The 57,671-nt window shown below is 43.4% G+C and carries 55 protein-coding genes, 2 tRNA genes and 2 pseudogenes (2 of these 59 cut by a window edge); 23 read left to right on the top strand and 36 right to left on the bottom strand.

Translation table 11 applies throughout. The annotated features are described in order from the left end of the window. The 4 genes and pseudogenes from BDE27_RS13720 to BDE27_RS13705 all read left to right on the top strand — a co-directional run. Window positions 1-138: pseudogene (locus BDE27_RS13720) on the top strand (IS1 family transposase); it begins 557 nt to the left of the window's first position. A 240-nt stretch (window positions 139-378) separates the two neighbouring features. Next, window positions 379-1,533, top strand: coding sequence for a trans-sulfuration enzyme family protein (locus tag BDE27_RS13715; RefSeq protein ID WP_370588244.1), 1,155 nt, complete (start codon window positions 379-381; stop codon window positions 1,531-1,533). 45 nt (window positions 1,534-1,578) lie between these two features. Further along, entirely contained in the window at window positions 1,579-3,003 is a 1,425-nt protein-coding gene (locus BDE27_RS13710; protein WP_099132600.1) for a Na+/H+ antiporter NhaC family protein, read from the top strand. Between the two features lie 22 nt (window positions 3,004-3,025). Beyond that, window positions 3,026-4,021, top strand: a complete 996-nt coding sequence (locus BDE27_RS13705; RefSeq protein WP_099132601.1) for a D-cysteine desulfhydrase — start codon at window positions 3,026-3,028, stop codon at window positions 4,019-4,021. Between the two features lie 204 nt (window positions 4,022-4,225). Here BDE27_RS13705 and BDE27_RS13700 read toward each other — a convergent pair whose 3' ends face one another. Continuing rightward, window positions 4,226-4,849: a LysE family translocator gene (locus BDE27_RS13700; protein ID WP_099132602.1), complete on the bottom strand. Its 624-nt coding sequence runs from the start codon at window positions 4,847-4,849 to the stop codon at window positions 4,226-4,228. 217 nt (window positions 4,850-5,066) lie between these two features. Here BDE27_RS13700 and BDE27_RS13695 point away from each other — a divergent pair, with 217 nt between their 5' ends. The 5 genes from BDE27_RS13695 to pyrB all read left to right on the top strand — a co-directional run bounded on the left by BDE27_RS13695 (window position 5,067) and on the right by pyrB (window position 8,306). Next, a complete protein-coding gene (locus BDE27_RS13695) occupies window positions 5,067-5,330 on the top strand; it encodes an antitoxin (RefSeq protein WP_099132603.1) in 264 nt (87 codons plus the stop codon). A gap of 5 nt (window positions 5,331-5,335) precedes the next feature. Continuing rightward, a complete protein-coding gene (locus BDE27_RS20300) occupies window positions 5,336-5,518 on the top strand; it encodes a PIN domain-containing protein (protein WP_338066699.1) in 183 nt (60 codons plus the stop codon). Window positions 5,519-5,614: 96 nt separating this feature from the next. Continuing rightward, window positions 5,615-6,532, top strand: coding sequence for a ribonuclease Z (gene rnz, locus BDE27_RS13685; protein WP_099132604.1), 918 nt, complete (start codon window positions 5,615-5,617; stop codon window positions 6,530-6,532). Between the two features lie 101 nt (window positions 6,533-6,633). Next, complete coding sequence (locus tag BDE27_RS13680; RefSeq protein WP_099132605.1) at window positions 6,634-7,062, top strand: carboxymuconolactone decarboxylase family protein; 429 nt, start codon at window positions 6,634-6,636, stop codon at window positions 7,060-7,062. Window positions 7,063-7,361: 299 nt separating this feature from the next. Next, complete coding sequence (gene pyrB / locus BDE27_RS13675) at window positions 7,362-8,306, top strand: aspartate carbamoyltransferase (RefSeq protein ID WP_099132606.1); 945 nt, start codon at window positions 7,362-7,364, stop codon at window positions 8,304-8,306. 173 nt (window positions 8,307-8,479) lie between these two features. Here pyrB and BDE27_RS13670 read toward each other — a convergent pair whose 3' ends face one another. The 3 genes from BDE27_RS13670 to BDE27_RS13660 form a co-directional block, all read right to left on the bottom strand. After that, on the bottom strand, window positions 8,480-10,798 hold the full coding sequence (locus tag BDE27_RS13670; protein ID WP_099132607.1) for an FdhF/YdeP family oxidoreductase: 2,319 nt from the start codon (window positions 10,796-10,798) through the stop codon (window positions 8,480-8,482). A gap of 235 nt (window positions 10,799-11,033) precedes the next feature. Further along, a complete protein-coding gene (locus tag BDE27_RS13665; RefSeq protein WP_099132608.1) occupies window positions 11,034-12,251 on the bottom strand; it encodes a DUF819 family protein in 1,218 nt (405 codons plus the stop codon). A 63-nt stretch (window positions 12,252-12,314) separates the two neighbouring features. Then, window positions 12,315-13,037, bottom strand: coding sequence for a M15 family metallopeptidase (locus tag BDE27_RS13660; protein WP_167450608.1), 723 nt, complete (start codon window positions 13,035-13,037; stop codon window positions 12,315-12,317). Window positions 13,038-13,297: 260 nt separating this feature from the next. On the opposite strand from BDE27_RS13660, the gene pyrI reads away from it, so the two are divergent. The 4 genes from pyrI to nrdG all read left to right on the top strand — a co-directional run bounded on the left by pyrI (window position 13,298) and on the right by nrdG (window position 16,941). Continuing rightward, on the top strand, window positions 13,298-13,762 hold the full coding sequence (gene pyrI, locus BDE27_RS13655) for an aspartate carbamoyltransferase regulatory subunit (RefSeq protein ID WP_099132610.1): 465 nt from the start codon (window positions 13,298-13,300) through the stop codon (window positions 13,760-13,762). A gap of 138 nt (window positions 13,763-13,900) precedes the next feature. Further along, window positions 13,901-14,287 carry a 2-iminobutanoate/2-iminopropanoate deaminase gene (ridA, locus tag BDE27_RS13650; protein WP_074022651.1) on the top strand — a complete coding sequence of 129 codons (387 nt, stop codon included), beginning with the start codon at window positions 13,901-13,903 and terminating at the stop codon, window positions 14,285-14,287. Between the two features lie 265 nt (window positions 14,288-14,552). Then, window positions 14,553-16,475, top strand: a complete 1,923-nt coding sequence (gene nrdD / locus BDE27_RS13645) for an anaerobic ribonucleoside-triphosphate reductase (RefSeq protein WP_099132676.1) — start codon at window positions 14,553-14,555, stop codon at window positions 16,473-16,475. A 4-nt stretch (window positions 16,476-16,479) separates the two neighbouring features. After that, complete coding sequence (gene nrdG, locus BDE27_RS13640) at window positions 16,480-16,941, top strand: anaerobic ribonucleoside-triphosphate reductase-activating protein (protein ID WP_099132611.1); 462 nt, start codon at window positions 16,480-16,482, stop codon at window positions 16,939-16,941. Here nrdG and BDE27_RS13635 read toward each other — a convergent pair. Next, the gene (locus tag BDE27_RS13635; protein WP_099132612.1) at window positions 16,938-17,369 is read right to left on the bottom strand and encodes a YhbP family protein; all 432 of its coding nucleotides are present in this window, start codon (window positions 17,367-17,369) and stop codon (window positions 16,938-16,940) included. The two genes, nrdG and BDE27_RS13635, sit on opposite strands and share 4 nt — an antisense overlap. A gap of 117 nt (window positions 17,370-17,486) precedes the next feature. After that, complete coding sequence (bhsA, locus tag BDE27_RS13630) at window positions 17,487-17,738, bottom strand: multiple stress resistance protein BhsA (protein ID WP_099132613.1); 252 nt, start codon at window positions 17,736-17,738, stop codon at window positions 17,487-17,489. A 282-nt stretch (window positions 17,739-18,020) separates the two neighbouring features. On the opposite strand from bhsA, the gene BDE27_RS13625 reads away from it, so the two are divergent. Beyond that, on the top strand, window positions 18,021-18,377 hold the full coding sequence (locus tag BDE27_RS13625) for a GIY-YIG nuclease family protein (RefSeq protein ID WP_099132614.1): 357 nt from the start codon (window positions 18,021-18,023) through the stop codon (window positions 18,375-18,377). Here BDE27_RS13625 and BDE27_RS13620 read toward each other — a convergent pair. From BDE27_RS13620 to BDE27_RS13600, 5 genes are all read right to left on the bottom strand, one after another. After that, window positions 18,340-18,849: a GNAT family N-acetyltransferase gene (locus BDE27_RS13620; RefSeq protein WP_099132615.1), complete on the bottom strand. Its 510-nt coding sequence runs from the start codon at window positions 18,847-18,849 to the stop codon at window positions 18,340-18,342. The genes BDE27_RS13625 and BDE27_RS13620 overlap by 38 nt on opposite strands. Continuing rightward, entirely contained in the window at window positions 18,843-18,983 is a 141-nt protein-coding gene (locus tag BDE27_RS13615; RefSeq protein WP_370588216.1) for a hypothetical protein, read from the bottom strand. The genes BDE27_RS13620 and BDE27_RS13615 overlap by 7 nt, the downstream gene beginning before the upstream one ends. Before the next feature lie 237 nt (window positions 18,984-19,220). After that, the gene (locus BDE27_RS13610) at window positions 19,221-20,393 is read right to left on the bottom strand and encodes an ABC transporter permease (protein ID WP_099132616.1); all 1,173 of its coding nucleotides are present in this window, start codon (window positions 20,391-20,393) and stop codon (window positions 19,221-19,223) included. After that, window positions 20,393-21,538 carry an ABC transporter permease gene (locus BDE27_RS13605; protein WP_099132617.1) on the bottom strand — a complete coding sequence of 382 codons (1,146 nt, stop codon included), beginning with the start codon at window positions 21,536-21,538 and terminating at the stop codon, window positions 20,393-20,395. Before BDE27_RS13605 ends, BDE27_RS13610 begins: the two co-directional genes overlap by 1 nt. A 21-nt stretch (window positions 21,539-21,559) precedes the next feature. Further along, complete coding sequence (locus tag BDE27_RS13600) at window positions 21,560-22,531, bottom strand: HlyD family secretion protein (protein ID WP_099132618.1); 972 nt, start codon at window positions 22,529-22,531, stop codon at window positions 21,560-21,562. Window positions 22,532-23,437: 906 nt separating this feature from the next. On the opposite strand from BDE27_RS13600, the gene BDE27_RS13595 reads away from it, so the two are divergent. From BDE27_RS13595 to BDE27_RS13580, 4 genes are all read left to right on the top strand, one after another. Then, window positions 23,438-26,509 carry an inverse autotransporter beta domain-containing protein gene (locus BDE27_RS13595; RefSeq protein WP_099132619.1) on the top strand — a complete coding sequence of 1,024 codons (3,072 nt, stop codon included), beginning with the start codon at window positions 23,438-23,440 and terminating at the stop codon, window positions 26,507-26,509. A gap of 192 nt (window positions 26,510-26,701) precedes the next feature. Continuing rightward, on the top strand, window positions 26,702-28,393 hold the full coding sequence (locus tag BDE27_RS13590) for a sensor histidine kinase (protein WP_099132620.1): 1,692 nt from the start codon (window positions 26,702-26,704) through the stop codon (window positions 28,391-28,393). A 15-nt stretch (window positions 28,394-28,408) separates the two neighbouring features. After that, window positions 28,409-29,128, top strand: a complete 720-nt coding sequence (gene btsR / locus BDE27_RS13585) for a two-component system response regulator BtsR (protein ID WP_099132621.1) — start codon at window positions 28,409-28,411, stop codon at window positions 29,126-29,128. 57 nt (window positions 29,129-29,185) lie between these two features. After that, the gene (locus tag BDE27_RS13580; RefSeq protein ID WP_143707528.1) at window positions 29,186-29,584 is read left to right on the top strand and encodes a hypothetical protein; all 399 of its coding nucleotides are present in this window, start codon (window positions 29,186-29,188) and stop codon (window positions 29,582-29,584) included. Window positions 29,585-29,706: 122 nt separating this feature from the next. Here BDE27_RS13580 and BDE27_RS13575 read toward each other — a convergent pair whose 3' ends face one another. The 17 genes and pseudogenes from BDE27_RS13575 to rlmE form a co-directional block, all read right to left on the bottom strand. Then, the gene (locus BDE27_RS13575) at window positions 29,707-31,620 is read right to left on the bottom strand and encodes a DEAD/DEAH family ATP-dependent RNA helicase (RefSeq protein WP_099132623.1); all 1,914 of its coding nucleotides are present in this window, start codon (window positions 31,618-31,620) and stop codon (window positions 29,707-29,709) included. After that, a complete protein-coding gene (locus BDE27_RS20500; protein ID WP_223281609.1) occupies window positions 31,610-31,684 on the bottom strand; it encodes a hypothetical protein in 75 nt (24 codons plus the stop codon). Before BDE27_RS20500 ends, BDE27_RS13575 begins: the two co-directional genes overlap by 11 nt. Before the next feature lie 106 nt (window positions 31,685-31,790). Then, on the bottom strand, window positions 31,791-32,675 hold the full coding sequence (gene nlpI, locus BDE27_RS13565) for a lipoprotein NlpI (protein WP_099132624.1): 885 nt from the start codon (window positions 32,673-32,675) through the stop codon (window positions 31,791-31,793). Between the two features lie 183 nt (window positions 32,676-32,858). Beyond that, a complete protein-coding gene (gene pnp / locus BDE27_RS13560) occupies window positions 32,859-34,997 on the bottom strand; it encodes a polyribonucleotide nucleotidyltransferase (protein WP_099132625.1) in 2,139 nt (712 codons plus the stop codon). Window positions 34,998-35,261: 264 nt separating this feature from the next. Continuing rightward, window positions 35,262-35,531 carry a 30S ribosomal protein S15 gene (rpsO, locus tag BDE27_RS13555; protein WP_099132626.1) on the bottom strand — a complete coding sequence of 90 codons (270 nt, stop codon included), beginning with the start codon at window positions 35,529-35,531 and terminating at the stop codon, window positions 35,262-35,264. A 175-nt stretch (window positions 35,532-35,706) separates the two neighbouring features. Continuing rightward, complete coding sequence (gene truB / locus BDE27_RS13550; protein ID WP_099132627.1) at window positions 35,707-36,648, bottom strand: tRNA pseudouridine(55) synthase TruB; 942 nt, start codon at window positions 36,646-36,648, stop codon at window positions 35,707-35,709. Continuing rightward, the gene (gene rbfA / locus BDE27_RS13545; RefSeq protein WP_099132628.1) at window positions 36,648-37,058 is read right to left on the bottom strand and encodes a 30S ribosome-binding factor RbfA; all 411 of its coding nucleotides are present in this window, start codon (window positions 37,056-37,058) and stop codon (window positions 36,648-36,650) included. Before rbfA ends, truB begins: the two co-directional genes overlap by 1 nt. A 74-nt stretch (window positions 37,059-37,132) precedes the next feature. Next, a pseudogene (gene infB, locus BDE27_RS13540) lies at window positions 37,133-39,902 on the bottom strand (translation initiation factor IF-2). Between the two features lie 25 nt (window positions 39,903-39,927). After that, on the bottom strand, window positions 39,928-41,436 hold the full coding sequence (nusA, locus tag BDE27_RS13535; protein WP_099132630.1) for a transcription termination factor NusA: 1,509 nt from the start codon (window positions 41,434-41,436) through the stop codon (window positions 39,928-39,930). 21 nt (window positions 41,437-41,457) lie between these two features. Further along, window positions 41,458-41,910, bottom strand: coding sequence for a ribosome maturation factor RimP (gene rimP / locus BDE27_RS13530; RefSeq protein ID WP_139292463.1), 453 nt, complete (start codon window positions 41,908-41,910; stop codon window positions 41,458-41,460). Window positions 41,911-42,134: 224 nt separating this feature from the next. Further along, window positions 42,135-42,211, bottom strand: a tRNA-Met gene (locus BDE27_RS13525). Window positions 42,212-42,269: 58 nt separating this feature from the next. Then, a tRNA-Leu gene (locus BDE27_RS13520) sits at window positions 42,270-42,359 on the bottom strand. Window positions 42,360-42,444: 85 nt separating this feature from the next. After that, entirely contained in the window at window positions 42,445-42,783 is a 339-nt protein-coding gene (gene secG, locus BDE27_RS13515) for a preprotein translocase subunit SecG (protein WP_099132631.1), read from the bottom strand. 179 nt (window positions 42,784-42,962) lie between these two features. Beyond that, entirely contained in the window at window positions 42,963-44,300 is a 1,338-nt protein-coding gene (glmM, locus tag BDE27_RS13510; RefSeq protein ID WP_099132632.1) for a phosphoglucosamine mutase, read from the bottom strand. A gap of 96 nt (window positions 44,301-44,396) precedes the next feature. Further along, window positions 44,397-45,239, bottom strand: coding sequence for a dihydropteroate synthase (folP, locus tag BDE27_RS13505; RefSeq protein ID WP_099132633.1), 843 nt, complete (start codon window positions 45,237-45,239; stop codon window positions 44,397-44,399). Window positions 45,240-45,305: 66 nt separating this feature from the next. Further along, the gene (gene ftsH, locus BDE27_RS13500; RefSeq protein WP_099132634.1) at window positions 45,306-47,225 is read right to left on the bottom strand and encodes an ATP-dependent zinc metalloprotease FtsH; all 1,920 of its coding nucleotides are present in this window, start codon (window positions 47,223-47,225) and stop codon (window positions 45,306-45,308) included. A 48-nt stretch (window positions 47,226-47,273) separates the two neighbouring features. Continuing rightward, window positions 47,274-47,903, bottom strand: a complete 630-nt coding sequence (gene rlmE / locus BDE27_RS13495; RefSeq protein WP_074019936.1) for a 23S rRNA (uridine(2552)-2'-O)-methyltransferase RlmE — start codon at window positions 47,901-47,903, stop codon at window positions 47,274-47,276. A 134-nt stretch (window positions 47,904-48,037) separates the two neighbouring features. On the opposite strand from rlmE, the gene yhbY reads away from it, so the two are divergent. Next, window positions 48,038-48,331 carry a ribosome assembly RNA-binding protein YhbY gene (yhbY, locus tag BDE27_RS13490; RefSeq protein ID WP_047766250.1) on the top strand — a complete coding sequence of 98 codons (294 nt, stop codon included), beginning with the start codon at window positions 48,038-48,040 and terminating at the stop codon, window positions 48,329-48,331. Window positions 48,332-48,421: 90 nt separating this feature from the next. Here the strand turns inward: yhbY and greA are convergent, their stop codons facing one another. Next, window positions 48,422-48,898, bottom strand: coding sequence for a transcription elongation factor GreA (gene greA / locus BDE27_RS13485; protein WP_099132635.1), 477 nt, complete (start codon window positions 48,896-48,898; stop codon window positions 48,422-48,424). 295 nt (window positions 48,899-49,193) lie between these two features. On the opposite strand from greA, the gene dacB reads away from it, so the two are divergent. After that, window positions 49,194-50,654 carry a serine-type D-Ala-D-Ala carboxypeptidase gene (dacB, locus tag BDE27_RS13480; protein ID WP_099132636.1) on the top strand — a complete coding sequence of 487 codons (1,461 nt, stop codon included), beginning with the start codon at window positions 49,194-49,196 and terminating at the stop codon, window positions 50,652-50,654. A 91-nt stretch (window positions 50,655-50,745) separates the two neighbouring features. Here the strand turns inward: dacB and cgtA are convergent, their stop codons facing one another. The 3 genes from cgtA to rplU form a co-directional block, all read right to left on the bottom strand. Next, a complete protein-coding gene (gene cgtA / locus BDE27_RS13475; RefSeq protein WP_099132637.1) occupies window positions 50,746-51,915 on the bottom strand; it encodes an Obg family GTPase CgtA in 1,170 nt (389 codons plus the stop codon). A gap of 131 nt (window positions 51,916-52,046) precedes the next feature. After that, on the bottom strand, window positions 52,047-52,304 hold the full coding sequence (gene rpmA, locus BDE27_RS13470) for a 50S ribosomal protein L27 (protein WP_011148617.1): 258 nt from the start codon (window positions 52,302-52,304) through the stop codon (window positions 52,047-52,049). A gap of 19 nt (window positions 52,305-52,323) precedes the next feature. Beyond that, window positions 52,324-52,632: a 50S ribosomal protein L21 gene (gene rplU / locus BDE27_RS13465; RefSeq protein ID WP_045968299.1), complete on the bottom strand. Its 309-nt coding sequence runs from the start codon at window positions 52,630-52,632 to the stop codon at window positions 52,324-52,326. 251 nt (window positions 52,633-52,883) lie between these two features. On the opposite strand from rplU, the gene ispB reads away from it, so the two are divergent. Then, window positions 52,884-53,855, top strand: coding sequence for an octaprenyl diphosphate synthase (gene ispB / locus BDE27_RS13460; protein WP_099132638.1), 972 nt, complete (start codon window positions 52,884-52,886; stop codon window positions 53,853-53,855). 27 nt (window positions 53,856-53,882) lie between these two features. On the opposite strand, the gene BDE27_RS13455 is transcribed toward ispB, so the two are convergent. Then, window positions 53,883-54,263, bottom strand: a complete 381-nt coding sequence (locus BDE27_RS13455) for a DNA-binding protein (RefSeq protein ID WP_099117221.1) — start codon at window positions 54,261-54,263, stop codon at window positions 53,883-53,885. Window positions 54,264-54,338: 75 nt separating this feature from the next. Continuing rightward, window positions 54,339-54,686, bottom strand: coding sequence for a DNA-binding protein (locus tag BDE27_RS13450; RefSeq protein ID WP_099132639.1), 348 nt, complete (start codon window positions 54,684-54,686; stop codon window positions 54,339-54,341). A gap of 187 nt (window positions 54,687-54,873) precedes the next feature. On the opposite strand from BDE27_RS13450, the gene BDE27_RS13445 reads away from it, so the two are divergent. After that, window positions 54,874-55,140 (top strand): helix-turn-helix domain-containing protein, encoded by a 267-nt coding sequence (locus BDE27_RS13445; protein ID WP_099132640.1) that lies wholly within the window; start codon window positions 54,874-54,876, stop codon window positions 55,138-55,140. 110 nt (window positions 55,141-55,250) lie between these two features. Here the strand turns inward: BDE27_RS13445 and mdh are convergent, their stop codons facing one another. Next, window positions 55,251-56,189, bottom strand: a complete 939-nt coding sequence (gene mdh / locus BDE27_RS13440) for a malate dehydrogenase (RefSeq protein ID WP_099132641.1) — start codon at window positions 56,187-56,189, stop codon at window positions 55,251-55,253. 437 nt (window positions 56,190-56,626) lie between these two features. Here mdh and argR point away from each other — a divergent pair, with 437 nt between their 5' ends. Then, entirely contained in the window at window positions 56,627-57,097 is a 471-nt protein-coding gene (argR, locus tag BDE27_RS13435; protein ID WP_099132642.1) for a transcriptional regulator ArgR, read from the top strand. Window positions 57,098-57,170: 73 nt separating this feature from the next. On the opposite strand, the gene mpl is transcribed toward argR, so the two are convergent. Next, on the bottom strand, window positions 57,171-57,671 hold the final stretch of the coding sequence (gene mpl, locus BDE27_RS13430; RefSeq protein WP_099132643.1) for a UDP-N-acetylmuramate:L-alanyl-gamma-D-glutamyl-meso-diaminopimelate ligase. 870 nt of this gene lie beyond the right edge of the window; only the last 501 of its 1,371 coding nucleotides appear in the window; the start codon falls outside the window, past its right edge — the gene reads right to left on this strand; it ends in the stop codon at window positions 57,171-57,173.

The raw sequence follows: 57,671 nt of genomic DNA, 5'->3' as shown, positions 1-57,671 counted from the left end.
CAACGTATTGAACGCGAAAACTTAACCTGACGTAACCGAATAAAGCGCCTGAACCGTAAAACACTCGGTTATTCAAAATCACCTGAAATGCATGACAAAATCATCGGCACTTTCATTGAACGTGAATATTATGTTTGAGGGCGATCAATGCTTTGAATACATGACCCACAAATTTCCAGTATATTGATAATCATCACATTAAATCATATTGATTTAACCTATTAATTTATATGTAAAACTATAATTTTAGGAAAAAATTTTCTCTAAATTAACCAAATTTAGTTACTTTTTGGGAAATTTTTTTTATCTCTCTATGCCATATTCTTTTTCAATAGTGTGATATTTTCCCTAAAAATATATTGATAACTAATGTATAGGATTACAAAAATGATAAAAAATATAGCGACTACGTTAATCCACGGTGGAAAACAGCAGGACAAAGAAAACCATGCTATTTTCCCCCCCATTACAACAGCCAGTACTTTTGTACAGAAAGATTTATCTGAGCATGGTGAATACTGCTATTCCCGTTGCAGTAACCCAACACGCTATGCCTACGAAACATTATTAGCCGAAATAGAAGGTGGTATTTATGCAACTGCAACCGCCTCTGGTGTAGCAGCCGCTGCTTTAGTCTTAAACTTGTTACCTAAAGAATCCCACATTATTGCTATGAAAGGAGTTTATGGCGGCACATTTCGTTTATTTGAACGGGTAGCAATTGAAAATAATGGTCATCAATTTGACTATGTCGACTTAAATAATCTCACTGAAGTTGAAGCTAAAATAAAAGATAATACTCGATTAATTTGGATAGAAAGCCCAACGAATCCATTATTAGAATTAGTTGATATTAAACGTATTTGTGCATTCGCGAAAAATTACAATATCTTAACTTGTGTTGATAATACATTTGCAACCGCATGGAATCAAAAACCCCTCGAATTGGGGGCAGATGTTGTGATGCTATCTACCAGTAAATATATCGGTGGTCATTCGGATCTTATTGGCGGAGCGGTTATTACCCATCGGAATGATTTAGCCAATAAGCTAGATTTCCTAAAAACGACCATGGGTGCTATTGCATCTCCCTTTGATGCCTATTTAGCACTACGTGGATTAAAGACATTAGCGTTAAGAATGTCAGCACAATGCGCTAATGCACTTGAAATTGCCAATTTTCTTCAATCTCATCCAAGCATTGAACAAGTCTATTATCCCGGTTTGCCCACTCACCCACACTATTCCATTTGCCAGCAGCAAATGCGCGCAGGTGGTGCCGTCGTTACAATTAAATTAAAAGGCACTCTGGAGCACACAAAGAGATTTTTAAGCAAATTACGCTATTTTGTTTTAGCAGAATCTCTCGGTGGTGTAGAAAGTATGGTTAACCATTCTGCAACTATGTCACATGGCTCAATGACAAAAGAAGAGCGTGAGGAGATCGGAATTTATGATACTGTATTACGCTTATCAGTAGGGATTGAAGATATTCGCGATTTATTAGCTGACCTTGAACAAGCATTAGAATAAATTTACTTGATATAAAAAATAACAAAAAAATAAGGTGAATAAAAAATGAATGATTACGGTATTTGGACCATCATTACCCCTGTTGTTACAATTATTTTAGCTATATTTACACGCCAGGTTATTTTATCACTACTACTCGGTATATTAGTTGGTTTTACTGTCATTAATAACCATAATGTTATTTTAGGTATACAAGGAACTATTGAAGGTATTATTGATACCTTTTCCTCTTCAGGCAATACAAAAACCATCATTTTTATGTTGATGATTGGTGGCATAATGCGGCTTGTGGTTGTTACAGGGGGCGTGCGATCTTTAGTTCGTTTACTCACGGACAAGACACAACTGATTGAAAATAAAAAAGCTGTTCAGTTTTTGGCAATGATCATTACATCATTAATTTTTATTGAAAGCTCAATTAACCAATTAATTGCTGGAGCATCAACCAAGAAATTAGCCAAAAATTACGGTATCCCACCAGAAAAAATGTCTTACATTATCCAGACATCCTGTGTTTCTGTCTGTTCTTCTGCCATGATTAATGGTTGGGGTGCCGCAATGATGGGGGTCATCGGTGTACAGATTTCCAGGGGATTAATCAGCGGTGAGCCATTTGATATCCTGGCGGGTTCTATGGTTTATAATATTATGGCTTGGTTATCGCTGGCTTCTGTCTTATTTTATATTTTCTCTAATGTTTCTTGGGGGCCAATGAAAACCGCAGAAATGCGAGCCTTACATGAACATTTAAATAGTGATATTGAAGACAAACACAGTGAAGATAGTGATGATGTTATTGAACACCCCAACTGCCATACTTCATTAAACTTTTTTATTCCTATTTTATCGACGGTATTAATGCTCCCTATTGCCCTCTATATCACAGGTGATGGTGATTTTAGTAAGGGCAGCGGTTCAACCTCTATCTATTGGAGTGTTATGTTTGGAACCACTGTCTCTTTTTTCTGGTTCTTATTACGCCGCGTTTTAACCATCGAAACCTTTTTTAAAGAGCTTTATATTGGTTATGCCAGCATGATAAAAATAAGCTCTGTCATGGTATTGGCATTCTTAATGGGTAACGTTTCCGCTGATTTAAATACCGGTGCCTATATTGCACAAATGACTTCTGGTATCATTCCGGCAGGTTTTTCCATCGGTTTTATTTTCCTGATGAGTTCCATCATGTCATTAGCAACGGGCACCTCATGGGGGACATTTGCAATTATGATCCCTATTGGGGTACAGCTAGGTATTTCAGTGGGTATGCCTCCTGAATATATGATTGGTGCCGCAATTGCCGGTTCTATTTTTGGTGATATGACATCGCCAATTTCCAGCGATGCTATCGTTGCATCAATGGCAACAGATTGTGACCATATTGAACATATTCGGACTCAAATGCCATATGCATTGGTTACTGCAAGTTTCGCTCTCGTCATTTATTTCTATTTAGGCCTTACTTATTAACTGGCAACCCGCTGAGGATAATATGTCTTTAAAAGAAAATTTAGCAAAATTTGCCCATGTTGATTTACTAAAAACGGCAACTATGATGGATAAATTGGAAAATTTATCCCACTATTTAGGGCGCGATGTTTATATTAAGAGAGATGATTTAACTCCCTTAGCGATGGGTGGAAATAAATTACGTAAATTGGAATACCTTATTGCTGACGCCTTACAAAAAAAGGCTAAAGTTATTGTTACCGCTGGAGCAATTCAATCAAATCATGTACGGCAAACAGCGGCTATTGCGGCGCAATATGGTCTAAAATGCGTCGCTTTATTAGAAAATCCCATTCAAAACTATGATAGCAATTTTCTCAATAATGGTAATAAACTGCTGACGGAATTATTCAACGCTCAATGTGTCATGTGTGATGAATTGACCGATCCAAATAGGCAAATGGAAGAATTGATTGATCAACTCAATCTCGAAGATGCTTATATTGTACCTGTCGGCGGTTCCAATGCCCTTGGTTCATTGGGTTATGTGCGTTGCGCATTAGAAATTGCCGAGCAGCGACCGAAAAATGTGGAGTTTGCTGCTGTGATTGTTGCCTCTGGAAGCGCAGGCACACATGCAGGGTTGGCTATCGGGTTACATTCTGTACTACCTCAAACACCGGTTATTGGCGTTACCGTCTCACGTGTTACAACTGAGCAAGCACCGAAAGTGAGTCAATTGCAGCATGAAATCAGCTCGCTCTTAGGCCAAACAACCTGTCCAGATGTTCTTTTGTGGGATAATTATTTCGCTCCCATGTATGGTATGCCAAATAAACAAGGGTTAGATGCCATTACACTATTAGCGCAGAAAGAGAGTATTTTATTAGATCCCGTCTATACCGGAAAAGCGATGGCTGGGTTAATTGATAATGTGCTGAACAATACCATTGAAAGTCAAAAGCCATTGCTTTTTGTGCATACAGGCGGTGCTCCTGCATTATTTTCTTATTCTGGAATAGAGTTATCAACCAATTGATTTATAATCATAAATATTTAAAACCATTCTGATTATGAAATATAAAAAGGAGTCCTGAGTATATATTCACCTTACTCCAATATACAGGTTTTAAGATTTGAAAATTGCCATTAATCGAATAAGTTAGCTTTTACAGAAAAAACAGCTATCTTTTTAGCTGTTTTTTCTGAATTTAGTTAGATATTTTGCCCTCACTTGGCAAAATCATCGCCGACTACTCATCACTAACTTAAACGCAAACAGCAAAAATAATCCGCCTGTCGCGCGGTTCATCCATTTAATGACATTTTCACGGCGTAATAGATGGGACAGCGGGCGTGTGGCATAAATCAATAACAGTGACCACAATGTGCCAAGCAAGACATGAATTGCCACTAAACTAAATGTCCATAAAGTGGGTGAATGCCCTTGAGGAATAAATTGCGGCAAGAAAGAAATATAAAACACGCCCATTTTCGGGTTCAGTACATTTCCTAACATTCCTTTGATAAACCAATTCTGGCCCTTAACAGAAGAAGATACCTCTCTTCCAAGATCCTTTTGGGGATGCCAGATCATTTGAATGCCCAACCAGCATAAATACAATGCGCCACACCATTTTAAGATGTTGAACGCCAGCTCTGATACAGCAATCAATGTACCAAGGCCAAATGCCACCATTGCACCCCAAATAAAACATCCCGTATTAATACCAAGGGCGGCCTGAAAAGCTTTTTTACTCCCTTCCACCGTTGCAGTTCGTAGAACCAGCGCAGTATCCAGGCCAGGGGTCAATGTAAGTAATGTCGCCGCCACAGTAAATGCAAGCAGGGAATCCATAATGGTCATATCTATCTCCGAATACAAAAACAAGGGTAAAATGAGATTACTGAAAATACTAAATTACTTATCTTTACGCTGATCACATTCTGCCTCATTCTCTGCCCGTTTAATTCGTAGCAGATCATTAAATTTCATTGTTAATCGAGTAGTTAAAATTAAATTTTGCCGGCACTTTAACATGTGCTTAAGGTTGACATATGCTAGCTGGTTTTAGAGGTGAATTATGGAAAGAGTTGTAAAAATTTTCAAAAATGGACGTAATCAAGCCATTCGGTTAACTGTCATGTTTGAATTTGATACTGATAGAGTTTATATCCGCCAGGATAAAAATGGGGATATTATTTTGTCGAAAAAAAAATCTAAACATGATGACTGGGATTTATTTTTCAATATGTTAAATAATCTTTCTATTCCAAATGATTTTTTAGATGTCAATGATCGGAATCAGGACATAACTAAACGCGATCCATTTGAAGGAATTCTTTAATATATATGCTGGACACAAACACAGTCAGTGATATTTTTCGAAAAAATACAGCAGTAATCACCAAATTACGCACAATACCACCCTCAAGAATATGCATATCTAGTATTACTGAGGCTGAATTGCACTATGGAATAGTGAAACGGCAAAACAAGGAACTCCAAAATATTGTCAACAGTTGGAAACGGTGATTAAAGTCTGCCGTGAATCCAGCAGCTTATCGGAAGCAGGTCGCAAACTATTTGCTGTTTCCCGTCAACAGAAAAAACAGACAGGAGAACAACAACATGGAACTGAAATTTCTAGGCACCAGCGCCGGCATTCCCACAAAAGAGCGCAATGTCACCAGCCTGATCCTCGATTTACAGGGCACCCGCAACGCGCTGTGGATGTTTGATTGCGGTGAGGGAACCCAGCACCAGATCCTTCATTCTCCCATCAAGGTAGCTAAACTGGAGAAAATCTTTATCACTCATTTGCATGGTGATCATATCTTCGGCTTGCCCGGATTATTGTGCAGCCGCTCGATGGGAGGGTCTAGCGATCCCCTCACCTTATATGGGCCAACGGGGATACGTCAGTTTGTGGAAACCACATTGCAATTGAGCAGTTCTTTCCTGACCTATCCATTGGAAATTATCGAAGTCCAGCCCGGACAACTGTTTGATGATGGCGAACTCAAGGTCACGGCTTATGCCTTGAACCATCGCGTAGAATGCTATGGCTACCGTATTGAAGAACACGACAAACCCGGCGCACTTGATGCGGAAAAATTAAATCAGGATAGCATTCCCCGTGGCCCTTGGATGCAGGCTTTAAAGCAGGGCGGCACAATAACACTGGAAGATGGCCGCACAATTTGCGGCAAAGATTATTTAGGTACACCGATTCGTGGCAAGTCATTGGCTATTTTCGGGGATACTGAACCGACACCCGAAGCACTGAAACTGGCTGCCAATGTTGATGTGATGGTGCATGAAATCACGCTGGAAGATGCATTTGCCACAAAAGCCAACGAGTGTGGGCATTCCACCACTAAACAAGCCGCAACATTGGCACGCGATGCCAAGGTCAAACACTTTATCGCTACGCACATTAGCGGACGCTATGGAATTAAGGATTGCCCGCGATTATTGGCGGAATGTCGGGAAGTATTTCCAAATACTGATTTGGCCGCAGATTTTGCCGCATTTATTGTTAAATAACTGTATAAATATCAGTATAAATTCTGGTGGGAAAATAGATTTATATTACCTATTTCTGGTTAATCCCCTTCGACAAAAAACAAAATATCAGAGAGATAAGAATGAATTATGCAAAAGTCTCACCCAGGATTGTTAACCCGTTATATAAAAGCTATGAAGAAATCCATGCCTCTGAACTGGATCAAGAGCTTGTTCTGTTGGTGGAAACACGGGTATCTCAAATTAATGGTTGTGCCTATTGTTGCCATCTTCATGCCGAAGCAATCCGCAAAGATCATGGTATAGAACAAGTAAAGCTGGATAAGTTACCTGCATGGTTCAATTCCAGTATCTACAACCCAAAAGAAAAACTGGCATTGGAGTGGTGTGAAGCCTTAACGACAAATCCTAGGCAAAGTATATTGGATAAGATCAAAGAACGCTTGGATGCTGTTTTTACAGAAAAAGAGATTGTTGACCTGACAGCAGCAATCTCCTTAATCAATGCTCTCAACAGAATGGCGGTCAGTTTAGGTGATCGAAACGAATAATCACATCATTATGCAGGCTATTTAACCTGGCCATTAATTGAAACAAAAATTTCTTCCGGCAATCCTTGCGATGAATGCTATCGTGAGTATAATGCGCGACGATTTGCTGGGAGAAAACATGAAAGATTGCGTTGTAAAAACTGTTAGAAAACACCAAGCTAACGAAGCTCTGTCTGCTGACAGCGTAAACGCGTTGTTTTTCCCATTGCTTAACCAAACATTTAAAAAGCCCCTCAATTGAGGGGCTTTTTTTTGCCTGTCCAGTCCAAGGCTAAAAGTCATAAAAGAGGAACGTAAACATGGCTAATCCGTTATATCGCAAGCATATCATTTCAATTAATGATCTGAGCCGCGCAGATCTGGAACTGGTATTGCAGACGGCCGCTGCATTAAAAGCCAATCCACAGACTGAATTACTGAAAAACAAAGTGATAGCAAGTTGCTTTTTTGAAGCCTCCACACGTACCCGCCTCTCTTTTGAAACTGCCATTCAGCGACTCGGCGCTTCCGTCGTGGGTTTTGCTGACAGTAGTAATACTTCATTGGGTAAAAAAGGAGAAACGTTGGCTGATACTATTTCCATTATCAGCCAATACGCCGATGCAATCGTTATGCGTCATCCACAGGAAGGTGCGGCACGACTGGCTTCTGAGTTTTCCGGCCATATCCCTGTTATCAACGCCGGCGATGGCGCAAACCAGCATCCGACCCAAACGTTGCTCGACCTGTTCACCATTCAGGAAACTCAGGGCAGGTTGGAAAACCTGAAAATTGCTATGGTCGGTGATTTGAAATATGGTCGTACCGTGCATTCACTGACACAAGCTCTGGCGAAATTTAATGGCAACCATTTCTGTTTTATCGCGCCAGATGCACTTGCAATGCCAGGCTATATTCTGCATATGCTGGAAGAAAAACAGGTGAGTTACAGCCTCCACAATAATTTTGAAGATGTGCTGCCCGAACTCGATATTCTGTATATGACCCGTGTCCAAAAAGAGCGTCTTGATCCTTCAGAATATGCCAATATCAAGGCTCAGTTTGTTCTGCGCGCAGCGGATCTGGAGAATGTTAAGGAAAACCTGAAAGTGCTGCACCCGCTACCACGTATCGATGAAATCACAGTAGATGTTGATAAAACGCCATATGCTTACTACTTCCAGCAAGCAGGAAATGGCATCTTCGCCCGCCAGGCATTATTGTCACTGGTATTGAATGAAGATGTTGTTATAGAAAATAAATAGGCATCAATATGATGATTGGGGAAACTATTCCTTGATCATAATCGTACTTTCTTTGAAAAGATTTTTATCCAGCTCGGTTTTTAATGAAGAATACTTGTTATCTTCAAAAACCGAGCCTGAATCGACATATTACTAACTGTGATAGATAGGTAGGCAAAAGAGCCATAAACGTCTTATACAAGACGTTGAGGTTCAGACCCATTCGGTTCAGTAAGAGATAATTTCACCGGTACAGATTTTGAAGTTGGCGTGCCTGTACCATCACCAATACTTTCCATTGGGACTAATGGATTGGTTTCTGGATAATAAGCGGCAAGGTTTCCACGTGGAATGGTATAAGGCACTAATTTAAAGCCGGAAACTTTACGCTTGATACCGTCATTCCATACTGTTTCGATATCTACCAAATCACCGACCTGATATCCCAATTGAACAATATCTTCCGGATTCATGAACAACACTTCCCGCTGACCATAAACCCCTCGATAACGATCATCCAGCCCATAAATCGTGGTGTTATATTGATCGTGTGAACGCAAAGTTTGCAAAGTGAAAGGAACATCAGCGCCTTCAATTTGCGGGAACAGTGTTTTTGGCAGCGGTGCATGACTGAATTCAGCTTTTTGGCTCGGTGTTGCAAAACGTAATTCGGCAGCAGCATTACCAAGATAGAAACCGCCGGGATGTTCACATTTTTTATTAAAATCAGCAAACCCTGGAATAGTCGCTGCAATATGATCGCGAATTTTATTGTAATCTCCGGCTAATTCCAGCCAGTTAATCGTTGCGCGATTGCCGACTGTTGCATTGGCAATACCAGCAATAATCGCTGTTTCAGAACGCTGGCTATCAAATAATGGCTTATTTACGCCCTCTGAGGCATGAACCATGCTGAAAGAGTCTTCTACCGTCACAAACTGTGCGCCCGTAGCCTGAATATCTCGTTCGGTACGCCCCAATGTTGGCAGAATAAGGGCACCTTTTTTACCGGTAATAAGATGACTCCGGTTTAATTTTGTGCTGATGTGTACGGTCAAATCACAATGTCTAAGCGCGTCTTCTGTCCGTGCACTATCTGGAGCCGCTGCCGCAAGGTTTCCACCCAGTGCGATCAGAACTTTAACTTCATTACGCAACATGGCACTCAACGCTTCCACAACATGATGGCCATGTGCACGAGGTGGCTCAAAACCAAAATGAGCAGCCATGTTATCCAGGAAAAGTTGGGACGGTTTCTCATTTATTCCCATCGTCCGGTTACCCTGTACATTACTGTGACCACGTACCGGACAAAGCCCTGCGCCCGATTTACCCAATTGACCAAAAAGCAATTGAAGGTTAACGATTTCACGTACCGTAACCAAAGAGTGTTTATGTTGGGTTATCCCCATTGCCCAGGTACAGATGACACGCCCAGCACTCTGATAAATGGTAGCCGCCTCACGCAATTGTGCTTCGGTTAATCCCGATTGATCTTCAATCAATGACCATGCGGTTGCTGCAACTTCTTGTAAGTAAGCATCCACTCCGTTGGTGTAAGTTGCGATGAATTCCAGATCAAAAATACCTGATTTTCCTTCAGCCAGCAGGACGTTATGGGTTTCCAAAAGTGCTTTGACTATCCCTCGCACCCCAGCCATATCGCCACCAAGTTTGGGCTGATAGTAACGGTGGCTAATTTCCCCTGCCATTGGAGTGATCACTTCGAGCGGTTTTTGTGGATCAGCGAAACGTTCCAGCCCGCGCTCACGCAGGGTATTAAACGTAACGATGTGTGCTCCGCGCTCAGCAGCATGTCGTAAGCTATGCAGCATTCGCGGGTGGTTTGTTCCGGGGTTTTGACCAAATACAAAGATAGCATCAGCATGATCAAAATCTTGCAGCCGAACGGTGCCTTTCCCAACGCCTAAGCTTTCCAACATACCGGAACCGCTGGCTTCATGGCACATATTGGAGCAATCCGGGAAGTTATTGGTTCCCATGACACGCCCAAACAATTGATACAGCCAGGAAGCCTCATTACTGGCGCGCCCCGAAGTGTATAGTTCAAGCTGATTGGGGTTATCCATCGCCTTAATGTGGCTGGCAATCAGGGCAAAAGCATCATCCCAACTTATCGGCTCATAATGATCCGTCTGCGGGTTATAGCTCATCGGCTCAACCACTCTCCCCTGATATTCAAGGAAATAATCGCTTTGTTGGTAAAGTTGACTAATGCTATGGGTTGCGAAGAATTTTCGATCAACATACCGACGTGTCGCTTCCCAAGTGACTGCCTTGGCACCGTTTTCACAAAAACTAAATAGGCTTTTGTTGTCATCCCCCCATGCGCATCCGGGGCAATCAAAGCCTCTGGGCTTGTTCATGCGCATCAGGTTAACCATATTTTTCAGTGCTCGTTTACTATCAAAGACAAAACGGGTTGTTGCCTCCAGCGAACCCCAACCACCAGCAGCCGCATGGTAAGGTTTTATTTTTGATTTGAATTTCATAAAAATCTCTATTTTTTATGTCGCGACCAATACAATTAGGCCACATCTTTACAGGTGAACCAATAACGTCGATTTCATTCATTGGCGGCTTACCACCGCTGTGATCATACTCCTATCTGCCCATTGTGATAATTATTCCGTGGTTATATCACGAAAAAACCGAGTTATTAGGCTTGAGAGAAAAAGAAGAACACGGGTATAACGATTGGAATCACTAAAACAGAAATATGCCACATCACAAATTACCTACCATAAAATAAACGAACGTTCCCACATAATTACCAATGACATAGCCAACAGTACCAATCACCATAATCGGGCCGACCAGATTAATCCAACCACGGCTAATTGCCATCGCTGCTGCGGTAGTTGGCCCGCCGATATTGGCATTACACGCCAAAATGTTTTCCTCAAGGCTGAATTTAAACACTTTTCCCACGGCAAAAGTCAGTATCAAGTTCAGCATAGTAATCACAAAGACGAAGGCAAATAGGAGTGGCGCATGGCTGATAATGACTTGAACAGATGCAGGTATGCCAATCACAACAAAAAACATATAAATGGCGTAAGTCCCCAATTCCTGAGTGCCATTCAGTTTGCTAAATGTCTCTTTAAATATTGAGACAATAATAAAAGTGACGGTAGTCAGAAGCAGGTATTTATCGGAAATCAGGCTGAAAACCAGCTCTTGGTAAACGTTGTTTGGCTGCCCAAGCAAGGCTTTTAACCATGATGAAAGCTGAAATGATAGCGCAACGATAAAAATTGACCATGCCAGCGATATAGCAATGTCTTTCAGGGCGATATTTTTTGGTTTCCAATAAGCAGCCGCCAAGGGTTGGGATTTATCTAAATTAGGCGTATTTTCAACCAAATCGGTATATGGACTGCCCCAGAATTTTCTCGCCACTGTCCAACCAGATAAAAGCATCAGGATAATAAAATAAGCGGCCATCATAAAATGATCAGCAACGATGGTAGAGGCCACCATGTCCTGGGAAGTTTCCAGCTTGGCGGCCATTGCCGCAAAGTTAACTCCTCCTCCCGTATAAGAAGCCGATATCATGCCACTGATTTTATCTAACTCTGGTATGTAAACCCTGAAAAGCCAGAAGGAGACGATTGTACCAATCATGGTCGCAACGGAAGAAATCAGGAAAAGTATCAGTAATCGTCCACTTTCTTTAAGAATAGTGTGCAGGTTGGTTTTAAATAATAATAAGGGGATTGCCAGGGGCAGGATATATCCCCAAACAGCATCGTAAGCCGGTGCTTCGGTAGGAATGATATTTAAATTGGAAGCCAAGACAGCAACGATCAATGCAATCACTGCTCCCGGTATTTTAGATGCCCATTTAAAACGCTGTTCTGCCATTATGGCGGCAGCGACAACAATCATAATAAAAGCCCACAGCATTAATGAATTGTCAGCTGTGATGAATGTATTTTTCATTATTTTTTCCCGATATTTTTTAAATAAAAAAGAAGATATTCACGCACTGACTCATTCAATGATTTACTTATTCAAATAGTCTGAAGTTTCATCTATTGCTCCATAAATAGCTGTCCGATTGTTATAAAATGCCCACATGGAGTTACCGTAATCATAATGCCACCACTCAGTCGGTAAATTGGTAAATCCTACTTGCTTCATGGCGTGGTAGAGTAATCGGCGATATAAAGTGGCAGACATATTTTTTTCAGGGGCTTTTTCCAATGCAGCGGTGTAGGAAAGTTCATTCACTTCATCAAACTCTGTCCCCAAAAAAAGTGCATGACCAGATTCTATATTAAAGAGCGTGACATCCACTGCACCTCCTGTCAGATGTGGGCTGATTTGATTTTTTCCTACTGGCGCTGGAGCTACAAATTGCTGTAATAGTTTATGCTGTTCCTCAGCCGATAATTCAGTATATTGCTCTGCGATCTTTACCTGCGTTATCTCTTGCAATGCTTGCTGAGTTTCCCGTGAACGCCAGCCATCCAATACTAAAATCCCCAAATGAGCAGGAAGTAACTGTGATGCTATCCTTAATTTTTCGGCCACACTTTTTCTTACCATACAATATTCAATAGAGCCTTTTATTCCTGCCAGATAATAAACCGATTTTTGTTTTAATTTATTCGAATCAGTAATGATTTCTAAAGATTCATGGCATTCATAAATAGGAATTTCATTAATTATTTTCCAATCAAAATCACCCTCTACCGAGATTTTTTCCGCAGCATTTTTTCCCACGTTTATATTTCCAGAAGAAGCAGATAGCAACATGTTCAACCTTACACTGTGATATTGGTATTGATTTCATTTAAGCAACAATATATTTACAGGTTAGCAACAGAAGTGCTATCCATCAAATTTTATTTATTTTCTATTATTGAGTTAAATCGTCTTTTATATTCAAAAGGTAATCAGGTGAAATGCCAAATCGTCTATGACAAAATAAGCCGACCCTAATATCTGGAGGAGGAATACCGAAACGGTATTCATGACACAACATGACGCAAGACCATCAACTACAAGTAGAAGCCATTAAATGTGGCACGGTTATCGATCACATCCCAGCCCACGTCGGCTTTAAGTTATTGTCACTGTTCAAACTCACCGAAACAGACCAGCGCATTACGATTGGCCTGAATCTGCCTTCCAACCATTTGGGTAAAAAAGATCTGATCAAGATTGAAAACACCTTTCTGACAGCACAACAGGCAAACCAACTCGCCATGTATGCACCCAATGCCACAATCAATAATATTGAGAATTACGTTGTGGTCAAAAAGATGCAAATCAACTTGCCCGACAGAATCGACAGTGTCCTTGTCTGCCCAAACAGTAATTGCATCAGCCATAATGAACCTGTCGACAGCAGCTTCTATGTTATGTCAGAAAAAGACGATGTGGTGTTGCGCTGTAAGTACTGTGAGAAAGAGTTTGATCGTCAAGCCGTTATCGATAACGATTAATCTCCGATTCAAACAATCTATCCGCTGCCAGTTCACGTAATCTGTAAGAATGTCCTGTATCAATTGATGCGGGACAGAGGATCACTATAATGGCGATCCAGAAAATTTTTCCATTTAGATGTCAAACAGGAGTTTCGAATGTCACGTTCTATCCATACCGAAAATGCACCAGCAGCAATCGGCCCTTATGTTCAGGGTGTTGATCTGGGTAGCATGGTTATCACTTCCGGCCAAATCCCTGTTGATCCAAAAACCGGTGCTATCCCTGAAGAGGTGACTGCTCAAGCCCGTCAATCTTTGGAAAACGTTAAAGCTATTATTGAACAATCTGGCTTGAAAGTCGCTGATATCGTAAAAACCACCGTGTTTGTTAAGGATCTGAATGACTTCGCGGCCGTGAACGCAACTTACGAAGCGTTCTTCGCTGAACACAATGCACCGTTCCCTGCCCGTTCATGTGTTGAAGTTGCCCGTCTGCCAAAAGACGTGAAAATCGAAATCGAAGCTATCGCCATTCGTGGCTAATTTGTCGTTTTCTCAACCCTGATAACTCCGGTATCAGGGTTGTTATTCCCGTCTCATCTTCCTCCCCCTCATAATCTTCCCTTTCTCTGTCTTGGATCAATTTTTTAGGTTGTATATTAGCTTATAAAAGCTACATATTGTGTTTTAATATAAAATAACCACTACATATAGTATTTATACACAAAATTATCCACATTAAAGCAGAAAGCGAGCCTTCATCTCATTTTGGCCTGTGGATAACATATTGAGGAGCCATATCGTGAAAATGGTTGTGACGCAACAGGATGACGTTAGTAAGGGCAATACCTCTGAACAGGCTTCCCATACATGGCATGATCGGTTAGATCAAGAAATTCGGGGTCTGATCGAGCAAAGCAATTTCTCTCTTCTCAATGAAAATGCCAATAAAGACAGTAAGGTAATTCCAACCCAGCGTGATTTATTGGCTGGAATTGTCGCCCGACAATATGCCAAGCAACATATTCTGCCACATGATGTAGTGCAGGCACACGATAGAGGAGAAATTCACTATCATGATCTGGATTACGCCCCGTTTTTTCCTATGTTCAACTGTATGCTGATCGATTTGCAGGACATGCTGACTAACGGCTTTAAAATGGGCAATGCGGAAATTGAACCGCCCAAATCCATTTCTACCGCCACTGCGGTCACCGCCCAAATCATCGCACAAGTTGCCAGCCACATTTATGGTGGCACAACCATTAATCGTATTGATGAAGTCCTCGCCCCTTTTGTGAAGGCCAGTTATGACAAACATCTGGCCATTGCCAAAGAGTGGAATATTGCCGATCAGCTTGCCTATGCAGAAGCCCGCACGGAAAAAGAGTGTTATGACGCCTTCCAGTCTCTGGAATATGAAGTCAATACGCTGCATACCGCCAATGGACAAACACCATTTGTCACTTTCGGTTTCGGATTGGGGACAACCAACGAAGCCCGCCTGATTCAAATTTCAATTCTGCGCAACCGCATTGCGGGTTTGGGAAAAAACCGTAAGACCGCCGTTTTCCCCAAACTGGTTTTTACCATTCGTGATGGATTGAATCACCGGTTTGGTGATCCCCACTATGACATCAAATTACTGGCCCTGGAATGTGCCAGTAAACGCATGTATCCCGATATCCTCAATTATGATCAAGTGATCAAAGTAACAGGATCATTTAAAACGCCAATGGGTTGCCGCAGTTTTCTCAGCGTGTATGAGGAAAACGGTCAGCAAATTCACGAAGGGCGTAACAATTTAGGCGTTATCAGCCTGAACCTTCCCCGCATTGCGCTCGAAGCTAAGGGTAACGAAGCTGATTTTTGGCAAATTTTGGATCAACGCTTGTCACTCGCCAAAAAAGCGCTGATAACCCGAATTTCTCGCCTCGAAAATACCAAGGCTCGCGTTGCCCCGATCCTCTATATGGAAGGTGCATGTGGTGTACGCCTGAAAGCAGATGACAATATTGCCGATATTTTCAAACAGGGCCGTGCTTCTATTTCGTTGGGCTATATTGGCATTCATGAAACAATAAATGCGTTATATGGTAATCACATTCACCTGTTTGATGATCAACAGCGCCAGCAGAAAGCCATCTCTATTGTTAAACGCTTACGTAACGCCGTCGATCAGTGGAAGCGGGAGACGGGTTATGGGTTTAGTTTGTACAGTACACCAAGCGAGAATTTATGTGACCGCTTCTGCCGTTTGGATACCGCTGAATTTGGCATCATCCAAGGTGTCACCGATAAGGGCTATTATACCAACAGCTTCCATCTGGATGTGGAAAGGAAGGTTAATCCCTATGATAAGCTGGACTTTGAAGCACCCTATCCACCATTAGCAAACGGTGGTTTTATTTGCTACGGCGAGTATCCCAATCTGCAACATAATTTGAAAGCATTAGAAGATGTCTGGGATTACAGTTATTCACGTGTGCCTTACTATGGCACCAATACGCCAATTGATGAGTGTTATCAATGTGGTTTTACCGGTGAGTTTGCCTGTACCAGTAAGGGATTCACCTGTCCCCAATGTGGCAATCATGATCCAGCCCATGTTTCAGTTATTCGCCGTGTTTGTGGTTACCTCGGCAGCCCGGATGCCCGCCCATTCAATGCCGGTAAGCAGGAGGAAGTGAAACGCCGCGTGAAACATCTCGGCAATGGGCAAATAGGTTAATAGCATGAATTATCATCAATATTATCCGCTTGATGTGGTAAATGGCCCCGGAACTCGTTGTACGCTGTTCGTATCAGGTTGTTTGCATCAATGCCGTGGCTGCTACAACCAAAGTACATGGCGAATCGATTCAGGCCAGCCTTTTACGCAAGCAATCGAAGATCAGATCATCGCTGACCTAAAAGATCATCGTATTAAACGGCAAGGTCTGTCACTGTCTGGTGGTGATCCTCTGCATCCCCATAATGTTCCCCACATACTGCAACTGGTTAAACGTGTACAGGAAGAATGCCCAGATAAGGATATCTGGCTATGGACAGGTTATGTCCTTAATGAATTAAGTGAAATTCAACAAGAAGTTATCAGTTATATCCATGTGGTAGTGGATGGGAAATTTGAACAAGTGCTGTATGATCCTTCGTTAATCTGGCGAGGCAGCCATAATCAGGTTATCCACTATTTTTAACGCTGCCAATGCAATTTTTTGCCAAAACCGAGGGTATTATTCACCATTTTAATTTCATTGATATTGAGCTGCCAGATTGGGGACTTGGCTGCCAAAGCGATGGGAAAACGGCGGCAATAACGTGCTCTGGCGATAGTTTCAGCTTCACCTGCCAATGGAATGACTTCACCACGAAATTGAACACCCTTGATTTGCGCGATATTGCGTGTTTGGCCGGCAACAGTACCTGCAACGATAGGATTGTTTTGCATCATCTGGCCGTGGCGGGTATCAGATTCCGTCATAAACCAGAACACCATGCTATCAGCATCAAAAACATAAAAACAGTTCGCACACCATAAATCCTGGGTTGAAGAAGTGCAAAGAGTAAATACATGCTGCCTGGCAAGATATCGGCTAATTATTAAAATTTCTTTATTTAAATCCATATATTTCCATACCGTTATTTTATTTAAGCCATAACAGAACACGACAGACGCCTTATCCAGTTACGTGTTCTGAATTTGACTCAATAAATCCTGAGGTTTGTATAGAAACACTATAAATTATTTATAAATTTCGGCAACTCCACTGAGTTGATTCTGGCCATTTGCAGACACAACACGGAAATGAGTTGCTCCAGCTTCATCAGCTTTTTTGGATAACTCTGCGGTCAGGCTATCTAGTGTCTCTGCACCACTCACTGAAACAACCCCGATCTTTTCTCCCTTAGCAACCTGAACTTCAGTAGCAGCAAAAGAACCGGAATAAACCGCACTTAATGCTAAAATAGCGATAATAGTTTTTACATTTTTCATATTTTGCTCCTCTACTCATTTTTAACATGGCATTAATCTCTTGTAATTGTGAGCATGTTATACGCTTGTTCAGAATATTATAATTAGCAATTGTTGCTATATTTTTTCAATTTTTTTGAACAAAAAACACTGACACTGGTTAATGAATGACATATAATTTTAATAAATTCATTTTGTTATATTTAAAAATCATCAAAAACTCAGCTTATAATCACACTTATCACTGAAATATGCGTTAATTTCCTACATAAATTAAATTGCTAAAATTATTAAAAATAAATAATGAATATTAAAGTATCTCACTGGTATATTTATCTGATCAGAACACGGGATGGGAGCCTGTATACCGGAATAACCAACAATATCTCTTGTCGATTTAAGCAACATGCAGCCGGAAAAGGCGCAAAATACCTGAAAGGAAAAGCCCCCTTGACGTTGGTCTATCAAAGTCAGGTGGGGGATAAAAGTGTGGCATTAAAAATGGAATATCGCGTGAAAAAACTGAGTAAGCAACAAAAAGAAAGGCTAGTGATAGACCAGCCTCTCTGCATAACGACTTATTTAACAAAAATCAGTTCATCTGAGAAGCTTTTCACTCAGGTTATGCCCACAGGTGAGCAAAATGGGCTGGATAAGTAACCAAACCATGACAGTCTCCCTGTGAAATATCAGCCAGGGGATAGATCAAGAAGTAATCCTCACAATCAGGCCATTGGCAATGCACTTGATATTCACTAGCAAGTTTAAAACCCAAACGGCAGTAGTATTGAGGCTCCCCCAGCACTACAACCGCTCCATATCCAAACTCGTTCAGGCTATCTAGTCCTTCATAAACCAATTTTTCACCAAGCCCATGACAACGATACGGTTCCGCCACTGCCAATGGCGCCAAACCTACCCATTGATGATCTTCACCATTGATATCAACAGGTGCGAAACCGGCATAACCAATCACATGGCCTTCATCGTCGGTCGCAACAATACCTAGTGTCAATAAACCATCTTCTCTTAGTTGATGAATTAACTCAGCTTCTGCCGATGTTTCAAAAGATTGGCGTAACAAACAATCAATCCCCATAGCATCGACAGGAATTTCGACCCTGATTAACATGACGATAACGCGCGATCGTTCTGATCAGCGCCCTCTTTCTGTCCCACTTTGATCAATTCAGCCAGACGCAATAGACCAAAGCGAAGGATGGATGGCATAGATCCCACTTCAATGGAATCCATCTGATTTTTCACATGTAGTCCCAATTCTGTATTCCCTTCAACCCATAAACGATGCTGAAAAACAATGTATCAGGAAAGAGATTAATAGAGAAAAGGAGTTGCTTACAATGTGAAATTCGATGATAAATCCCTTATTAAAAAACGTCTACCGAACGAATCGCAACAGCCTTACAGACATTCAAATCCCCTGTAGAATTTGAATGATCAAATATCCCTGTCGGCTTCTTTATGGATGTGATTTTATGGATATTACGATGAAAAGAACTGTTTAATACGCTGGATGATACAACGAAATTCTTTATTGCGCAGCATACCAACCAAAATGCCTAAAACCATATACATCACACCAAGCAGTAACATCATGCCGATATCTTTGTATACATTGTGCAATGGCAATCCCATTTGATTAACCCCTGCTATTGCTTTTGTCGCCCATGTCGAGGGCAATGCCAATGAGATCACCCTGACCCAATCAGGCATCGCCTGGGGCGGCCAGATTGTGCCGGAAATATAGAAGATTGGCGTGGTAATAAAAGCCAGCGTTAAATAAATCATTTCCACGCTACGCAAACATTCTGTCACCAATTTTCCCAATCCCAATACCGTCAACAAGAATGGAAATGTCAGTAAAAGCACAAGGTAAATCGGTGCATCCTGCCGATACCCCAATATCCACGGCCACAGGATAAAAAAGATCACTGACAGAAATAGCCAGATAGGGATCAAAGCGGACAATGTTCCTAAATAGACGGGTAACGGCGGATTACCTTTGGGCGTTTCCCGCAGGGTAATACTGACGCGAACACAAGCTACTAACAAAGAGTGTTGCAACAGCATGACCAATAAACCAGGAAATATGATTGCAGCATAGCTGACACCCGGATTAAATAACCCAATAGTTTCACTTCGAATCGGTTGTAGCAAAGTTTTCACCTGCTCAATGCTGAAACCCGATTGCAAAAGTAATTTGCCGTTGTATTCTGACAAAAGTTGTTGATAAGCCAGTGCTAAATCCTGTTGGATCTGCCCATTGGCGAGACGATTTGTCGCATCACCATAAACCGGCACAGTGACATTCTGTCCACTCAACAGACGTTTTTCAAAATCCACCGGCACGATGATAATGGCAAAGATTGTGCGCTGTAGCATGTCACGACGGGCATCATCGAGATTGCTGTAGATTTGGGGTGCCACTTTTGCCATGGAATCAATACGGCGGATCAGCGTGCGACTCGCATGGCTGTTATCCTGATCGATCACTGCAATCGGTAAGTCCCACAAAGAAGGACGAATGTAGACCAGGCTCATCACACATAGCGAAACAATCAACAGCAACCACATGGGTTTTTCCAGCATCCCCAAAAATACATCGCGCAGGGTCTGCCAATACAACGCCCAATTTGTTTGCCCATTACTCGACATTATGCGGTTCCCTCTGATCGATTAAGGCGCTGCCACAAGCGATTGCGAATCAAAAGGCCACAAACCGCAGGATAGATCATCAATATCAGGCAAACATGCAAAATAATCTGTAGTGATACCTCTCGCAGGAAGATATCAAACATGGCATTCAAAGCATAAGTTAATGGCTCAAGAGTAGAGATAACCCTCGCGGGCCATACCATAGAGAGTGTTGGCACGAGCATGCCAGAAAACGTCATCGCAATACTGACTAACATCCCAATCAAGGTATAGGCAGTTATTGCACTGTTGGTGAAGGTAAACAGCAATAGGCCAATGCTTTGTGCAGCAATCACATAGAAAAATCCAACAATCGGCATATACAAAGGATTACCCGCTACTTTTGCTCCCGAAAAAAGAACCAGTGCCGTAATTTCCACCATCAATAGCAGTGTGAAAATCAAGGTATAAGGCGCCAATTTTCCCAACAATGCTCCGATGAAATATCTCGTTTCCAAGAGCTGTTTTCCTCTGGCCATTGTATAGATAGTACATGTGACGACAAAAAGTTGTAATAGATGAATGGTTGCCGCAAATTGCTGGTAATAGATATAACTGCCGCTGGCGTTAAACAAGCTGTCATAGGACATGGTTGCTTTAGCTAATGGAGGTAACTGCCGGCCTATTTCGGAAGCAATGATTGTACGGTATTTTGCATTAGTTTCCGCCACCAATCCGCTGAAATCCTGAGTCGAGTAGCGACCTGCGCCATAAAATAGGGCATTGTAATACATACTTACCGTCGGCTGTTTCCCGCTTAAAGCATCTTTTTCAAAATCCTCAGGGATATAAAGTAGGGAGTAATCCTGCGCCCTACGCAAACGTTCTATAGATTCTGGCAAGCTATTGTCATAAGACTTAATATTCGCATGGGGTGCAGCATCCAAGTTACGGATAAAAGTGCGTGACAGCGTACTCTGGTCATTATCCACAACCGAAACAGGCAAATTAAACAGTGTTCCTTCTGAATAATTAGCACTAATTAAGATAAACAGCAGCAAAGGAAACAGCCACCCTAGCCAGTGAAAAACCGGACTATGCAGCGCAGTACTAAATTCTCGCGTAAATTCCTGTTCGAAACTGCTCCACACCGCTTTTCTATTCATCAGGCGGCCCTTATTTATACCTTACTTATTCCAGAGCCATAAGGCACTCATACCCGGACGTAAGCCATCAACGGGTTGCAATGGATATAACCGAACCTCAAACGTTCTCAGGTCAAAATCCCCCGTCGCCCGGGTTGCGCGTTTCGTTGCATAATCCCCCATTGGCGCGATATAACGGATTTCAGCTTCAATCTCTTTATTTCCCAGTGCAGGTACACGCAATTTAATTTTGTCGCCCTTGCGAACGTTCGCCAAAATATTTTCACGCAGGTTATAAACAAAATAAGCCTCTGAAATACGTATCAATGTCGCCAACGGGCTATTAGCATTAAAAAGTTGACCAACTTCTGCCGGCAATGGCCCGATTTCGCCATCAACAGGGGCTTTGACTTGCAGATCATCACTCTGTATTTTCAATTCACGCAGGTTTTCTTCTGCTTCATTCAATGCTGCCTGAAACTGCTGTCTTAACTCTATACGGTCGCCATTTTTTCCTTCATCCAAATCTGCTTTAGCCCCCAACATCTTTTGATAGGCAATATCCCGTGCGTTGCGTGCATTATCCAGAGCACTGGCAGATACATAGCCGTTGGCTGACATATTTTTGAGGCGATTAAATTCACGTTGTGCGTTTGTGTACTCTGATTGGGCCTGTGCAAAAATAGCTTCTAAATTTCGAATGTTCTCCTCTCGAGTTCCATGCAGGGATAATTCAAGTTTTGCCTTAGCTTGATCACGTACAGCTTGCGCCGCGGCAACTTTAGCCGCCAGTTCAGGACTATCAAGACTCACCATCAGTTGTCCTGCTTTGACACTATCTCCTCGTTCAATATGGACCTTAACGACTCGCCCCATCGCTTTAGACGCAACAATAACTTCTGGCGCATCAACCTCTCCTTGCAACAAGAGCTCCTGACTATGGGAACGGAAAAGTACTGCCATCGCGATTAGAAAAATAATCAGTAATATTGTGAAAAGTGTTCTTTTCTTCATTATGTTCTGCAAGCCTTAAGCGTACTATCAGATCAAAATTTTCGATAAAATTACAGCCAGCCCGATATTATTTACAGTGTCAGTTAAGTTAAGGCAAACCGCATAAACTATGCCTAAATATTCTCCACTGCCTAAATTTTAGCACTTCCGGGGAAAAACCCCTTATCAGTGATAAATACTGCCATAAACCCTATAACGCTGGTAAGCAAAGGTCATATCGGTATAAAACCCCATAATAATAGTATGATGTTTTTTAACAAATATAAAACATTTAACACATCATCATATAAAACTGAATAGTAATCACAAAAACAATTAGTTAATTAAATTTATATTAATTAATTTAATAGAGAGAATGAATTAATCGCTATAATTCTTTTTCATTCAAGATAAATATTGAAAAAATAAAAGACCTGCGAAAAATAAACGTAAATTATGCAATAAAATTAAATATTTCAATTAAAATTATAAATTCGTATTTATTAATAGAGTAAAAAAACAAATGCTATCTTTCAGCCCCAAATATTTTCGATAACTATTCATTCCCAATAAGAATCAGCTGATTTTATTTTATAACAAAATAGAAAACAAATAATAAACAAATCATGTTTTCTTGCATTTTTATAACAATCAGAAAAAGGCATTAAGATAATATAAAACAAAATGATAACCATTTATTTTTACTTAATTATTTAAATAAAATGGGGTTTAAATATCAAATTGATTGATATAAAAAGTTATATTGATCAAAAAATAATTTTATGCTGGAATAAAAAACCACACTTGGCGTTTTTCTCCCTAATTACACGACTTATGGCAGGCAGTAAATAGAAAATAATATCCTGGAATGGATAGGTTTGCTGCTGGCTATCGCATGGTATTTTTTATTGTTACGGGTCTATAGATATGAACAAAAAATTCGATAAGCCACGCTTACATAATAAGCAAAGTTTGGTGAAACGTGTAGCCTGGGTGAACATTGTCACCCAACTTGCGTTTCCCGTTGCTGGTGCATTCACTCCCGTTATCGCTACTGCCGAAACCCTCTCAACTTTTCAAAATGAAACATGGGGATTACCAACAGAGCCTTATGTCCTGAAATCAGGAGAAAATGTCAAAATCGTCGCTAAACGTTATGGTTTAACTGTCTCTGATTTAAAAAAAATCAACCAATTGCGTACCTTTGATAAGCCTTTTATCACACTCGGAGTGGGTAGCGAGATTGATGTTCCAAAACCTCGAAACAATAAATTTTTACCTTTTAACTATTCCTCATCAGAAATCTCTTTATCAAAGCAACCTTTATTAAAACAATCATCATTAGAACAACCCTCATTAGACAAAGTCCCTCTTAAAGAAGACAAGTCTTCTATTGATGAAAATTCTAGTAATCTGGCTGAGATTTCCTCTCGCATTGGCCAGTTACTAGCCAGTGACGACATTAAGAATAATGCAGCAAGCCAATTAAACAGCCTGGCAATGGGCGAAGCCAATCAGAAAATTCAAAATTGGTTGGGACGCTATGGCACTGCTCGTGTACAGCTTAATATAGATAGTCATGGCCATTTGAATGACAGCCAATTTGATATGTTACTGCCGCTGTATGATACCTATCACCAGATGATTTTTACACAGTTCGGCTTGCGCCATATTGATAAACGCAATACCGCCAATATTGGATTTGGACAACGTCATTTTTTTGATGATTGGATGCTGGGCTACAATGCTTTCTTCGACCACGATATCACTGGTGATAATAGCCGACTCGGTCTTGGGGCAGAATATGCCCGCAATTACCTGAAATTAGCGGCTAACGGCTATATTCGCTTAAGTAATTGGAAAGAATCCCGCCTATTGACCGATTATGATGAGCGCCCCGCCAATGGCTTCGACCTGAAAGTACAAGGTTATTTGCCTTCTTTACCACAATTCGGTGGTAAGTTGGTGTATGAGCAATATTTCGGGAATGAAGTTGGGCTTATGAGTAAAGACCATCGCCAGAAAAATCCCTCGGCCTTCACTTTCGGGGTTGATTACACGCCTATCCCATTGCTGACTTTCGGTATTGACCGCAAACAAGCTATGTCCGGTGGTGGGGAAACCCTGTTCAATATCGAACTGAGTTATGAGATTGGTACGCCATGGGCTAAACAGATTGATCCAGATGCAGTAGCATTTAAGCGCTCTCTGCAAGGCAGCCGCTATGATCTGGTTGATCGCAACAACCAGATCGTTTTGGAATATCGCAAACGTGAAGTGATCTCTCTGGCAATAGATAATTTGATTATTGGTCATGCGAGAGATACCAAACCTCTCCATGTCAGTGTCAACAGCAAATATGGGTTTAAAGATATTGAGTGGGATGCAGCAGACTTTTTTGCCAATGGAGGTAATATCCAACACCAAGGTAGCACACACTACCTATTGACCTTGCCCAAATATCAATCTCAGGGCAACAATACCTACACGGTGGGAGCTATTGCTTACGATGAGCACGGCAATACATCCAAACGGGCTGAAGTAAAAGTACAAGTGCTTCCCGCTGTAGTTAATGCTAATAAATCCACCTTCTCAGCAAAAGACAAAGAGCTTCTGGCTGATGGTCATGTCACTACCCTCCTGACATTAACTCTGAAAGATAAAGATGACAAACCTATACGCGGAGCTGCCTCAGACATCAAATTGGTCTCAAGTGGATTAAGTGGAAATGGCAGTGATCCCAAGATCGATAAAATGAAAGAAGTCCAACCGGGTATCTATGAATCTAAACTCACTGCTGGCGAAAAGAGCGGGGTACTGAAAATCACTCCAGAAGTAGAGGGTATTATCATCAAGCCCGTCGAGATCATGTTCGTACATCCTGAGGCGCCAATCGTCAAAAATTTAGCCATAGCTGGCAAATTGGAGATGGGCCAGAAATTAAGCGCAACCTATACCTTTAATCCTAATCATGGCGACCCAACGGATAAATCAATCTATGTCTGGGGCAATAAGGGCAATATTGACATAACCAAAGGCCATACAATAACAGAATCAGGCAAGATCCCCGACTATACATTGACACTGTCAGATGCGGGTAGGGTGAAAGAGATTGCTGTTCAGGCAAAAAATGCGATGGATCGTATCGGCAATACACAGAGCGTTGATACCAGCATGAGTGCCGATCAAGGAAACCATACCCATGATGGTGGAAAAGGGGGTACTGTCAGAGGGCTAGCCGACGATATGACGATCACAGTAAGCGCTGATAAGGTTAAAAACCATGAACCGATCATACTGAAAATCAAAACGCTAAATCACGAACAGCCAGCCCAAAATGTCGCAGTCAGAGTTAACGCCATCAAGTCACTGAATCGTCAGAATGTTACTGAGAAAATCACGGCTTTACTGAGAGGCAAATCAGGTACGTACCAAGGTTTCACGGACGATCAAGGTGTTTTGTCTATTGCCGTGACCGATCCGAACGGGCTTGGCGTGAAGACGACATTATCTATCTCAGTGGACGGTATTGCGGCCTCACAAACTAAAGATGTCATTTTTACTGTGGCTACCAGCCCAGACGTTCCCGTAGCTAATTTTTGGGGGCATATGCCTGATACCGTAGTGGCTGAAAATGGCGTTATCTTTAAGCGCCCTCGATTGCAAGCAGAACTAATGGCTAATCATTTATTCGGACAGGACACTTATACCGAAGATGGCGAAATATGGCCACGCCGTCACGCAACAGGAGCCGCATGGTACTGTAAGAAAATACATAGCAAGTTGCCAACAAAAGAAGATTTGATGGCTCTGTACCGGGTCCATCCAAACAATGCAATGCATGACCAACTTGGTTGGCCTGAACGTCGCTCCTATCGTTCTGCAACGATAGGGAAAGACGAAAAAGGGAAAGATGAACATTACGTTGTGAATATAAACGAAGGATTTGAACATGTTGTCAGTGATAAAGTCTATGATTACGTTATCTGTAAAGAATAACGCCATTTGTAAGTCATTTTCATTGTCTGGCAAAATCCGCCCCAAGAGGGGCGGATAATTCTTCCCCAGTCCTATAAATACGTTATCCTGCCACACCTATTGACTTGACGGTGTTAAATTCTACCTTTGATAATAGCGTCTTAAATTTTTATCGTTATTAATCACATATTATTAATTACAAAATGAAAATATATGTACGAATTTAACCTTGTGTTGTTATTACTTCAGCAGATGTGTATCTATCTGGTGATCGCTTGGCTCCTGAGTAAAACCCCCCTGTTTATTCCCTTGTTGCAAGTAACTGGCCGTTTACCTCATCAGCTGATGTGTTACGTAATTTTTTCCATCTTCTGCATTATGGGAACGTATTTTGGGCTAAATGTTAACGATTCGATTGCCAATACCCGTGCGATTGGTGCTGTGTTGGGAGGCTTTCTCGGCGGACCAACAGTCGGTGCGATGGTAGGGTTCACTGGGGGTTTACACCGCTATTCTCTCGGCGGGATGACTGCATTTAGCTGTATGGTATCCACCATTGTAGAAGGTGTATTGGGTGGCCTTGTACATATTTATTTGATGAAAAAAGGACAGATCAATAAATTATTGAACCCGTGGACGGCGGCCATTGTCACTTTCCTTGCTGAATGTAACCAAATGGGCATTATCCTGCTACTTGCCAATCCTTTTAGTGAAGCTCTGAGTTTAGTAAAAGATATTGCTGCCCCCATGATCATCGCCAATAGTATCGGGGCGGCCATGTTTATCCGTATCTTATTGGACAGACGCGCTATTTTCGAAAAATACACCAGCGCTTTTTCTGCCCAAGCGTTAAAAATTGCTGTTTGTACAGAGGGAATTTTACGTAAGGGATTCAATGAAGATAATAGTATGCGCGTAGCCAAAGTTATCTATCAGGAGTTAGAGATCGGGGCCGTCGCGATTACGGATAGGGAGAAGTTACTGGCGTTTATTGGTATCGGCTCAGATCACCATTTACCCGGCACCCCGATTGCTTCCAAACAGTCTCATCGTGCCATTGAGAATAATGAAGTTGTCTATGCCGATGGCAATGAAACTCCTTATTGCTGTTCCCTTAGCTCAACCTGCAAACTTGGCTCCGCTCTGGTAATCCCTTTACGGGGGGAAAACCAACAGGTTATTGGTACTATCAAACTCTACGAAGCCAAGAATCGTCTATTCAGTTCCATCAATCGCACATTGGGAGAGGGAATTGCCAGCCTGCTTTCTGCCCAAATTCTTGCCGGACAGTACGAACGGAATAAACAATCTTTGCTACAATCAGAAATAAAGCTCCTTCACGCGCAAGTGAATCCTCACTTTTTATTTAATGCCTTAAATACACTGCAAGCTGTTATCCGTCGGGATAGCCAGCAGGCAGGCCAGCTTGTGCAGTATCTCTCAACATTTTTCCGTAAGAATTTAAAGCGACCTGAAGATATCGCCACGTTAGAAAATGAGCTAGAGCATGTAAACGCTTACTTACAAATTGAAAAGGCCCGTTTCCGTGAACACCTCCAAATTGCTATCGAGATACCTGAATCCTTACGCAATGCACGGTTACCAGCCTTTTCCCTCCAACCAATGGTAGAAAATGCCATTAAACATGGCACATCACAGTTACTGGATACAGGAAGAATTACGATTAGAGCCTATCAAGAAGACCAATTGCTATTGGCAGAGATTGAAGATAATGCAGGGCTATATTGCCCCAAAAAAGTGGGGGATGAAGGTCTTGGGATGAGCTTAGTAGATAAACGTCTGCGGCTTCGTTATGGTAAACAGTATGGGGTGAGAGTTGATTGTCAACCAGAAGAATTTACCCGTGTCATTTTGTGTTTGCCATTAGAAAAAAAAACAGGCTAAAAAAGCGGCGTAAATATGAATATATTGATTGTTGACGATGAGCCATTGGCTCGTGAAAATCTACGTTGTCTGCTGGCAGAGGAAACTGATATTCAAATCATGGGAGAATGTGCCAACGCAGTCGAAGCGATTGGTGCCATCCATCGTCTGAAACCCGATGTTGTTTTCCTCGATATTCAAATGCCCCGTATTACCGGACTGGAAATGGTGGGTATGCTCGATCCAGAGCATCGCCCTTACATTGTTTTCCTGACTGCATTTGATGAATATGCAGTGCAAGCCTTTGAAGAACATGCATTCGATTATTTATTGAAGCCGCTGGAAAAAGAGCGCCTGAGTAAGACACTGCAACGACTGCGTTCTGGCTATCAAAAACAAAATCTGGCAGATCTTCAACGTGAAGATGAACAACTGAAATATATTCCCTGCACTGGACATAGCCGAATCTGGCTGATGCCATTGGATGATGTTCTGTATGTCACTTCCCGCCTGAGTGGTGTATATGTCATGAACGCTAACGGGCAGGAAGGCTTTACCGAGTTGACCCTGCGGACACTGGAAACCCGCACGTCACTAACTCGCTGCCATCGCCAGTATTTAGTCAACATGACCCAATTACGGGAAATTGTTTTTGGAGACAATGGGCAGGCAGAGCTGGTACTGAGCAATGATAAGCGTATTCCAGTTAGTCGTCGTTATCTGAAACCGCTTAAAGAAGCATTGGGGTTAAATTAATCACCGCTTAGGGCATAATTTCTCAACCCTACAGGAAAATAAACAAAGGAAATGCCCTTGGCGGATTTTTATCTCAAAATTAAAACTAACCTAATGATCCTGAAAAACCTAAAAAATCAGCAAGATCTTGAGATTACGGGAAATTTCAGTACCCCACGTTTGCTGATCGGTGACTTTTATAACGCGATGTTTCAATTAAATGCTCTGCTCAATCAGCATGGCTTCCTACAAGGAATTAAGCAGCTTTTTGAGTGCAAACACCGTGTACTGATTCATCCATTGGATCAAAATGAAGGAGGATTGTGTCCTGTGGAAGAACGAATTTTGCAGGAAGTGGCACATGCTGGTTTCAAAGGCAAGTTAAGAAAACGCGTTATTCATCAAGGTGAGCGCTTACTTTCAGATGCTGAGGTCAAAGCTGAATTAAACAAACATATTACTAAGAAAAAACTTTAATAAAATCAGAAAAATAAATAACAAAAGCCCTTTCTCTTAACGGAGAAAGGGCTTTATTTAATTCATCATTGCGATATTTTCAATGCAACGATAAATCAAGCAAGTCAATGAAAAATTAGTGCTTATACATTGCCATTGCTTTGACGGCGACGTGGTGCTTCATCGTTGCTGCGACCGCGGAAAGAACCACGCTCACCACCGCGACGTTCGTTGTTAAAACGACGACCACCGTTATTACCAAAACCATCACGGTCACGACGTGGGCCATTGCCACCATTGCCACCATTGCCACCATTACCGCCGTTACCATTGCGGCCACCACGACGCTCACGGCGTTCAAATGGTTGCGCATCACCCATCAACTGCATATTCATTGGTTTGTTCAGAATACGAGTACGGGTGAAGTGAGACAGCAACTCCCCTGGCATCCCTTTTGGCAGTTCAATCGTAGAGTGGGTAGCAAACAGTTTGATATTACCGATATAACGGCTGCTGATATCACCTTCATTTGCAATTGCGCCCACAATATGGCGAACTTCAACACCATCATCACGACCAACTTCAATGCGATACAGTTCCATATCACCCACGTCACGACGCTCACGACGAGGACGATCACCTCTGTCACGCTCACCAAAGCTATTACTGTTACTATTGCTATTGCGACGACGGTCATCACGATCGTTGAATTCACGGCGAGGACGACGCACTGGATCGGGTGGCAGAATAAGTGGGCGCTCACCTTGTGCCATTTTCAGCAGGGCTGCTGCCAGTGTTTCCATATCCAGATCATCGCCGGTTCCCAGTTTAGACAACAATGCGCGGTATTGATCCAGATCGCTGCTTTCCAGTTGATTCTGAACATTGGCCGCAAATTTCTCCAGACGACGCTGGCTCAGAAGCTCTGCGTTTGGCAGTTCAACTTCCGGGATTGTCAGTTTCATGGTGCGTTCAACGTTACGCAGCAAACGACGTTCGCGGTTTTCAACAAACAACAGGGCACGACCCGCACGGCCAGCGCGACCGGTACGACCGATACGGTGTACATAAGATTCTGCATCCATTGGGATGTCGTAGTTAACAACCAAACTAATGCGATCAACATCCAGGCCACGAGCAGCAACATCAGTCGCAATCAGAATGTCCAAACGGCCATCTTTCAAGCGCTCAAGTGTCTGTTCACGCAGAGCCTGGTTCATGTCACCATTCAATGCCGCAGAGTTGTAGCCGTTACGCTCCAGCGTTTCTGCAACTTCCAGCGTTGCATTCTTGGTGCGCACGAAAATAATCGCAGCATCAAAATCTTCTGCTTCAAGGAAACGCACCAACGCTTCATTTTTGCGCATACCGTAAACAGACCAGTAGCTTTGGCTAATGTCAGGACGGTTTGTCACACTGCTCTGAATACGAACTTCCTGTGGATCATTCATGAAACGACGAGTGATGCGGCGGATCGCTTCTGGCATTGTCGCGGAGAACAGCGCGGTTTGATGTTCAGCAGGGATCTGGCTCATGATGTTTTCAACATCTTCGATAAAGCCCATACGCAACATTTCGTCAGCTTCATCCAGTACCAAACCTTTCAGGTTGGACAGATCCAATGTTCCACGTTTCAGGTGGTCGAGTAAACGTCCCGGCGTTCCCACCACAACTTGTGGTCCCTGACGCAAGGCACGTAACTGAACGTCATAACGCTGTCCACCGTAAAGTGCAACAACATTCACATTGCGCATATGTTTGGAAAAATCTGAACACGCTTCAGCAACCTGCACCGCCAGTTCACGGGTTGGCGCTAACACAAGGATTTGTGGCGCTTTAAGTTCAGCATCAATGTTATTCAATAAAGGTAAGCTGAAAGCGGCGGTCTTACCACTGCCCGTCTGTGCCATACCCAGCACATCACGGCCGCTCAGCAGGTGTGGAATACATTGTTGTTGAATAGGAGAAGGCTTCTCATAGCCCAGGTCTCCCAACGCAGAAAGGATAGGTGCTGATAAACCTAAATCAGCAAAAGAGATTTCAGTCTCAGTGGTCATGTAATGGTGCCTCATTGATCATGGCGGCCAGTCTACATAACACAGTGAAAAGAATTTCTGTCATTTTCATTTAAAATGTGAACTGGCTCAAATTATGTTATTAAACGAACAAACAAGCCCCCATCTCCAGAGATGCGGACTTTAAAATCTGTCGTGAAAATGTTCGTCAGCTATTGTTGGTTCGATTCCGATAAATCATCTTGTTTTTGGCCCAATAGCGCCAATTCCAACAATGCGTAGCGGTGCTCAACAAAGTTATGCACATTGTTAGCCACCGTCAGCTTGAATAACGCAGTTGCGCTATCCTCATCCCCCAGACTTAGGTAATGTTTACCTAAATAGAAGTCAGTTTCACTGAGATGCTCAGCGAGCGAAGTGTTATCTGTTGAACCCTGTTTTAAGCGTTCCATCAATATTTTTTCACCGATTTTGCCTAAATAGAATTCAACAATATTCCAGCCCCATCTTCCCCGGTTCGCTTTGTCAAAATGGTGCGACAAATTAGTCATTGCAGCCTTAGGATCAATTTTATCTTCCACAAGGTACAACCACAACGAACGGAAGGGATCATTTGGATCGTCTTGATAAAACGCCTGCAGATCATCCTGCGCCAATCGATAGCGGCCACCGTAATACAGTGCAATGCCGCGATTCATTCGCGCGTAGTTGTAAGTTGGATCAAGCTCTAAAACAGAATCAAACGCTTCATAGGCAGAATCAAAATTGCCTGCCTGCGTAAAATAAATTCCCAGATAATTAAAAATTTCAGGAATATCAGGGCGGATAGACAAAGCCACTGAAAAATCATTCTGCGCCAGTGCCCTCAGCCCGAGGCTATCATACAGCACACCTCGTTCATATAAAAGCTGTGCATATTCATCTTCCGTTAGTGACCGACTCGCAAGTATTTGCTCCATGCGAGCCAGAATAACCTCTTGTTGCAATGTTGGTTGTAATGGAATAGCAATCACTTCATTTTTACGCCACCCAGTGCCGCTACATCCCACAAGGAGAAAAATAGCCGCAACATAACACCAGCGCAGAAAAGAATTCATTTCCCACTCCCGAAGCCAGACATCAATCAGAATGCCCTATTACTCCACCCACATTGTATATTTCAGGCGTCCTGCCCAAAATTGACGTTCTCTCATCTTTCAAACTACTGCTAAGAACAATAACTCGAAATTTATTGAGATAAACGGCGCCCTTTTTACAGGACGCCGCTCTTTACGTCAAATTTATTCTACTGATGATTCCGGTGATTGCAATTCTGCGTCAGTTGTAATCACGGCTTCTTTCATGCTCAGGCGGATACGTCCCTGACGGTCAATTTCCAGCACTTTCACAGGAACTTCTTGCCCGATTTGCAGATAATCAGTGACTTTCTCTACACGTTTTTCGGCGATCTGAGAAATGTGTACCAGCCCTTCTTTACCGCCGCCGATAGCAACGAATGCACCAAAATCAACAATGCGGGTCACTTTACCAGCATAAATACGACCCACTTCAACTTCCGCAGTGATTTCTTCGATACGTCTGATAGCATGACGTGCTTTGTCACTGTCAGTCGCCGCAATCTTCACTGTACCGTCGTCTTCAATTTCAATGGTAGTCCCTGTTTCTTCCGTCAATGCGCGGATCACGGAACCCCCTTTACCAATCACGTCTTTGATCTTGTCTGGGTTGATCTTGATAGTGTGGATACGTGGTGCAAATTCAGAAATATCATTGCGTGGACAATTAATTGCCTGTTCCATCACATTCAGGATGTGCAGACGAGCACCTTTAGCCTGATTCAGAGCAATCTGCATAATTTCACGGGTAATACCTTCGATTTTGATGTCCATTTGTAGTGCGCTGACACCATCACGGCTACCCGCAACTTTAAAGTCCATGTCGCCCAGATGATCTTCGTCACCCAGAATGTCCGACAGAACAACAAAGTTTTCCCCTTCTTTCACCAGCCCCATTGCGATACCCGCAACGGCTGCCTTAATTGGCACACCTGCATCCATCAATGCCAGTGATGCACCACAGACAGAAGCCATAGAGGAAGAACCGTTGGATTCAGTGATTTCAGATACCACGCGAACGGTATATGGGAATTCGTTGATGCCTGGCATCACAGCCAATACACCACGTTTCGCCAGACGACCGTGACCAATTTCACGACGTTTTGGTGAACCGACCATGCCAGTTTCACCGACAGAGTACGGAGGGAAGTTGTAGTGGAACAGGAAGCGATCTGTACGCTCACCCATCAGCTCATCGATAACCTGAGCATCACGCTCTGTGCCCAGTGTTGCAGTTACCAATGCCTGAGTTTCACCACGGGTAAACAGGGATGAACCATGAGTACGTGGCAGTACACCTGTGCGAACGTCCAGAGCACGAACCATGTCTTTTTCACGGCCATCAATACGCGGTTCACCACGCAAAACACGGCTACGAACAACATTTTTCTCCAGAATAGCGAGAACTTCAAGCACTTCGGTTTCTTCCAGTTCAACGCCTTTTTCTGCAAATTCTGCCAGGATAGCCACAGTGACTTCTTCTTTGATACTATCAACCTGAGCATAACGTTCCTGCTTCTCAGTAATACGATAAGCATCACCCAGACGGCTTTCAGCCAGTTCTGCAACACGATCGTGCAGAGGTTGATTAACAGGCACTGGTGCCCAATCCCATTTCTCTTTACCTGCTTCAGCAACCAGCGCATTGATGTTATCAATCACAATCTGTTGTTGCTCATGACCAAACACAACCGCACCCAACATTTGCTCTTCAGTCAGCAGTTCCGCTTCGGACTCTACCATCAGCACCGCGTTATTTGTACCTGCAACGACCAGATCCAAACGGCTGTGTTTCAGCTCATCGCTAGTTGGGTTCAGAACGTACTGATCGTTAATATAACCAACACGCGCAGCACCAATTGGACCATTGAATGGAATACCAGACAGCGCCAGTGCAGCGGAAGAGCCGATCATGGCAACGATATCAGGGTTTACTTGTGGATTAACAGAAACGACTGTCGCGATGATTTGAACTTCATTCAGGAAACCTTCTGGAAACAGAGGGCGTAGAGGGCGGTCAATAAGACGAGCAACTAATGTTTCACCTTCTCCCGGACGGCCTTCGCGACGGAAAAAACTTCCCGGAATACGGCCAGCAGCGTAAGTACGCTCCTGATAGTTAACGGTCAGAGGGAAGAAATCCTGACCTGCTTTGACTTTCTTTTGACCAACAACGGTGACAAATACCGCTGTGTCATCCATATTTACCATAACGGCTGCTGTCGCCTGACGAGCCATCATGCCAGTTTCGATGGTCACAGTGTGCTGACCATACTGAAATTTACGAACAATCGGATTAAGCAAAATAATTTTCCTTTGTTAATGTTGCCGATTTAAGAAACCAGCAACAATGGATTTTCTCTTCTTGCTACACCCTCACGACTAATGACAGTGCTCACTGCTTTGAGGACTCTCATTAGCCGCGCGAGTCACTGTAGCGGAAGAGGTTCAAGTTTTAGAAACGGTGCAAAAAACAGTAGATTAAATTTTCCGATTCTGTTTCCTGACAATTCCGTTTCCTAGAAGAAAAGGGGCCCGATTAGGCCCCTTTCCACTGAAACTCATCAATTAGCGACGCAGTCCCAGACGCTCAATCAGAGCAGTATAGCGTGCCACATCTTTACGCTTCAGGTAGTCCAGTTGCTTACGACGCTGTGCAACCTTTCTCAGCAGACCACGACGGCTGTGGTGATCTTTTTTGTGCTCTGAAAAGTGACCTTGCAGGTGGTTGATGTCAGCAGTCAGCAGTGCGATCTGAACTTCGCTGGAACCACTGTCGTTAGCGCCGCGACCAAATTCAGCAATAATCTGCGCTTTTGCAGCAGTACTTAGAGACATAGTATAACTCCAAATATGTAATTTAAAATGACGAGTGCCGATCTCTAATTCAGCCACTCATGTACAGACGCGGTATTCTACGCTGCAAATAGGTGAAGCGCAAGACAGCACAATCACCGTCATTCTGTGCCCCAACTCAATTTACCTGCTGCAAATTCCTTGTCTGTTGCTATCATTATTCCGTTTCAACAACCAAACGGCGTGGAGCCACTAGTCCATCATCATCAATCACTGCAATGCCGATAAATTTATTTTCATCACCTTCGGTCACCCTCACCCATTCATCTGAAGCCAAATTATGTTTGCTGCGAACCGGCTGGCCTTGTTTGAAGTAAGACGCAACGACAGATGTTAAGTGAATGACAGGAAAATGAACCACGGCGGTATCCATTGGTAGCAATAATGGATCAAGCAATTCCCACGCCTCAATTTCTTGATCTTCAGCTTGTTGGTTTAACTCATATAACTGTTCCAACGTTACCATTCTTTGATTGGGATAATTGGCAACCTGCAAACGACGCAGATAAATGACATGCGCGCCACAACCCAAAAGTTCCCCTAAATCATCAATGATGGTACGAATATAAGTGCCCTTGGAACAGTGTATTTCCAATTCCAGCTCATTCCCTTCCCAGCGAATGAATTGTAATTCATAAACAGTGATAGGACGCGCTTCACGCTCAACTTCAATACCCTGACGGGCATATTCGTATAGCGGTTTTCCCTGATGTTTCAATGCAGAGTACATAGAAGGAACCTGCATGGTATCACCACGGAATTGATCCAATGCAGCATTGAGCTGAGATTCGGTGATTTTTACGTCGCGCTCACTGATGATTGTTCCATGTGAATCCGACGTATCTGTACGTTGCCCCAAACGGGCAATCACACGATAGCGTTTGTCAGAATCCAGCAAGAATTGGGAAAATTTGGTCGCTTCACCCAGGCAAATCGGCAACATGCCTGTCGCCAATGGATCGAGTGCACCAGTATGACCCGCCTTACTGGCATTAAAAATCCGCCTGACTTTCTGTAACGCATCATTGGAGGAGATATCCTGTGGCTTATCCAGCAACAGTACACCGTGTATAGCACGGCCTTTACGACGGCGCCCCATCATTTTTCCTCATTGTGATCCGCAGATGCGCGACGCTTCTCATCATTTTTAACGACGTTGCTAACCAAATTCGACATACGCATCCCTTCCACCAAAGAACTGTCATAAGAGAATGTCAGCTCAGGAATGATACGCAGGCGCATCGCTTTACCCAGTAGGGAACGAATAAAACCAGAGGCTTCGTTCAATGCCTTGATGCCTTCTTTAACCATATCTGAATCATGCCCGTCCACCAGTACGTTCAGAAAGGTGACAAATACTTTGGCATAAGCCAGATCGCGGGAAACCTCAACACCGGAGACTGTCGCCATACCGATACGGGGATCTTTGATTTCACGCTGTAAGATGATGGCAATTTCTTTTTGCATTTCCTGTGCAACGCGCTGAGTACGACTAAATTCTCTTGCCATTGTTATATCTCCTGACATTTTGGGGGGCATAAAGCCCCCCAAGAATGGAATGAATCTATTGATAAATAACGGTATTAATCGATGGAGCGTTTAATTTCAATCACTTCAAAGACTTCAATCATGTCACCAACGCGAACATCATTGTAGTTCTTCACACCGATACCACATTCCATACCATTGCGGACTTCGTTAACGTCATCCTTAAAGCGACGTAAGGATTCCAATTCACCTTCGTAAATAACAACGTTATCGCGCAGTACGCGGATCGGATTATTACGCTTGATGGAACCTTCTGTCACCATACAACCAGCAATAGCACCAAATTTCGGTGACTTAAACACATCACGAACTTCGGCAAGACCCATGATCTGCTGTTTGTATTCTGGTGCCAGCATACCGCTCATAGCCTGTTTGATCTCATCAATCAGGTTATAAATAACGGAGTAGTAACGCAGATCCAGACTTTCGTTTTCAATGATACGACGTGCAGAAGCATCAGCACGAACGTTGAAGCCCAGAATAATTGCCTCAGATGCTGCTGCCAGCGTCGCATCAGTTTCAGTGATACCACCCACACCAGAACCGATGATTTTCACTTTAACTTCATCAGTAGACAATTTCAGCAATGAGTCACTAATTGCTTCACATGTACCTTGAACATCCGTTTTCAGAACAATGTTCAGTTCAGATACCTTGCCTTCTTCTAAGTTAGCGAAGATGTTTTCCAGCTTAGCTTTATGCTGACGAGCCAATTTCACTTCACGGAATTTACCCTGACGATACAAGGCCACTTCACGCGCTTTTTTTCTCATCACGAACAACCGTTGCTTCATCACCCGCAGATGGCACATTGGACAGACCCAAAATTTCCACTGGGATAGATGGACCAGCCGAAGTCACTTCGCGGCCAAGTTCGTTACGCATTGCACGAATACGGCCATATTCGAAGCCACACAGAACGATATCGCCTTTGTTCAGCGTACCAGACTGAACCAGAATGGTTGCAACTGGGCCACGGCCTTTATCCAGGAAGGATTCAATGACCACACCGTTTGCCATACCCGTGCGTACCGCTTTCAGTTCAAGGACTTCAGACTGAAGCAAAATGGCTTCCAGCAATTCATCAATACCAATACCAGCTTTGGCAGACACATTGATGAACTGGTTTTCACCGCCCCACTCTTCTGAAATGATGCCGTATTGCGACAATTCATTCTTCACGCGATCCGGATCAGCTTCTGGCTTATCGATCTTGTTCACAGCAACAACAACGGGTACGTTGGCTGCTTTAGCGTGCTGAATAGCTTCTACGGTCTGTGGCATCACACCATCATCCGCTGCTACAACCAGAACAACGATGTCTGTTGCTTTCGCACCACGTGCACGCATGGAGGTAAACGCAGCATGGCCTGGGGTATCCAAGAAGGTGATCATGCCTTTTTCAGTTTTCACATGATACGCACCAATGTGCTGGGTAATACCACCAGCTTCTCCAGAAGCCACTTTAGTGGAACGGATATAGTCCAGCAGAGAAGTTTTACCGTGGTCAACGTGCCCCATGATGGTAACAACTGGTGCACGAGACTCTGCCTGGGTTTCACCCGTATCACGATCACTCATCAGCGCTTCTTCCAGTTCGTTTTCACGACGGAGAATAACTTTGTGCCCCATTTCTTCGGCAACCAGTTGTGCTGTTTCTTGGTCGATAACTTGGTTGATGGTTACCATTGCGCCCATGTTCATCATGGTCTTAATGACCTGAGCACCTTTAACGGCCATTTTGTTAGCCAATTCTGCAACAGTAATGGTCTCACCAATCACAACGTCACGGTTAACCGCGACAACAGGTTTCGTGAAACTCTGCTGTAAGGTACTAGGCTTACGTTGTTTACCTTTGGTACGACCCACAGCGCGCGCTTCTTCGCGATCAGCTTTCGATTCAGAATGTTTGTTATTCTTTTTCTGGCGGGATTTGCCGCCACGAGAGCGGGAACGACGATCGCCTTCTACTTTGGCGTCATTTTCATCTTCCGCATCACGAGCATAGCGGGAAGTGGTTACGTGGTAGTCACTACTGTCACTGTTATCAGAGTCATCAGTCCATTTGTCTTGATTCTCTTCTGCCATTCGACGTGCTTCTTCTGCAACACGCTTCGCTTCCGCTTCCACCTTACGGCGCATTTCTTCTTCAGCTTTACGTTTTAAATTTGCAGCTTCGGCTTCCCGACGCGCTTTTTCATTTTGCACGGCAGAGTGAGTCTGATCTGATTTTGGTTTGTTTTCGGTATGTTGCTTAATCACTTTTTCTTTTTCCGCCGCCTCACGCGGAGACAGTTTAGCCTCTTCACGTTTGGCTTTTTCTTCTGCTTCACGTCGAGCGCTCTCTTCTGCTTCACGTTTGGCTTTTTCTTCAGCTTCACGTTTAGCTTGCTCTTCCGCGAATTTTTTCGCTTCAGCCTCAAGCCGCGCCTTCTCTTCTGCCTCGCGCCGAGCCTGCTCTTCCGCTTCACGCTGAGCCTGTTCTTCCGCTTTAGCCTGTTCAAGGGCATCACGGTTCACATATGTGCGTTTTTTGCGGACTTCAATCGCTACCGATTTACTTTTGCCACCGGTGCCAGGAACGTTCAGTGTACTGCGTGTTTTACGCTGTAGTGTCAATTTACCCGGCTGACCGCCAGAACCGCCTTGTTCACGGTTCAGGTAGGCCAGCAAAGCTTCTTTTTCTTTCTGGGAAACAGAGTCAGTTGCGGTTTTCTGAATGCCAGCATCAGCGAATTGCTGGATTAGACGTTCTTCCGATGTCTGGATCTCTTCTGCCAGTAATTTTACGGTTACCTCTGTCATTCTGTTCCTTCCTGCTACAGTTTATTTATGCATCATCGCCAAACCAACAGATATTGCGGGCTGCCATAATGAGTTCTCCTGCTTTCTCATCATTCAGTCCTTCGATATCAGATAAGTCGTCGATACCCTGCTCGGCAAGATCTTCCAGAGTGCAGATGCCACGGGCAGCCAGGTTAAACGCCAAAGTACGCTCCATGCCAGGCAGATTCAATAAATCTTCGGCAGGTTGCTGATCACCAAGACTCTCTTTCTGAGCCAGTTCCAGCGTCGTCAAGGCCGCTTTAGCGCGTTCACGAAGAACTTCAACGGTTTCTTCATCCAGTCCTTCTACTGCCAGAAGTTCATTGATTGGCACATAAGCCAGTTCTTCCAGCGTAGAGAAACCTTCCTCGACTAATACAGTGGCGAAATCTTCATCAATGTCGAGATGCTTAGTAAATGTATCAATAGAAGCGTGTGCTTCTGCCTGATGTTTTGCTTGTAGCTCTTCCGCAGTCATGACATTAAGTTCCCATTTGTCATCACCACGATGTTTTTTCAACAGTTGTGCCGCCAGACGAACGTTCTGACCATTACGTCCAATCGCCTGAGCAAGATTACTGTTTTCTACGGCAACATCCATAGTGCAGTTGTCTTCGTCAACCACAATAGATGCAACATCCGCCGGAGCCATTGCATTAATGACAAACTGCGCAGGGTTATCGTCCCACAGCACGATGTCAATTCTTTCACCGCCCAGTTCACTGGAAACGGCTTGTACCCTTGCACCACGCATACCAACACAAGCGCCAACAGGATCAATACGCTTATCGTTGGTTTTCACTGCGATCTTGGCACGGGAACCCGGATCACGAGCAGCCGCCTTGATCTCAATGATTTCTTCACCAATCTCAGGTACTTCGATGCGGAACAACTCAACCAACATCTCAGGACGAGAACGAGTGATGAAAAGCTGTGCACCACGTGCTTCAGGGCGAACATCATACAGAACACCACGCACGCGGTCACCTGGACGGAAATTTTCCCGTGGCAACATGTCTTCACGTAAAATGACCGCTTCAGCATTATTACCTAAATCTAAGGTAATATTTTCGCGGTTCACTTTTTTGACCTGACCGGTCACGATCTCACCCTGTTGTTCACGGAATTGATCAACAACCATTGCACGCTCAGCTTCACGTACTTTCTGTACGATAACCTGTTTTGCCGTCTGAGTCGTAATGCGGTCAAAGGTCACTGATTCAATTTGATCTTCAATATAACCACCCAGCTCAATCTCTGGGTTGTCAAATTTTGCCGCTTCCAGTGTGATTTCGCGCGTTGGCTGAGTCACTTCGTTAACAACTAACCAGCGACGGAAGGTATCAAAATCACCTGATTTACGATCAATACAAACGCGGACGTCGATTTCCTGCTCATACTTTTTCTTGGTGGCTGTCGCCAGTGCAATCTCTAATGCTTCGAAGATTTTTTCGCGAGGGAGTGATTTTTCATTAGAAACCGCCTCCACAACAGCCAGAATTTCTTTATTCATCCTAGTTGCCTCATCCGAACTTTAAAAGTGGGGTACCAGGTTCGCTTTCTGGATGTTGCTCAGTGCGAACACTTCGTCTTTTCCATCCACCGTAACCGTAATCATTTCACCATCAACTGCCTTGATGATACCTTGCCATTTGCGACGGTTCTGCATTGCCATGCGTAAAACCAAGCTGACTTCTTCACCTATAAAACGCTGGTAATGTTCAGCCTTAAACAGTGGACGCTCAAGCCCTGGTGAAGATATTTCCAGGTTATAAAGCCCAGGAATCGGATCTTCAACATCAAGCACTGCACTGACCTGGTGGCTAACATCAGCACAATTATCAACAGTGATACCCTCCTCACTATCGATATAGACTCGCAACGTCGATACACGAGCGCGAATAAACTCCAGGCCAACTAATTCAAAACCTAAAGCTTCAACTGGTGCTGAAATTATCTCTGTTAATTTTTGCTCTAATGTGGACAAGCCCACCCCCAAGACATAAAAAAAGGGCTATATTAGCCCAGTAGTTCTGCTGTCAAATAACAAAAAACCCCGACACTCGGGGCTTTATGCAACTGGACCCTGTTTACTGCCAGTGGTCTCAACCAACCTCTTTCTATACCTTTCAAAGCAACCTGTCAAATCAAGATCGACATCTCAATGGCTGCTGAGCTATTACTGTTGAAAAGGTACAGGTTGTTAAGAAGTGGTTGCGGGAGCCGGATTTGAACCGACGACCTTCGGGTTATGAGCCCGACGAGCTACCATGCTGCTCCATCCCGCGTTCGAAAACGTGGCAAATCTTACGCTGATAATACTAAAAACGCAAGTTTCTAGATTAATGGTGCCGAGGACGGGACTTGAACCCGTACGCCCGTTGTTTAGGCACTACCACCTCAAGGTAGCGTGTATACCAATTTCACCACCTCGGCACTGATTTTATAGGTTTGTTATTCTAATGGTTATCTAAACTCATGATTAAAATCAACAACCCTATTTTAATTCTGTTACTGAATGTTACTGTGGGATATCACTATTTGGTTTTGCTGGCGTTGCCGGAACTTCTGCCTGTTTTTCAACTTTTACAGGTTCGACAAGGTTATCCCATTTACTGTTGGAACCCGTCTTGTTGCTAGTCATGTTACCAAGAATCAGACTGATAACAATGAACAACGTGGCAAAAATAGCCGTCATGCGGGTCATAAAATTACCGGAACCCGATGAACCAAACAGCGTGTTAGATGCACCCGCGCCGAAAGAAGCACCCATATCAGCACCTTTACCTTGCTGTAGCAGAACCAGAGCGATTAGCCCGATACCAACCAGCAAGAATATACCTAAAAGAGCTTCATACATATGTTGTACCTGTTTCCTCGTGGCGTTTACCACAATTTCATAGCGACGTTATGTTGCATCACCCGCTCACAAAATTAGAAAAATTAACTTATTGAGCGGGTGTGAATACTAACCAAAGCGTATCAGACACGCAAGATTAATTTTAAATCCTGACGCTGATCGAGCAAAAAAACAACAAATCAGCCGATTTTTTTCACAGCATCAGCAATACGATGCGCTAATGTCGTGACTTGCTCTTCATCTTCGCCTTCCACCATGACACGAATCAATGGTTCTGTACCTGATTTACGCAGTAAAACACGACCACAACCATTCAATTCAGTCTCAACTGATTTTACAGTTTCAAGCACTGATTCTGATTGCAGGGGATCAACATCACCTGTAAAGCGAACGTTAACCAAAACTTGAGGTAAAAGCTTCATACCACTGCACAGATCATGCAAGCTCATATTATTGCGTACCATTGCACTCAAGACTTGCAATCCAGCAACAATACCGTCTCCTGTTGTGGTTTTGTCCAACAAAATGACATGGCCTGAATTTTCTGCGCCCAGACGCCAGCCTTTTTCCTGCAATTTTTCCAGAACATAGCGGTCGCCAACTTTCGCACGCTCAAATGGAATACCAAGCTGTTTCAGTGCCAACTCCAGCCCCATATTACTCATCAACGTCCCTACAGCACCACCACGTAACTGACCTTGTCTCAACGCCTCACGTGCAATGATATAAATGATCTGATCGCCATCAACCTTTTGCCCCAGATGATCAACCATAATGATACGGTCGCCATCACCATCAAATGCCAGACCTACGTGCGCTTGTTCTTCCAGTACGCGCTGTTGCAATAGACGGACATCTGTTGCACCACACTCTTCATTGATATTGATGCCATTAGGCTCACAACCAATGGTAATCACCTCCGCTCCCAACTCTCTGAGCACATTCGGTGCGATATGGTAGGTCGCACCATTGGCGCAATCTAAAACAATTTTCAATCCATTTAAACTTTGTTCACTGGGGAATGTCCCTTTACAAAATTCAATATAACGACCCGCCGCATCAACTATCCGATTTGCCCGCCCTAACTCAGCAGATTCCACACAAGTCAGAGGTTTTTCCATTTCTGCTTCAATCGCCTCTTCAACATCATCCGGTAATTTAGTCCCATCGATAGAGAAGAATTTAATGCCGTTATCATAGTAAGGGTTGTGGGAAGCGGAAATGACAATCCCGGCTTCAGCACGAAAAGTACGTGTCAGATACGCCACGGCTGGTGTTGGCATCGGGCCGGTAAAGGATGCCGACAGTCCCGCAGCGGCTAACCCTGCTTCCAACGCGGATTCCAACATATAACCTGAGATTCGGGTATCTTTACCAATAATAATTTTGCGAGAACCATGACGCGCCAACACTTTTCCCGCAGCCCAACCAAGTTTCAATACAAAGTCAGGGGTAATTGGGGTATTCCCCACTCTGCCACGGATACCGTCAGTGCCAAAATATTTACGGTTACTCATAAATTTCTTTCCTTTACTGAACCAATTTTCTGCTCTCAGCGTTTTTTTGCTGACATCATGTTCTTTACAAACGGTGTATTTTACAAACTATATATTCTATGAACATGGATTCTTTTCAGATAGCGTTGCATGAACAACTTGCATTGCCTGAACGGTTTCTTTTACATCATGTACACGGATAATCTGGGCACCTTTCATGGCTGCAATCACAGCACAAGCAACGCTTCCTGCCACACGCTGCTGCGGTGGCACATCAAGTAATTGACCAATCATGGACTTGCGTGACATCCCCGCCAGAATAGGGAATCCCAAATGATGAAATTCTTGCAAGTGAGCCAATAACTGATAATTATGCGATAAGTTCTTACCAAAACCGAAACCCGGATCAAGAATCAGGTTATTTTTCGCGATACCCGCCGCAACACAACGCTCAATTTGCTGTATCAGGAAGGTTTTTACTTCCGATACAACATCTTCATAGTGAGGTTCTGTTTGCATGGTGCGAGGTTGTCCCTGCATATGCATCAAGCAAATTGGCAAACCACTTTGTGCTGCCGCTTCAAGTGCTCCAGATTCCTGCAACGCACGGACGTCATTGATAATATGCGCTCCTGCCTTGGCTGATTCCCGCATAACAGCAGCTTTTGAGGTATCAACAGAGATCCAGATATCAAAGCGCTGTGCCAGTACCTCAATCACCGGAATAACACGATCCAGCTCTTCCTGTTCACTTACTTCATTCGCTCCAGGACGAGTCGATTCTCCTCCCACATCAATAATTGTTGCTCCCTCTTTGATCATCTCAGCAGCATGTTTCAATACCGAATCAAAAGTATTATGGATTCCACCATCAGAGAAGGAATCGGGAGTGACATTCAAAATGCCCATTACTTGTGGGCAGGAAAGATCAAGGACGCTGCCTCTGGCTGTCAGTTTCATCGCTAGGTGCCTTAATGTCAAAACCCCAGGACAAGCCTGGGGTTTAATATAGGGTTGTTAGCCACGTTATGCGGTTGGGTTACCATCCGCAGGCTTTGACGTTTGCTGCTGAGATGGGGTGTTATGACGGTTATTACTATTACCGCTATTCTTATCTCCTTCCCAACCTGCCGGTGGACGTACTGTTGTACGATTCATCAGATCATCAATCTGAGGAGCATCAATGGTTTCATACTTCATCAATGCATCTTTCATTGAATGAAGAATATCCATATTATCCATCAGAATCTGACGCGCACGTAAATAGTTACGATCGATGATGGCCTTCACTTCCTGATCGATTAAACGCGCGGTGTCTTCAGACATATGTTTTGCTTTAGCAACCGAACGACCGAGGAAAACTTCACCCTCTTCTTCCGCATACAGCAATGGCCCCAGTTTTTCTGAGAAACCCCACTGTGTCACCATGTTACGTGCAATAGATGTCGCCACTTTAATATCGTTGGACGCACCGGTAGAAACATTATCTACACCATAGATAATTTCTTCCGCTAACCGGCCACCGTATAAGGTTGAAATTTGGCTCTCCAACTTCTGACGGCTTGCACTGATCTGATCGCCCTCTGGTAAGAAGAACGTCACACCCAACGCACGGCCACGCGGGATAATCGTCACTTTATGCACGGGATCGTGTTCTGGAACCAAACGACCAATAATGGCATGCCCTGCTTCATGGTATGCGGTGGATTCTTTCTGTTCCTCCGTCATAACCATTGAACGGCGTTCTGCCCCCATCATGATCTTATCTTTGGCTTTTTCGAACTCAACCATAGAAACAACGCGCTTGTTACCGCGAGCGGCAAACAAAGCAGCTTCATTCACAAGGTTAGCCAAATCCGCACCAGAGAAACCTGGTGTACCACGAGCAATGACCGATGCATCAATATCAGTATCCAGAGGAATGCGACGCATATGAACTTTCAGGATTTGCTCACGGCCACGAACATCTGGCAGGCCAACAACGACCTGACGGTCAAAACGGCCAGGACGTAACAAAGCTGGATCGAGAACATCAGGACGGTTAGTCGCTGCGATAACAATAATGCCTTCGTTACCTTCAAAGCCATCCATTTCAACCAGCATTTGGTTCAGCGTCTGTTCACGTTCATCATGTCCGCCACCCAGACCAGCACCACGCTGACGACCGACTGCATCAATTTCGTCAATAAAGATGATGCACGGTGCAGCTTTTTTTGCCTGTTCAAACATATCACGAACACGGGAAGCACCAACACCAACGAACATTTCAACGAAATCAGAACCAGAGATAGTGAAGAAAGGGACTTTCGCTTCGCCAGCAATAGCTTTAGCCAACAATGTCTTACCCGTACCTGGAGGGCCAACCATCAGGATGCCTTTCGGGATCTTACCACCCAGTTTTTGGAAACGGCCAGGTTCACGCAGATATTCAACCAATTCGCCCACTTCTTCTTTTGCTTCATCACAACCAGCAACATCGGCAAACGTGGTTTTGATCTGATCTTCAGTCAACATACGGGCTTTGCTTTTACCAAAAGACATCGCCCCCTTACCACCACCGCCTTGCATTTGGCGCATAAAGAAGATCCAGACGCCAATGAGCAGTAACATTGGGAACCATGAAATAAAGAGGGTCGCCAACAGGCCTTGCTGTTCTGGTGGTTCACCAACAACTTTTACCTGCTTATTGAGTAGGGTATCCAGCAACTTTTCATCCTGAATTGGCATATAAGTGCTGTATTTTCCACTGTTGTCTTTCTTAGTGAAATCAATGTCACGACCCGAAATACGTACTTCGCTTACTTGATTCTGCGATATCTCATTGATGAAATTAGAGTAATCAACCCTACGACCACTAGAATCGCCGGGACCAAAACTCTGGAACAATAACATCAAGACAACTGCGATGACTAACCAGAGAATCAGGTTTTTCGCCATGTCACTCAAGGGATTAACCTCATATTACAACTGTGTTAACAAATAGTAGTCAGGGTACTATACTTTCCGCCCTGTCGCTACAATGTATACTTCACGTGATCGTGCCCGCGAAGATTCTGGTTTACGAACTTTTACCTTCGCAAAAAGGGAGCGTATTTCCCTCAGGTATTCATCAAAGCCCTCTCCCTGAAATACTTTGACGATAAAACTACCCCCAGGGGCCAGCACATCACGACACATATCCAACGCTAACTCAACCAGATACATGGATCGGGGAATATCGACCGCGGGGGTTCCACTCATATTAGGAGCCATATCCGACATGACGACCTGGACTTTATTATCACCAACTCTCTCAAGTAATGTTTTCAATACCAGCTCATCACGAAAGTCTCCTTGAAGGAAATCAACTCCAACTATCGGATCCATCGGCAAAAGATCGCAAGCAATGACTCGCCCACTATTACCAATCTGACTCACTACATACTGAGACCACCCACCAGGAGCAGCGCCTAAATCAACAACGGTCATGCCCGGTTTAAAGATTTTGTCGCTTTGCTGTATCTCATCAAGTTTAAACCAAGCGCGAGAGCGAAGCCCTTTTTTCTGCGCCTGGAGAACATATTTATCACTAAAATGTTCCTGTAACCAGCGACTTGAGCTTGCTGAGCGTTTTTTATTGGCCATTGTTCTTTCCAACTCTACTAATAAGGCGCCTTATTTTTTGCGTTCTCTTATCAAACCACACCACACTTTTATGGTGATAGATATGAGATGGCGGTAGAATATATCGTTTTCAATCCCAACTAAGCAAAAAAACGATGACTCTTAACAAGAAACAAATCCAATACCTGAAAAGTCTCGCCCATTCATTAAAGCCTGTCGTAATGATCGGTAACAATGGGTTGACCGAAGGTGTGTTGGCTGAAATCGAACAAACTCTTTCGCATCACGAGCTTATCAAAGTCAAAGTTGCAGGCGAAGACCGCGAAATAAAAACTTTGATCGCTGAAGCGATTGTTCGTGAAACGGGTGCACATAACGTGCAAATCATTGGCAAAATGTTAGTTCTCTACCGTCCATCGGAAGAACGCAAGATTAGTCTACCTAAATAATCACGGCATATTTATACAAAAGTGCCATATTAATTTATTTACTATGAGAAAAAAGGCCAAAAGCTGGCCTTTTTCTTTGATCATGGTGTATTAAACATAATCCACGTTCAAAACTTCGAATTCCACTTGACCGCCAGGCGTGGAGATGACAACAACATCATCTACTTCTTTACCAATCAGGCCTCGGGCAATCGGTGAATTCACTGAAAGAAGATTTTCTTTAATATTGGCTTCATCATCACCGACGATACGGTAGGTCTGTTCTTCATCAGAATCCAAGTTCAGTACCGTTACCGTTGCCCCAAAAATCACTCGGCCATTGTTGGTCATTTTCGTGACATCAATCACCTGTGCATTGGAAAGTTTAGCCTCAATTTCCTGAATACGGCCTTCACAGAAACCCTGCTGCTCACGAGCGGCATGATATTCCGCGTTTTCTTTCAAATCACCGTGCTCACGCGCTTCAGCGATTGCGGCAATAATTTGAGGCCGACGTACATTTTTCAAATGTTCTAATTCTTCGCGCAATTTATCCGCGCCACGTACCGTCATCGGAATTTGTTTCATTTATTCAACCTCTAAATTAATCCTAAGCCCAAACAACATCTTCCTGATTTTTTGTAATAACAGCACATTTTTTAATAACAGCACAATGAGCACACCTTATCAGGCAGGCTTACAGATACTTAATAAAAAGAAGTGTAATTCAGCACAATCTGAAGTCCACAGGCATACTTACCTGTCAATCTATCATTCTAACGTAGAGTTGGTGATGGATCATCGTTTACTTTGCCTTTAAACAGCACCTTAGTATCATTAATACAAATATTCATGGAATACATCACCTTCATATGCGAGATCTATGGCTCTTTTAAAAATTCCCAGCAGAATAGCGTGTATGCTCAGTTTGAGCCTGAGCATCTTCAGTGCAAATGCCTCTTCTGATATCTCTTCTATTGAGAAAAGCGCCCAATATTTACCTACGGGAGCTCATTTTTCATTTATTGCCCAAACCGTTGGGGCAATAAATCCTTTAATTGATTATCACGGGCAACAAATGGCTTTACCTGCCAGTACGCAGAAAATTGTGACAGCATTAGCAGCGCTATTGCAACTTGGTAAGGATTACCGTTTTATCACAACACTGGAAAGTGATGCTAATCTTTCAGATGGCGTATTAGAAGGTAACTTAACGGCTCGCTTTGTCGGTGATCCCATGCTGACACGTTCACAACTGCGCACTATGGCCGAAACCCTAAAACAATCTGGTATAAAACAGATTGATGGAGACCTTGTCATAGATATTTCGATTTTCTCCAGCCACGATAAAGCACCAGGCTGGATATGGAACGATATGACCCAGTGTTTCAGCGCCCCTCCATCAGCAGCAATCGTGGATAAAAACTGCTTTTCTGTTTCACTCTACAGCGCAGAACAACCTGGCGAACTGGCATTTGTCCGTGTGCCCTCTTTTTACCCTGTTAATGTACTGAGTGAAGTCAAAACCTTGGCTAAGGGTTCACCAGAAGCAAAATATTGTGAATTTGATGTTACATCGGGTGATTTGAATCGATATACCCTCACAGGCTGTCTGACACAACGCGATGAACCACTACCATTGGCATTTGCTGTCCAAAATGGGCCTAGTTATGCCGGCAAGCTCCTGAAGAATGAACTGAATATTGCCGGTATTGAGTTAAAAGGCCATATACGTCTCCAGTCGGCTCCCAAACAACCAGAAAAGATCCTCGCCGTAAATCAATCTGTGCCATTAAATAAGATGCTCGAAATCATGTTGAAAAAATCAGATAACATGATTGCGGATACCCTCTTTCGTACCCTCGGCCACCGCTATTTCAACGTTCCAGGGACATGGCGGGCAGGTTCCGATGCAGTCCGCCAGATTCTTAAACAGAAAGCAGGCATTGATTTGGACAATACTGTCATGGTGGATGGTTCTGGCCTTTCACGCCACAATTTAATCGCCCCCACAACCATGATGGAGATATTGCAATTTATTGCTCAGCACAATGATGAACTGGACTTCATCTCCATGTTACCCAAAGCGGGATATGATGGCACGTTGGCTTATCGCTCTGGCCTGCATGAAGCGGGGCTTGATGGTAAAGTCTTTGCCAAAACAGGATCATTACAAGGTGTTTATAACCTCGCAGGGTTTATGACTGCTGCCAGTGGACAACAAATTGCTTTTGTCCAGTTTGTCTCTGCATACTCTGTTCCGCCAGAAGATCAACGAGCCCGTCGTGTTCCGTTATCGCGTTTTGAGCACAATTTATATAAATCGTTATATCAAAGTCACTGAGCTGGCTCAGTGACTAAGAAGAGCTTGGCCAAAAAGAAAAAAGGGCGCCAATACAACGCCCTTTTGTTATATTCGAATGACCACATGAAGATTAGCGTTTATAAATAAACTCAACGCCTTCGTCATCTTCTTCGTCCCAGTCATCATCCAAATCTTCGTCGTCAGATGCTTGCTGTAACTGCTCTTTATGGTAGTCATCCCACATAAATTCAACTTTTTCCGGTTGGGACTCTTCCGACGTTTCCATACTACGAGGCTGCGTCTTCATGAACTCCATAATGTCCCAGCAAAGCTCTTTCACGCCCTGACGATTCACGGCTGAGATCATGTAATAATCGCCTTCCCAACCCAATTCATCAGCGATAGCTTTTGCCCGCTGCTTAGCCTCTTCTGCATCGATGAGATCGACTTTATTAAAGACCAACCAACGCGGTTTTTCTGCCAGTTTTTCACTGTAATTATGCAGCTCTTTGATGATGATACGGGCATTTTCGACTGGATCGGATTCATCGATTGGGCAGAGATCAATCAAATGCAACAATACGCGGCAGCGTTCCAAATGCTTCAAGAAACGAATACCCAATCCAGCGCCTTCTGATGCACCTTCAATCAGACCAGGGATATCTGCGACGACAAAACTTTGCTCGTTATCCATACGCACAACACCAAGGCTTGGCACCAAGGTTGTAAATGGATAATCAGCAACTTTCGGTTTTGCTGCCGATACAGCACGAATAAAGGTGGATTTGCCTGCATTTGGCATCCCCAGCATTCCCACATCAGCCAGCAGCATCAGTTCCAACATCAGCTCACGACTTTCTCCGGGAGTTCCCATCGTTCTTTGACGAGGAGCACGGTTCACCGAAGATTTAAAACGGGTATTGCCAAGGCCGTGGAAGCCTCCTTTTGCTACCATAAAACGCTGTTCATGGCGCAGCATATCCCCAAGCACTTCGCCCGTGGCAACATCACGTACACGAGTTCCGACTGGAACCTTAATCGTAATGTCCTGACCACGTTTACCCGTACAATCACGGCTTTGTCCATTCTGACCACGTTCAGCACGGAAGGATTTTTCAAAACGGTAATCAATCAGTGTATTGAGGTTTTCATCTGCCAGCAGGTAGACATCACCACCATCACCACCATCGCCGCCGTCCGGCCCACCTTTGGGAATATATTTCTCACGACGGAAGCTGACGCAACCATTGCCACCATCTCCCGCTACAACCAGAATCCTGGCTTCATCTACAAATTTCATCACTTTTCTCCGTAGGATAGCCACTGTAAAGCTGGATGGCAGCTAGTACCCAGAGATGGCGTAATCCAAAATAATAAAAAGCCCCGCAACACACATTGCAGGGCTTCTGATTCGATCAAGATGCAAAAAACTTATTCAGCTTCGATGCTGATAAATTTACGGTTTTTTGGACCTTTAACTTCGAACTTAACTTTCCCGTCAGCTAATGCGAACAGGGTGTGGTCACGGCCACAACCTACGTTGTTGCCTGCGTGGAATTTAGTACCACGTTGACGAACGATGATGCTACCTGCCAAAACAGACTCACCACCAAAGCGTTTTACACCCAGACGTTTGCTTTCAGAATCGCGACCGTTACGAGTCGAGCCGCCAGCCTTTTTGTGTGCCATTAATCTGCTCTCCTAAATCTTAAGCGATGCCAGTGATCTTAACATCGGTGAACCACTGACGGTGGCCCTGCTGCTTACGGCTGTGTTTACGACGACGAAACTTAACAATTTTAACTTTCTCGCCACGACCGTGAGCTACGACTTCAGCTTTAACTTTAACGCCTTCAACTACTGGAGCGCCGATTTTGATGTCTTCGCCGTTAGCGACCATCAGTACCTGGTCAAACTCAACAGTTTCACCTGTTGCGATGTCCAGCTTTTCCAAGCGAATTGTTTGGCCTTCGCTTACTCGGTGTTGTTTACCACCACTTTGGAAAACTGCGTACATATAAACTCCGCTTTCCGCGCACCCCCTAAAAATGCTTTCCAGAGCGCGCTATAAAATATTCACAATAGGGCGCGAATTCTACGCAAAAACCACTTGGAAGACAAGTGCAGAATTAGAACAGATGAGAAAAAAACAGAGTTTTTCAATTGTCATTTATTTGAACGGTTTTTCAAGTACAATCGATATATCTTGATATCTATTGATATGCTAATTAATGAGCACAGCTCTGAATCAGAGTCCAAAGCCAAAACATGAATTTAGAATCGATAATTAAACTCACCGCTGATGATATGGCAGCGGTTAATGAAACCATTCTTAACCAATTAAATTCTGACGTTGCGCTGATCAACCAACTTGGTTACTACATCATCAGCGGCGGTGGCAAGCGCATTCGACCAATGATTGCCGTACTGGCAGGTAAAGCCCTTCATTGCCAAAACGCAAAACACATCAAAGTTGCTGCTTTGATTGAATTTATCCACACAGCAACGCTGCTGCATGACGATGTCGTTGATGAATCTGATATGCGCCGAGGTAAGGCGACAGCCAACTCTATTTATGGTAACGCTGCCAGTGTCCTTGTAGGTGATTTTATCTATACGCGCTCATTTCAAATGATGACCGATCTCGATTCCATGCGCGTATTAAAATTGATGTCTGACGCTACCAATGTCATTGCTGAAGGAGAGGTCATGCAGTTGATGAACTGCAATGATCCGAATATTTCCGAAGATGACTATATGAGAGTCATTTACAGTAAAACCGCCCGCCTGTTTGAAGTCGCTGCGCATTCAGCTGCCATTCTCGCCAACGCCACTCCTGAGCAAGAAATAGCACTACGTGATTATGGTCGTTATCTAGGAACTGCATTTCAATTAATTGATGATCTGCTGGATTATGACTCGGATAACAATACGCTTGGTAAGAATACAGGGGATGACTTGAACGAAGGCAAACCAACATTACCTCTTTTGCACGCTATGAACCACGGAACACCGGAACAATCCACTCTGATACGAGGTGCCATTGAACAAGGTAATGGCCGCCATTTGCTGGATACCGTCCTGGCAACGATGAAACAATGCGGTTCACTCAAATATACCCGCCAGCGGGCAGAAGAAGAAGCTGATAAGGCAATTTCAGCATTGCAGTCACTGGAAGACTCTCCATACAAGGCGGCTCTTGAGGGATTGGCCCATGTCGCTGTACAGCGACTTTCCTAAACTGAATCAATTAGTGCCCCAGATAACTCAATCTAGGGCGCTGTCTTTATTATCAATATCTTGAATACCGACATATTGGACAAGGCTGGCTAGCCCTTTTCTCAAAATAAATTTAACCATTCGTTCTCTTTCGGATTTGCTCAACTGGTAATAAGCCTCTACCCAGATCATAAATGGATCCTGTCGCTTATTACGGTAGTATTCGACCGAATTTTCACTGACCGTCAGTACATTCACGACTTCTTCGGGCAAACTGTTGACATTATATTCGAGTGCTTTTCCCTGTACGCCACGCTTACGGCGTTGTTCCCAGCCCTCGCGTCTTGCCATCAGATTGACCCCTTGGGGAGACGATGGCAGCCCTGCGAGGCCGATGAGTTCTTTTGCAGAATACCACTCTTTTTTCATCTCTTTCTCCTCGCTTGATACTGGAGCAGTGACGGGAAAGCCAAATTTTAAGCACTTGGCTTTTTAAAAGCTGCCTCAAGTAGCTATGATTTTTTCCAAAAAACTTCTTATGCCATCTCGTAATATCACTTCGGTAATGACCTCCTTCTCTTCCTCGGTGAGTAAATTAAATGCACTTACCCAAATGGATAAAGGATCTTGTTTCTGAACCTGATATTCCGTTGGTGTTTCATGAAGCTCCAAAGCTTCTAACGTTGATTTAGGAAAACAAGAGTAATGGTATTCAATCGCCCTTCCCTGGACACCTGACCGTTTTTGCCTCAACCATTCTTCACGTTTTGCCCTGGCATTAACTCCTTGTGGTGATCTAGGCAACTCACCTACACCGGTCAACTCCATTGCCGTATACCACTCTTTTTTCATAATGTTTCTCTATTTTTGTAACCAAGTTCAAAAAAGAAGTTATTAAGAAAAAATTAGAAACATTTTTAGAAAAAATAATGTTATTTTAATTTCTTAATAACAGGTTCGTGTTCGTTATTAATTTCACATTAACGCTTTAGTTATACCACTAATGTGGCTTCTAATTTAATAGAAAAGGATTAAAAAAATGATTTCTATGAAATCGGATTGGCATCCTGCTGATATTATTGCCGCTTTACGTAAACGAGGAACGACATTAGCTGCCGTTTCTCGCGCGGCGGGACTGAGTTCATCTACTTTGGCGAATACACTTTCTCGCCCGTGGCCCAAGGGAGAATGGATAATAGCGAATTACTTAGAACTACATCCGTCTGAAATATGGCCAAGCCGCTATTTCGATCCCCATACAGGAGAACTATTGGAAAGGAAAGTTAGAGAGAAAAAGAATAATTAGTTATCAATATAACTATTGAAAGGAAAACCGCTAGTTAGAAATAACTAGCGGTTTTAGTTATTTAATATATTTAACTTAATTCGTATATTAATAAATCATTAATAAATGAATTAGCCGTTAATAAACTTCTCGCCTAATTCAATATCTTTCTTCAAAACATCCAGCATGTTATCCAATGCTTTCTGTTCGAAGTCACTCAACTTGCCAATATCTAAACGTTCTTCGATACCATTTTTACCTAAGCGAACAGGCTGCGCAAAGAAACGGGCATATTTGCCATCACCTTCAACATAGCTGCACTCAACAACATTGCTTTCGCCTTGCAAGCCACGGAGCAGTGACAGCCCCAAACGAGCCGCTGCTTGTCCCATAGACAGTGTTGCAGAGCCACCACCCGCTTTCGCTTCAACAACCTCAGTGCCCGCATTCTGGATACGCTTGGTCAATGCTTCAATTTCTTCATCAGTGAAGCTAACACCTGGAATTTGCGACAGCAGAGGCAGAATGGTCACACCAGAGTGCCCGCCAATAACAGGAACTTCTATTTCTTCTACTTTCTTGCCTTTCAGCTCAGCAACAAAGGTGTTGGAACGAATGATATCCAGGGTTGTGACACCAAACAGGCGGTTCTTATCGTACACCCCTTCTTTTTTCAGTACTTCAGCAGCAATCGCTACAGTGGTATTGACTGGGTTGGTAATAATGCCAATTAATGCTTTTGGGCAAGTTTTAGCAACCTGCTGAACCAGATTACGAATGATACCCGCATTGATATTGAACAAATCGGAGCGATCCATACCAGGTTTACGCGCCACACCCGCAGAAATCAATACGACATCTGCACCTACCAAGGCAGGGGTTGCATCTTCACCAGCAAAACCAGTGACTTTAACTTCCGTTGGAATATGGCTCAGATCGGTTGCCACGCCTGGGGTCACCGGAGCAATGTCATACAAGGAAAGTTCTGAACCTGAAGGAAGCTGGGTCTTGAGTAGAAGGGCAAGTGCCTGACCAATACCACCGGCTGCGCCGAGAACTGCAACTTTCATCCTGATACTCCTTAAATTAAGTACTGTAAACACTACGTATTAAAAACAATCTGTTAACAGCCAGATTATCCACTTAATAGCCTGATGATGGAACACCAAAGTTGTTTTATTCTAAACAAAACGCTTATCTGTTAATGAGATAATGGACACTTTTTTAAGAATTATTTCAACCGTATTCTTCATCAATTAACTGATTACCTTACTCTTCCCTTTCAGGTCAAACAACACCATTTAATTAACAATGCATTTACTATGCTTAATCTGACGGAAAGAAAATGCACAGGAATTAAATGATATTAATCCTCAGATTATGAATAGGGAGATATTGGAAAATATACAATTATGCCCTGTATGTTAGTTTATTCTTCTCTTTCTTGAATAAAAATTCACTCTTTCGCATAATGTCCGCCTGATAACGGATTCAACGATGGTGAAATATGCGTGTTCCTTCGAAACAGGAAGATTTGGTAAAAGCTTTCAAGGCATTATTGAAAGAAGAAAAATTCAGCTCTCAAGGTGAAATTGTTTTGGCACTTCAAGAGCAGGGGTTTGAAAATATCAACCAATCTAAAGTTTCCAGAATGCTGACGAAATTTGGTGCTGTCCGAACCCGTAATGCAAAAATGGAAATGGTTTACTGCTTACCTGCAGAATTGGGCGTTCCCACTGCCACCAGCCCATTAAAAAATCTGGTATTAGATGTCGATTATAATCACAGCATTGTCGTCATACGAACTAGCCCTGGCGCAGCACAGTTAATTGCCCGCCTATTAGATTCATTGGGGAAAGCAGAAGGGATCCTTGGCAGCATTGCAGGGGATGACACTATTTTTTCCACTCCAGCGCAAAACTTTACGACAAAACAACTTTACGAAGCAATTCTCCACCTGTTTGAACAAGAACTTTAATTTTTTCAGGTCTGCCGTATGCCAATCTAATCAAAATATGCGTATGGCAGACCGAAATATAAGAAAATATTGATTAATCCGCGCTTATTTTTTTCGTCAATGCAGCCAGTAGTTTTTCGTGAATACCGCCAAATCCACCATTGCTCATAAGCAGAATATGGTCACTGGGCTGGGCCGTTTCTACAATCATTTTAACCAACGTATCAATATCTCCACTCCAACGAGCGGGCTGAATACACTGTTCAGCAATTTCAACCACCTGCCACGGAATATTGGTGGGTTGATAGAGAAAAACTTCATCGGCGCGCCCCAAAGAAGGAGCAATATCATTTTTGCTCATTCCCAGTTTCATGGTATTCGAACGCGGTTCCAGTACGGCAAGAATACGAGCCATACCGCCCACTTTACTTCTCAACGCCTCCAGTGTGGCTAAGATAGCCGTTGGATGATGGGCAAAATCATCATACACCGAGATGCCATTGACTTCGCCGCGCAATTCAAGGCGACGACGGGCGTTAATAAATTGGCATAATGCCTGACAGGCATCCGCAGGTTGAACGCCCACATGATGGGC

The organism is Xenorhabdus ehlersii, assembly GCF_003610465.1.
Classification (GTDB): domain Bacteria; phylum Pseudomonadota; class Gammaproteobacteria; order Enterobacterales; family Enterobacteriaceae; genus Xenorhabdus; species Xenorhabdus ehlersii.
The sequence above is the reverse complement of the archived record's forward strand: the minus strand, read 5'-3'. Positions and strand labels throughout refer to the sequence as shown.

Coding starts and splice junctions, on each gene's coding strand:
- BDE27_RS13710 (WP_099132600.1), top strand. CDS start 1,579: ATGAATGATTACGGTATTTGGACCATCATTACCCCTGTTGTTACAATT.
- BDE27_RS13705 (WP_099132601.1), top strand. CDS start 3,026: ATGTCTTTAAAAGAAAATTTAGCAAAATTTGCCCATGTTGATTTACTA.
- BDE27_RS13700 (WP_099132602.1), bottom strand. CDS start 4,849: ATGACCATTATGGATTCCCTGCTTGCATTTACTGTGGCGGCGACATTA.
- BDE27_RS13695 (WP_099132603.1), top strand. CDS start 5,067: ATGGAAAGAGTTGTAAAAATTTTCAAAAATGGACGTAATCAAGCCATT.
- BDE27_RS20300 (WP_338066699.1), top strand. CDS start 5,336: ATGCTGGACACAAACACAGTCAGTGATATTTTTCGAAAAAATACAGCA.
- rnz (WP_099132604.1), top strand. CDS start 5,615: ATGGAACTGAAATTTCTAGGCACCAGCGCCGGCATTCCCACAAAAGAG.
- BDE27_RS13680 (WP_099132605.1), top strand. CDS start 6,634: ATGAATTATGCAAAAGTCTCACCCAGGATTGTTAACCCGTTATATAAA.
- pyrB (WP_099132606.1), top strand. CDS start 7,362: ATGGCTAATCCGTTATATCGCAAGCATATCATTTCAATTAATGATCTG.
- BDE27_RS13670 (WP_099132607.1), bottom strand. CDS start 10,798: ATGAAATTCAAATCAAAAATAAAACCTTACCATGCGGCTGCTGGTGGT.
- BDE27_RS13665 (WP_099132608.1), bottom strand. CDS start 12,251: ATGAAAAATACATTCATCACAGCTGACAATTCATTAATGCTGTGGGCT.
- pyrI (WP_099132610.1), top strand. CDS start 13,298: ATGACGCAAGACCATCAACTACAAGTAGAAGCCATTAAATGTGGCACG.
- ridA (WP_074022651.1), top strand. CDS start 13,901: ATGTCACGTTCTATCCATACCGAAAATGCACCAGCAGCAATCGGCCCT.
- nrdD (WP_099132676.1), top strand. CDS start 14,553: ATGGTTGTGACGCAACAGGATGACGTTAGTAAGGGCAATACCTCTGAA.
- nrdG (WP_099132611.1), top strand. CDS start 16,480: ATGAATTATCATCAATATTATCCGCTTGATGTGGTAAATGGCCCCGGA.
- BDE27_RS13635 (WP_099132612.1), bottom strand. CDS start 17,369: ATGGATTTAAATAAAGAAATTTTAATAATTAGCCGATATCTTGCCAGG.
- bhsA (WP_099132613.1), bottom strand. CDS start 17,738: ATGAAAAATGTAAAAACTATTATCGCTATTTTAGCATTAAGTGCGGTT.
- BDE27_RS13625 (WP_099132614.1), top strand. CDS start 18,021: ATGAATATTAAAGTATCTCACTGGTATATTTATCTGATCAGAACACGG.
- BDE27_RS13620 (WP_099132615.1), bottom strand. CDS start 18,849: ATGTTAATCAGGGTCGAAATTCCTGTCGATGCTATGGGGATTGATTGT.
- BDE27_RS13610 (WP_099132616.1), bottom strand. CDS start 20,393: ATGTCGAGTAATGGGCAAACAAATTGGGCGTTGTATTGGCAGACCCTG.
- BDE27_RS13605 (WP_099132617.1), bottom strand. CDS start 21,538: ATGAATAGAAAAGCGGTGTGGAGCAGTTTCGAACAGGAATTTACGCGA.
- BDE27_RS13600 (WP_099132618.1), bottom strand. CDS start 22,531: ATGAAGAAAAGAACACTTTTCACAATATTACTGATTATTTTTCTAATC.
- BDE27_RS13595 (WP_099132619.1), top strand. CDS start 23,438: ATGAACAAAAAATTCGATAAGCCACGCTTACATAATAAGCAAAGTTTG.
- BDE27_RS13590 (WP_099132620.1), top strand. CDS start 26,702: ATGTACGAATTTAACCTTGTGTTGTTATTACTTCAGCAGATGTGTATC.
- btsR (WP_099132621.1), top strand. CDS start 28,409: ATGAATATATTGATTGTTGACGATGAGCCATTGGCTCGTGAAAATCTA.
- BDE27_RS13575 (WP_099132623.1), bottom strand. CDS start 31,620: ATGACCACTGAGACTGAAATCTCTTTTGCTGATTTAGGTTTATCAGCA.
- nlpI (WP_099132624.1), bottom strand. CDS start 32,675: ATGAATTCTTTTCTGCGCTGGTGTTATGTTGCGGCTATTTTTCTCCTT.
- rpsO (WP_099132626.1), bottom strand. CDS start 35,531: ATGTCTCTAAGTACTGCTGCAAAAGCGCAGATTATTGCTGAATTTGGT.
- truB (WP_099132627.1), bottom strand. CDS start 36,648: ATGGGGCGCCGTCGTAAAGGCCGTGCTATACACGGTGTACTGTTGCTG.
- rbfA (WP_099132628.1), bottom strand. CDS start 37,058: ATGGCAAGAGAATTTAGTCGTACTCAGCGCGTTGCACAGGAAATGCAA.
- nusA (WP_099132630.1), bottom strand. CDS start 41,436: ATGAATAAAGAAATTCTGGCTGTTGTGGAGGCGGTTTCTAATGAAAAA.
- secG (WP_099132631.1), bottom strand. CDS start 42,783: ATGTATGAAGCTCTTTTAGGTATATTCTTGCTGGTTGGTATCGGGCTA.
- glmM (WP_099132632.1), bottom strand. CDS start 44,300: ATGAGTAACCGTAAATATTTTGGCACTGACGGTATCCGTGGCAGAGTG.
- folP (WP_099132633.1), bottom strand. CDS start 45,239: ATGAAACTGACAGCCAGAGGCAGCGTCCTTGATCTTTCCTGCCCACAA.
- rlmE (WP_074019936.1), bottom strand. CDS start 47,903: ATGGCCAATAAAAAACGCTCAGCAAGCTCAAGTCGCTGGTTACAGGAA.
- yhbY (WP_047766250.1), top strand. CDS start 48,038: ATGACTCTTAACAAGAAACAAATCCAATACCTGAAAAGTCTCGCCCAT.
- greA (WP_099132635.1), bottom strand. CDS start 48,898: ATGAAACAAATTCCGATGACGGTACGTGGCGCGGATAAATTGCGCGAA.
- dacB (WP_099132636.1), top strand. CDS start 49,194: ATGGCTCTTTTAAAAATTCCCAGCAGAATAGCGTGTATGCTCAGTTTG.
- cgtA (WP_099132637.1), bottom strand. CDS start 51,915: ATGAAATTTGTAGATGAAGCCAGGATTCTGGTTGTAGCGGGAGATGGT.
- rpmA (WP_011148617.1), bottom strand. CDS start 52,304: ATGGCACACAAAAAGGCTGGCGGCTCGACTCGTAACGGTCGCGATTCT.
- rplU (WP_045968299.1), bottom strand. CDS start 52,632: ATGTACGCAGTTTTCCAAAGTGGTGGTAAACAACACCGAGTAAGCGAA.
- ispB (WP_099132638.1), top strand. CDS start 52,884: ATGAATTTAGAATCGATAATTAAACTCACCGCTGATGATATGGCAGCG.
- BDE27_RS13455 (WP_099117221.1), bottom strand. CDS start 54,263: ATGAAAAAAGAGTGGTATTCTGCAAAAGAACTCATCGGCCTCGCAGGG.
- BDE27_RS13450 (WP_099132639.1), bottom strand. CDS start 54,686: ATGAAAAAAGAGTGGTATACGGCAATGGAGTTGACCGGTGTAGGTGAG.
- BDE27_RS13445 (WP_099132640.1), top strand. CDS start 54,874: ATGATTTCTATGAAATCGGATTGGCATCCTGCTGATATTATTGCCGCT.
- mdh (WP_099132641.1), bottom strand. CDS start 56,189: ATGAAAGTTGCAGTTCTCGGCGCAGCCGGTGGTATTGGTCAGGCACTT.
- argR (WP_099132642.1), top strand. CDS start 56,627: ATGCGTGTTCCTTCGAAACAGGAAGATTTGGTAAAAGCTTTCAAGGCA.